Origin of the sequence: Eoetvoesiella caeni (assembly GCF_003315175.1) — a bacterium.
GTDB classification, from domain to species: Bacteria; Pseudomonadota; Gammaproteobacteria; order Burkholderiales; family Burkholderiaceae_B; genus Eoetvoesia; species Eoetvoesia caeni.
Map to the genome: position 1 here is coordinate 54,944 of NZ_QNRQ01000015.1, position 46,764 is coordinate 101,707.

Annotated in this window: 40 protein-coding genes and 1 pseudogene (1 of these 41 running past the window's edge); 24 read left to right on the forward strand and 17 right to left on the reverse strand. The window is 60.5% G+C overall.

Annotation, left to right across the window (positions count from 1 at the left end; translation table 11 throughout):
• The 3 genes from DFR37_RS19690 to DFR37_RS19700 form a co-directional block, all read right to left on the reverse strand.
• Window positions 1-379 carry the 5' end (the start) of a dihydroorotate dehydrogenase electron transfer subunit gene (locus tag DFR37_RS19690; RefSeq protein ID WP_113934899.1) on the reverse strand. The gene continues 470 nt to the left of window position 1, outside the view, so the window shows 379 of its 849 coding nt (coding positions 1-379); the start codon lies at window positions 377-379; its stop codon lies beyond the left edge, outside the window.
• Window positions 380-446: 67 nt separating this feature from the next.
• Window positions 447-1,688 (reverse strand): MFS transporter, encoded by a 1,242-nt coding sequence (locus DFR37_RS19695; RefSeq protein WP_276330286.1) that lies wholly within the window; start codon window positions 1,686-1,688, stop codon window positions 447-449.
• A 174-nt stretch (window positions 1,689-1,862) separates the two neighbouring features.
• Window positions 1,863-2,765: a LysR family transcriptional regulator gene (locus DFR37_RS19700; RefSeq protein WP_180148089.1), complete on the reverse strand. Its 903-nt coding sequence runs from the start codon at window positions 2,763-2,765 to the stop codon at window positions 1,863-1,865.
• Between the two features lie 255 nt (window positions 2,766-3,020).
• Here DFR37_RS19700 and mdlC point away from each other — a divergent pair, with 255 nt between their 5' ends.
• Both mdlC and DFR37_RS19710 read left to right on the forward strand, forming a co-directional pair.
• On the forward strand, window positions 3,021-4,649 hold the full coding sequence (mdlC, locus tag DFR37_RS19705) for a benzoylformate decarboxylase (RefSeq protein WP_113934901.1): 1,629 nt from the start codon (window positions 3,021-3,023) through the stop codon (window positions 4,647-4,649).
• Window positions 4,650-4,688: 39 nt separating this feature from the next.
• Window positions 4,689-5,693, forward strand: coding sequence for a Bug family tripartite tricarboxylate transporter substrate binding protein (locus DFR37_RS19710; RefSeq protein ID WP_113934902.1), 1,005 nt, complete (start codon window positions 4,689-4,691; stop codon window positions 5,691-5,693).
• A gap of 28 nt (window positions 5,694-5,721) precedes the next feature.
• Here the strand turns inward: DFR37_RS19710 and DFR37_RS19715 are convergent, their stop codons facing one another.
• Both DFR37_RS19715 and DFR37_RS19720 read right to left on the reverse strand, forming a co-directional pair.
• Entirely contained in the window at window positions 5,722-6,933 is a 1,212-nt protein-coding gene (locus tag DFR37_RS19715) for an MFS transporter (RefSeq protein ID WP_113934903.1), read from the reverse strand.
• A 54-nt stretch (window positions 6,934-6,987) separates the two neighbouring features.
• Window positions 6,988-7,878, reverse strand: coding sequence for an aldo/keto reductase (locus DFR37_RS19720; RefSeq protein WP_113934904.1), 891 nt, complete (start codon window positions 7,876-7,878; stop codon window positions 6,988-6,990).
• 199 nt (window positions 7,879-8,077) lie between these two features.
• Between DFR37_RS19720 and DFR37_RS19725 the strand changes: the two genes are divergently transcribed.
• Both DFR37_RS19725 and DFR37_RS19730 read left to right on the forward strand, forming a co-directional pair.
• Window positions 8,078-9,529, forward strand: coding sequence for an aldehyde dehydrogenase (locus DFR37_RS19725; RefSeq protein ID WP_113934905.1), 1,452 nt, complete (start codon window positions 8,078-8,080; stop codon window positions 9,527-9,529).
• A 245-nt stretch (window positions 9,530-9,774) separates the two neighbouring features.
• Window positions 9,775-11,046: an MFS transporter gene (locus tag DFR37_RS19730; RefSeq protein WP_113934906.1), complete on the forward strand. Its 1,272-nt coding sequence runs from the start codon at window positions 9,775-9,777 to the stop codon at window positions 11,044-11,046.
• Between the two features lie 216 nt (window positions 11,047-11,262).
• Here the strand turns inward: DFR37_RS19730 and ilvD (DFR37_RS19735) are convergent, their stop codons facing one another.
• From ilvD (DFR37_RS19735) to DFR37_RS19750, 5 genes are all read right to left on the reverse strand, one after another.
• Window positions 11,263-12,948 (reverse strand): dihydroxy-acid dehydratase, encoded by a 1,686-nt coding sequence (gene ilvD, locus DFR37_RS19735; protein ID WP_113934907.1) that lies wholly within the window; start codon window positions 12,946-12,948, stop codon window positions 11,263-11,265.
• 203 nt (window positions 12,949-13,151) lie between these two features.
• The gene (gene ilvD / locus DFR37_RS19740) at window positions 13,152-15,020 is read right to left on the reverse strand and encodes a dihydroxy-acid dehydratase (protein WP_113934908.1); all 1,869 of its coding nucleotides are present in this window, start codon (window positions 15,018-15,020) and stop codon (window positions 13,152-13,154) included.
• A 240-nt stretch (window positions 15,021-15,260) separates the two neighbouring features.
• Window positions 15,261-15,578 (reverse strand): PsiF family protein, encoded by a 318-nt coding sequence (locus DFR37_RS19745; RefSeq protein WP_211317302.1) that lies wholly within the window; start codon window positions 15,576-15,578, stop codon window positions 15,261-15,263.
• A gap of 312 nt (window positions 15,579-15,890) precedes the next feature.
• On the reverse strand, window positions 15,891-16,022 hold the full coding sequence (locus DFR37_RS23170; RefSeq protein WP_211317294.1) for a putative transporter small subunit: 132 nt from the start codon (window positions 16,020-16,022) through the stop codon (window positions 15,891-15,893).
• 17 nt (window positions 16,023-16,039) lie between these two features.
• Window positions 16,040-17,695 (reverse strand): sodium:solute symporter family transporter, encoded by a 1,656-nt coding sequence (locus DFR37_RS19750; RefSeq protein ID WP_113934910.1) that lies wholly within the window; start codon window positions 17,693-17,695, stop codon window positions 16,040-16,042.
• Between the two features lie 855 nt (window positions 17,696-18,550).
• Between DFR37_RS19750 and DFR37_RS19755 the strand changes: the two genes are divergently transcribed.
• The 17 genes from DFR37_RS19755 to DFR37_RS19830 all read left to right on the forward strand — a co-directional run bounded on the left by DFR37_RS19755 (window position 18,551) and on the right by DFR37_RS19830 (window position 37,875).
• On the forward strand, window positions 18,551-19,357 hold the full coding sequence (locus DFR37_RS19755) for a creatininase family protein (RefSeq protein WP_242341912.1): 807 nt from the start codon (window positions 18,551-18,553) through the stop codon (window positions 19,355-19,357).
• 223 nt (window positions 19,358-19,580) lie between these two features.
• The gene (locus DFR37_RS19760) at window positions 19,581-20,738 is read left to right on the forward strand and encodes a YncE family protein (protein WP_242341919.1); all 1,158 of its coding nucleotides are present in this window, start codon (window positions 19,581-19,583) and stop codon (window positions 20,736-20,738) included.
• 216 nt (window positions 20,739-20,954) lie between these two features.
• Window positions 20,955-22,130 carry an ABC transporter substrate-binding protein gene (locus DFR37_RS19765; RefSeq protein WP_113934912.1) on the forward strand — a complete coding sequence of 392 codons (1,176 nt, stop codon included), beginning with the start codon at window positions 20,955-20,957 and terminating at the stop codon, window positions 22,128-22,130.
• Between the two features lie 255 nt (window positions 22,131-22,385).
• Window positions 22,386-22,541 carry a hypothetical protein gene (locus tag DFR37_RS23085; RefSeq protein WP_170139961.1) on the forward strand — a complete coding sequence of 52 codons (156 nt, stop codon included), beginning with the start codon at window positions 22,386-22,388 and terminating at the stop codon, window positions 22,539-22,541.
• Window positions 22,542-22,551: 10 nt separating this feature from the next.
• Window positions 22,552-23,202 carry a cytochrome c3 family protein gene (locus DFR37_RS19770; protein WP_113934913.1) on the forward strand — a complete coding sequence of 217 codons (651 nt, stop codon included), beginning with the start codon at window positions 22,552-22,554 and terminating at the stop codon, window positions 23,200-23,202.
• An 11-nt stretch (window positions 23,203-23,213) separates the two neighbouring features.
• A complete protein-coding gene (locus tag DFR37_RS19775) occupies window positions 23,214-26,321 on the forward strand; it encodes a 4Fe-4S dicluster domain-containing protein (protein WP_211317296.1) in 3,108 nt (1,035 codons plus the stop codon).
• On the forward strand, window positions 26,314-27,717 hold the full coding sequence (gene nrfD, locus DFR37_RS19780) for an NrfD/PsrC family molybdoenzyme membrane anchor subunit (RefSeq protein WP_113934915.1): 1,404 nt from the start codon (window positions 26,314-26,316) through the stop codon (window positions 27,715-27,717). Before DFR37_RS19775 ends, nrfD begins: the two co-directional genes overlap by 8 nt.
• Window positions 27,714-28,259, forward strand: a complete 546-nt coding sequence (locus tag DFR37_RS19785; protein ID WP_113934916.1) for a DUF3341 domain-containing protein — start codon at window positions 27,714-27,716, stop codon at window positions 28,257-28,259. The genes nrfD and DFR37_RS19785 overlap by 4 nt, the downstream gene beginning before the upstream one ends.
• Entirely contained in the window at window positions 28,256-28,999 is a 744-nt protein-coding gene (locus DFR37_RS19790) for a c-type cytochrome (RefSeq protein WP_242341911.1), read from the forward strand. The genes DFR37_RS19785 and DFR37_RS19790 overlap by 4 nt, the downstream gene beginning before the upstream one ends.
• Window positions 28,996-30,243: a hypothetical protein gene (locus tag DFR37_RS19795; RefSeq protein ID WP_113934917.1), complete on the forward strand. Its 1,248-nt coding sequence runs from the start codon at window positions 28,996-28,998 to the stop codon at window positions 30,241-30,243. The genes DFR37_RS19790 and DFR37_RS19795 overlap by 4 nt, the downstream gene beginning before the upstream one ends.
• Window positions 30,240-30,776: a hypothetical protein gene (locus DFR37_RS19800; RefSeq protein ID WP_113934918.1), complete on the forward strand. Its 537-nt coding sequence runs from the start codon at window positions 30,240-30,242 to the stop codon at window positions 30,774-30,776. Before DFR37_RS19795 ends, DFR37_RS19800 begins: the two co-directional genes overlap by 4 nt.
• Before the next feature lie 19 nt (window positions 30,777-30,795).
• Complete coding sequence (locus DFR37_RS19805) at window positions 30,796-31,602, forward strand: SCO family protein (protein WP_113934919.1); 807 nt, start codon at window positions 30,796-30,798, stop codon at window positions 31,600-31,602.
• A complete protein-coding gene (gene coxB, locus DFR37_RS19810; protein ID WP_113934920.1) occupies window positions 31,599-32,552 on the forward strand; it encodes a cytochrome c oxidase subunit II in 954 nt (317 codons plus the stop codon). The genes DFR37_RS19805 and coxB overlap by 4 nt, the downstream gene beginning before the upstream one ends.
• Entirely contained in the window at window positions 32,549-34,201 is a 1,653-nt protein-coding gene (ctaD, locus tag DFR37_RS19815; protein ID WP_113934921.1) for a cytochrome c oxidase subunit I, read from the forward strand. Before coxB ends, ctaD begins: the two co-directional genes overlap by 4 nt.
• Window positions 34,198-34,830, forward strand: a complete 633-nt coding sequence (locus DFR37_RS19820; protein ID WP_113934922.1) for a cytochrome c oxidase subunit 3 — start codon at window positions 34,198-34,200, stop codon at window positions 34,828-34,830. The genes ctaD and DFR37_RS19820 overlap by 4 nt, the downstream gene beginning before the upstream one ends.
• Window positions 34,831-34,894: 64 nt before the next feature.
• Entirely contained in the window at window positions 34,895-35,209 is a 315-nt protein-coding gene (locus tag DFR37_RS19825; protein ID WP_113934923.1) for a cytochrome C oxidase subunit IV family protein, read from the forward strand.
• 164 nt (window positions 35,210-35,373) lie between these two features.
• The gene (locus DFR37_RS19830; RefSeq protein WP_113934924.1) at window positions 35,374-37,875 is read left to right on the forward strand and encodes a heavy metal translocating P-type ATPase; all 2,502 of its coding nucleotides are present in this window, start codon (window positions 35,374-35,376) and stop codon (window positions 37,873-37,875) included.
• Between the two features lie 23 nt (window positions 37,876-37,898).
• Here the strand turns inward: DFR37_RS19830 and DFR37_RS19835 are convergent, their stop codons facing one another.
• The 7 genes and pseudogenes from DFR37_RS19835 to DFR37_RS19865 all read right to left on the reverse strand — a co-directional run.
• The gene (locus DFR37_RS19835; RefSeq protein WP_113934925.1) at window positions 37,899-39,131 is read right to left on the reverse strand and encodes an MFS transporter; all 1,233 of its coding nucleotides are present in this window, start codon (window positions 39,129-39,131) and stop codon (window positions 37,899-37,901) included.
• Window positions 39,132-39,153: 22 nt separating this feature from the next.
• A complete protein-coding gene (locus DFR37_RS23575; protein ID WP_180148088.1) occupies window positions 39,154-39,549 on the reverse strand; it encodes a type 1 periplasmic-binding domain-containing protein in 396 nt (131 codons plus the stop codon).
• Entirely contained in the window at window positions 39,546-40,967 is a 1,422-nt protein-coding gene (locus DFR37_RS19845) for an efflux transporter outer membrane subunit (protein ID WP_113934926.1), read from the reverse strand. The genes DFR37_RS23575 and DFR37_RS19845 overlap by 4 nt, the downstream gene beginning before the upstream one ends.
• Window positions 40,964-41,845 (reverse strand): efflux RND transporter periplasmic adaptor subunit, encoded by an 882-nt coding sequence (locus tag DFR37_RS19850; protein ID WP_113934927.1) that lies wholly within the window; start codon window positions 41,843-41,845, stop codon window positions 40,964-40,966. Before DFR37_RS19850 ends, DFR37_RS19845 begins: the two co-directional genes overlap by 4 nt.
• 4 nt (window positions 41,846-41,849) lie before the next feature.
• Complete coding sequence (locus tag DFR37_RS19855) at window positions 41,850-42,062, reverse strand: DUF1656 domain-containing protein (RefSeq protein ID WP_113934928.1); 213 nt, start codon at window positions 42,060-42,062, stop codon at window positions 41,850-41,852.
• Window positions 42,059-44,107 (reverse strand): FUSC family protein, encoded by a 2,049-nt coding sequence (locus tag DFR37_RS19860; protein WP_113934929.1) that lies wholly within the window; start codon window positions 44,105-44,107, stop codon window positions 42,059-42,061. Before DFR37_RS19860 ends, DFR37_RS19855 begins: the two co-directional genes overlap by 4 nt.
• Before the next feature lie 92 nt (window positions 44,108-44,199).
• Window positions 44,200-44,592 (reverse strand): annotated as a pseudogene (locus tag DFR37_RS19865) (MarR family winged helix-turn-helix transcriptional regulator); the annotation flags it as partial.
• A 230-nt stretch (window positions 44,593-44,822) separates the two neighbouring features.
• Between DFR37_RS19865 and DFR37_RS19870 the strand changes: the two are divergent.
• The 3 genes from DFR37_RS19870 (at window position 44,823) to DFR37_RS19880 (ending at window position 46,565) form a co-directional block, all read left to right on the forward strand.
• Window positions 44,823-45,872 (forward strand): NADP(H)-dependent aldo-keto reductase, encoded by a 1,050-nt coding sequence (locus tag DFR37_RS19870; RefSeq protein ID WP_113934931.1) that lies wholly within the window; start codon window positions 44,823-44,825, stop codon window positions 45,870-45,872.
• Window positions 45,873-45,959: 87 nt separating this feature from the next.
• A complete protein-coding gene (locus DFR37_RS19875) occupies window positions 45,960-46,229 on the forward strand; it encodes a type II toxin-antitoxin system Phd/YefM family antitoxin (protein WP_113934932.1) in 270 nt (89 codons plus the stop codon).
• A gap of 12 nt (window positions 46,230-46,241) precedes the next feature.
• Window positions 46,242-46,565, forward strand: a complete 324-nt coding sequence (locus DFR37_RS19880; RefSeq protein WP_113934933.1) for a type II toxin-antitoxin system RelE/ParE family toxin — start codon at window positions 46,242-46,244, stop codon at window positions 46,563-46,565.
• Window positions 46,566-46,764: the final 199 nt, after the last annotated feature.

A 46,764-nucleotide genomic window follows, 5' to 3' on the forward strand; every position in this document is an offset into this window, starting at 1 on the left:
ATACCAGAATGCGCTTGTACTGCGGCTCCAGGACAAAGGTGTTGCCCAGGGGCCCGACGATGTCCATGTGGTCGCCGACGTTCAGGCTGGCCATGGCGGCCGTGCCCACGCCCGTCACGTTGTACAGGAATTCGATGGTGCCCGGCTCCGGACCGACCCCGTATACGCTCATGGGGCGCAGCAAAAAAGGCTGCTGCTCGTCGGTGACAGGGCATTTGAGTTGATAAAACTGGCCCGGCTTGGTGACGCCGGCCAAGTCGGACTGGGCCGAAAGACGTATGTATTTGTAGCGATCATTCACCCAGCGGTGTTCGACTACTTCGCACCGGTGAGATGCCACGTTCTCCGCATTCCGATGAAAACAGGCGTTATCGGTCATGGAGGTTCCTCATTCAATAAAACAACAGCCGGAAGGCAAAGCCCTCCGGCGCCAAACCAATACTGCGTTATTCCAGTTCCACGCCCTTGAGTTCGGGGATAAGGAATATTGTTGCGATCATGTCAATGACATAAATGGCTGCCAACAAGGCAATGGCCGTCTGGAAGGAATACATGACAGCCAGGCCGCCCACGACCACCGGACCAAAGCCCCCGACTGCGCGGCCGATATTGAACAGTGTGTTCTGTGCAGTGGCGCGCGCTTCAGTGGGATAGGCTTCCGACATCAAGGCGCCGTAGCCGCCCAGCATGCCGTTGACGAATACACCCATCAAGGCGCCGGCCCACAGCATGGTGATGGGGTCGGTCAGTTGCGAGTACACCAGCACCATAACGACTGCACCGGCCTGGAACAGCAGGAAGCTGGGCTTGCGGCCGATGCGGTCGGCCAAGTGGCCGAACACCCAGATGCCGATGGCCATGCCGATAATGGTTACCGAGGTCCACATGGCCGACTTGGTCAGGTTGAAACCCATTTGCTTGGCCAGATAGCTGGGCATCCAGATCATGATGCCGTAGTAGCCGAAGTTCTGGACCGAACACAAAATAGCGATGCCGACGCTGACCTTGGTGGTCTTGACGTCCTTGACCAGCAGCTTGAACGCCCTGCTTTTGCCTTTGTTCTCGATGCTGCGCACAAAGACTTCGGGCTCATGCAGGTGGCTACGGACGAACCAGGCAACCAACGCGGGGATCACACCGACCAGGAACATGCCGCGCCAGCCGATATGCGGCAGCAAGAAAGGCGTAACCAGCGCGGCGGCCAAAACGCCGGCCTGCCAGCCCAAAGCCACATACGAGGACACGCGTGCGCGATGCCGGGCCGGCCAGGCTTCGGCAGCCAGGGCCATGCCGATGCCGAACTCGCCGCCCAAGCCTATGCCGGCAATGGTTCGGTAGATAAGCAGATCCCAGTAGCCCTGCGCAAAAGCGCACAGGCCGGTAAAGACCGCAAACAGGACGATAGTCCAGGTAAGAACGCGGATGCGTCCGTAATAATCGCTTAACGCACCGAAAATAATACCGCCGGCAACGGCGCCTATAAGCGTCCAGGTAACCAGCGAACCAGCTTCGCCCGGCCCCAAATGGAGGTCGGCCGAAATGGCGGCCAGCATGAAACCAAGAATCAGTAAGTCGAACCCGTCCATAGCGTAGCCCAGGGCGGAGCCGGTAAGCGCTTTCCAGCTATAGCTGGTTACCTCGGCAGGGTTGGCGGAGGCACTTGCCGCCGGTATTGTTCTAGCTTCCACTTTTCATCGCTCCTTTGAAGATGCTCGAGAGTTGCCTTGTCTCCGGCGGACATATTTTTGAAGCCGGATTCGTATAATTTTAGATATTAATCTTAATTTTGAGATTTTTACAGAAAATAATTATGAGTAGAAACCCTTAGTTACAGGCTTTCCTACCAGGTCGGAATACGGATATCAGGGCTTTTCGGCAAAGAGTTCAACGGCCAATTGGCGAAACCAACGATTGCCCGGGTCGCTCTCGAATCGGCGGCTCCAGTGCAAAGACACCACAAAATCGCGTAGCGGGAATTCGGGCTCGATAATGGCGTAGCCGCCGCCCTGGGCAAAATTACGCGCAATATTGCGCGGCATGACCACGCACAGGTCGGTGGCGCGCACTATGGCGGGCAGCACCACGAAATGCTCGGTTGTCAGGCGCAGCCTGTCTTCCAGGTTGAGCAATTGCAAAATGCGCAGAATATTCGTATGGGTGCGCACCGCAACGAAATCCAGCTTGTGCAAGTCGCCCAAAGTGACCCGGCTGCCGCGGCGCTGCAAGTAAGGATGGCCTTCGCGCATCAGGACCACGTAACGGTCGTTCAGCAGCCTTTCGGATTGTGTTTCTTTGATGTTGGGCAAGAAGCCGAAGGCGAAATCGATGCGCCCGCTGTCAAGCGCATCGGCAATATCGGCCGCCGCCACGGGGCGCGTTTCGATGCGCACGCCGGGCGCTCTTTCGCGCAGCGCCACCAGGATCTCAGGAAGAAAGCGGCCTTCGCCGATGTCGCTCATGTGAATGCGAAATGTGCGACGGGATTCCTGCGGGTCGAAAATGCTGGACTCGTTAAGCGCCTGGTCAAGCGTGCCCAGGGCGCTTTGCACGGCAAGCGCCAGCCTGTCGGCGCGCGGCGTGGGCCGCACCCCGCCCCCGGCGCGTACAAACAGGGGGTCGCGCAGCAAGACACGCAGCCGCGCCAGACCCTGGCTGGCCGCGGGCTGGCTCATGTGCAGTACCTCGGCCGCACGGCTGACGCCACGCATGCGATAGACCGCGTCGAAAAGGCGAAGCAGGTTGAGATCGACGTCTTTAATATTCATAATAATAATATTAGATATTAGGTTTATTGTATTGGATTATATTTAAAGACACCAGATAATTGACGCTGACCCATGTTGGCATTCTCGCTGCTCCGGTTCCTTCCGCAACATGCGGTTTCAGGCATAAGCAGCCTGGAACGCATGCCAGTTTTACGCAATACCAGCAGGATACTCGCCAAGTCGGGTATTTCACCACGTTGCAGCCGCCGATAACAGCGCCGGCCCGCAGCGAACACAGGAATCACAGGAACACCTATGTCCAAGTCGCCAGTTAAACCGGCCCGCCCCGCTACTGCCACCTCTTCCGAGACCAGCCGCCCCACCGTTCGCCACGCCGTCATCCAGCTGTTGCGCGACTTCAACATGACCACCATATTCGGCAACCCCGGCTCTACCGAGTTGCCGCTGTTCCTGGACTTCCCGCCCGACTTCCGCTATCAGCTTGGGCTGCAGGAAGCGGTTGTCGTCGGCATGGCCGACGGCTATGCCCAGGCCACGCGCAACGCCGCCTTCATCAACCTGCACTCCGCCGCCGGCGTAGGCAACGCCATGGGCGCCATTTTTACCGCCTACAAAAATGGCACGCCGCTGGTCATTACGGCCGGCCAGCAGGCTCGCGCCATCCTGCCCTACGACCCTTTCCTGTCTTCGGCCAATGCCGCCGAACTGCCCAAGCCCTACGTAAAATACAGCATCGAACCAGCGCGCGCCGAAGACGTTCCGCAGGCTCTTGCACGCGCCTACTATATGGCCATGCAGCAGCCTTGCGGGCCGGTGCTGGTTTCCATTCCCGCCGACGACTGGGCGCGGCCCTGCAGCTATGTCGAGCCGCGCATGGTCAGTACCGCCATCGCCCCCGAACCCAAAGTATTGGAACACATGGGGGCAGCGCTTGACGCCTGCCAGCGTCCGGCCTTCGTCGTGGGCTCGGGCGTCGACCGCGACAGCGCCTGGGACAGCGTGCTGCAATTGGCCGAGCGCCACAACGCCCGGGTCTGGACCGCGCCCATGTGTTCGCGCGCCGGCTTTCCAGGCGACCATCGCCTCTTTGCGGGCTACCTGCCCGCCGAGCGCGAAAAAATCGTTGCGCTGCTGGGCGGCCACGATCTTATTCTGGTGCTGGGCGCACCAGCCTTCACCTACCACGTTGAAGGCACGGGCCCGCATATTCCCGAAGGCGCATCTTTGTTCCAAATGGTCGACGACGCAAACATCGCAGCCTGGACGCCGAACGGCACCTCGCTGATATGCAGCACCGACCTTGGAGTCCAGGCCTTGCTGAACCGCCCCGCTCCGCCCGCCCGCCCCTTGCCCGAGGCCAGGCGCCAGCCTGCCCGCGCCGAACCCTCCAGCCCCATGTCGGTTGCCTATCTGCTGCAAACCCTGGACGAAGTCCGTGCGCGCGATTCCATCATTGTCGAAGAAGCCCCCAGCGCGCGCCCCGTCATGCATCGCTACATGCCGATTTATCTAAGCGAAACCTTCTACACCATGGCCAGCGGCGGCCTGGGCTACGGCATGGCGGCCACCATCGGAGTAGCGCTGGGCAAGCCCGGCCGGCGCATCATCAGCCTTATTGGCGACGGCTCCAGCCTGTATACATTCCAGGCGCTCTGGAACGCAGTCCAGCTCAAGCTGCCCATCACGTTCATCATCGTAAAAAACGGCCGCTATGCGGCGCTTGAAGAATTCGCGCCAACCTTTGGCTTTGAACCGGGCAGCCAGCTTGAAGGATGCAGCCTGCCGGGCATCGACTTTGTGGCGCTGGCCAAGGGCATGGGCTGCAAAGCCGTCCACGTGGACGACGCCGCCGCGCTGCACGATGCCTTGCGCACCGGGCTGCAGTCGGACGGCCCGGTCTTGCTGGAAATCGACGTGGCCTAACTGAAATTACAACAACAGCTTTCACGCATGGAGACAAACATGAACATAATCCAGTCACTTCCCCGGAGTCTATTTCAACGCCGCGCCCTTGCCCTAGGGCTGGTTCTGGCCGGCTGCCTGGGCGGCATCGGCATCGCCCAGGCGCAAAACTATCCCACCAAGCCGGTCAAGGTCATCATCAACTTCCCGCCGGGCGGCGTTGCTGATCAAGTGGCACGCAGCATCACCATGAGCCTGTCTGAAACCATGGGCCAACCTTTTGTCGTTGAGAACAAGGCGGGTGCCGGCGGCAATATCGGCGGCGAAGCCGCCGTGCGTTCGCCCGCGGACGGCTATACGCTTTTGATGACATCGGGCGGCATGGTGTCCATCAATCCCGCCATCTACCCGAAAATGACCTTCGATCCGGTCAAGGACCTGACCCCTGTCGCCGCCGCGGCCCGGGTATTGGTCTATCTTGAAGTCAAGCCCGACCTGCCCGTCAAGGACGCCAAAGAATTCATCGCCTATCTCAAGGCCAATCCTGGCAAGCTTTCCTACGGCTCGCCGGGCAACGGCTCTTCCCCGCACCTGGCCGGTGAGCTGTTCAAGGAAAAGGCCCAGGTCGACGCCGTGCACGTGCCCTACCGCGGCGCCGCCCCTGCCATGCAGGACCTGATGGGCGGCCAGATCGATTTCATGTTCGATCCGGGCATCGGCCTGCAAAACGTCAAGGCGGGCAAGCTGCGGCTGCTGGCTATCGGCAGCATGAAACGTTCGCCGTTGTTTCCCGATGTACCCACGCTGGACGAAGTGGGGCTGAAGGACTTCACGGCCGACACTTATTTCGGATTCTATGCGCCCACCGGCACTCCGGCGGCCATCATCGAAAAGCTAAATACCGAAATCAACAAGGTCGTGCGCTCGGATGCCTTCCGCGACCGCCTGCTTAATATGGGCGGCGAACCCGCGCCCATGACCCCGAAAGAGTTCGGCGATAAAGCACACGAAGACACTGAGCGCTTCGGCAAGCTTATCCACGACCGCCACATCATGGGCGGCTAAGCGTTCTTCGTGCAGCCGCTGCATGGGTTCACCCGCGCAGCGGATCTGCCTGGCGCGGCCAGGCCAATATGGCCAGGGCCAGCATCAGGCAGCCGATAAGCGCCGAATAAACATAAATGGCCGGCTCCAGGCCAATGCTGTCCGCCAACAAGCCCACCGCGATGATAGGCGCGGTAGCCCCCATATAGGCAGCCAGAAAATACGTGGACATATTGGCCGTGCGCCTGCCTTCATCGGCGCTGATTCCCGCAATGACAGCCGAGCTCATGAAAGCATAGCCTTGCCCCACGCCAACCGACAGCATACCCACCGCAAGCACAACCACGTTATGAACCGCCAAGCCCGCCACCAGCAATGTCACCGCAATGATGAAGCCCAGCATGCCCAGCACCATTCCCCTGAAAGGGTGGACGTTGCGCTGGGTCAATTGGATGGTCACGCAGGCCGAAGCCATCAGCAAGAATGCCAGGCCTACCACCAATGGCCCCTTCCAGGGCAAGGCCGTCCGCAGCAAGGACGGCACCATCGAGGCAAACAGGCTGCCCACCGCGAACGTGGCAAAGCCCGAGCCGCAAGCCAGGAAAAAGGTGCCGCGCCGCGCCGCGCCCGGCAGGGCCAGTTGCGGGCTGATGGACAGCGGCGCACGTATATACGGGCCCATCAGCAAGGTCCGGTACTTCAATACCAGCAGCATATTAAGAAGGGCGGCCGCAAACACCACGATATACGGCAGGATCAAGGGCGCAATGCCGATCTGGGCCAAAGAGCCGCCGATTACCGGCCCCAAACCGAAGGCAACGCTGATGGCCATGGAAGTCGTAACCGCAGCCACATGCCGGTCGCGCTTTGGATGAGCCTCGGCCAGCGCCACGACGCTGGTGGTCGTAAGCAGCCCATTGCCGAAACCGATAATGAAGCGCGCAATAATCAGCAGCGTAATGCCGCTGGCAATTGCCGACAAGAACAAGCCCAGCATCAGCATCGACAAAGAAATCATGACGATACGAAAACGCCCCAGCGTATCGGACAGGCGCCCAAAGCAAATAAGCGAGGGCAGCACGCCTATCATGTAGGCCGTAAAAATATAGCTCAGGGCGCTGGGCTGGATGCCCCATGCGGTCTGGTACAAGGGATACAGCGGCGTGGGCAGCGAACTGGCCGAAAAACAAAGGCCAAGGGCCGAGGCAACAGCCATGAAGCCGCCCCAGCGGCCAAGCTGGCTGCGTGTCGCAAATATCATGTACACATTCCAATTAGCATAAGGCGCAATTATAAAGCCCTATGCGGCATGCCGTCAGCGAATGCCATTGCGCTCGAATTCTTCCCGCCCCTCGCGGTCCAGCGCGGCGAATTCTTCTTTGGACAAACGCACTGCCGCGCCGGCGACATTTTCCTGCAAGTGGGCAAGGCGCGAGGTGCCGGGAATGGGCAGCATGACGGGGCTGCGCGCCAGCACCCAGGCCAGGGCAAGCTGCCCCTGCGAAACGCCGTGGGTCTTGGCGATGCCGTCCAGCAGCGAGCCCGGCTTGGCCAGCACGCCGGCCGCCAGCGGATGCCAGGGAATGAAGCCGACACCGTGCTTTTCGCAATACTCAAGCACGGCTTCGCTGGTGCGATCGATAAGGTTATAGCGGTTTTGCACCGTGGCAACCTTGAAGTACGGCGCCGCGGCCTCGATGTCTTCAACGTTTATTTCGCTAAGCCCGACATGGCGGATCAAGCCTTCTTTTTGCATTTGCCCAATGCAATCGAACTGCTCTTCGCGCGGCACTTGCGCATCGATACGATGCAACTGCCACAAGTCGATTTGCTCGCGCCCCAGTCGGCGCAAGCTCATAAGCACGCATTGGCGCAGATACTCCGGCCGCCCTACCGGCTTCCACAGATCGGGGCCGTGGCGGGTAAGACCGCCCTTGGTGGCCACGACCATGCCCGAAAACGGATGCAGCGCCTCGCGCAGCAAGTCTTCGCTGACAAAAGGCCCATAGCTGTCGGCGGTGTCGATAAAGTTCACGCCCAGCTCGGGCAATGCCCGCAACACGCGCAAAGCCTCTTTGCGGTCGGCCGGCTCGCCCCATATTCCCTTGCCGGTAATGCGCATTGCGCCAAAGCCAAGGCGGTGGATGGCAATATCTCCGCCCAGCTTAAAGGACCCGGCCGAAGATGCTAAAATCTGATTACTCATGGGGTATGCTCCTTATTGAACCCGAACGCAATGCACCTATTATTGCAGCATGTGTCTGGGGCAACGCACGCAAGCGCAAACCGCCTTGCAGGCCGCCTGCAAACCTCTTGAAGCCGGAAGCCACGGGCAAAGAAATACTGCCTGAACACGGCCCTGTCAACCGTAACACTTATTCCATAACAACTTAACGGAGTTTTCCATGACTGCCATTTCATTGTTGATCAACGGCCAAAAAAAACAAGCCAGCAACGGCGCTACATTCGAGCGGAAAAACCCTCTTGACGGCAGCGTGGCCACAACCGCCCCAGCCGCCACCGTTGACGACGCCATTGCAGCAGTCGAAGCCGCATCCAAGGCCTTTCCCATCTGGTCGGCCATGGGACCCAACGAGCGCCGGGCATTGCTTATCAAAGCCTCGCAGGCCCTGCAGGCCAAGGCCGACGCCTTCATTGCCGCCATGGCCGGAGAAACCGGCTCTTCGGCCATGTGGGCGGGCTTCAATGTACAGTTGGGCGCCAGCACCCTGCTCGAAGCCGCCGCGCTGACCACACAAGTCAGCGGCGAAGTCATTCCTTCGGACGTGCCCGGCAACCTGGCCATGGGCATGCGCCAGCCAGCCGGTGTGGTGCTGGGCATGGCACCATGGAACGCCCCCATCATCCTGGGTGTGCGCGCCATTGCCACGCCGCTGGCCTGCGGCAATACGGTGGTGCTGAAAGGCTCAGAGATCTGCCCAGCCACGCACGGCCTTATCATCGAAGCCTTCCAGGACGCCGGCCTGCCCGAAGGCGTGGTCAATTTCATCACCAACGCCCCGGCCGATGCCGGCTCGCTGGTCGAGGCCATGATCGCCCACCCGGCCGTGCGCCGCGTGAACTTCACCGGCTCTACCCGCGTTGGCCGCATCATTGCCAGCGCTTGCGCCAAATATCTCAAACCCGTTGTGCTGGAACTGGGCGGCAAAGCGCCGCTGGTCATTCTTGACGACGCCGACCTTGACCAGGCAGTCGACGCCGCCGCCTTCGGCGCCTTCGCCAATTCGGGGCAAATTTGCATGTCGACCGAACGCATTATTGTCGACGAAAAAATCGCCGACGAATTCGTTGCCCGCCTGACCGCAAAAGCCAAAAGCCTGCCCTTGGGCGATCCGCGCAAAGGCCCCGCCGTCCTGGGCTCCGTCGTAGACATGAGCACCGTCCACCGCTGCAACGATCTTATCGACGACGCACTGGCGCAAGGCGCCAAGCTGCTGTGCGGCAACAAGGCCGAGAACACGCTGATTCCTGCCACGCTGCTTGACCACGTCACGCCGTCCATGAAGATATACAGCGAAGAATCCTTCGGCCCGGTCAAAGGCATTGTGCGCGTCAAAGGTGTGGAAGAAGCCATTGCCGTGGCCAACGACAATGCCTACGGCCTGGCGTCCGCGGTATTCGGCAAGGACATTGCCCGCGCAATGCAGGTGGCCAAGCGCATTGAGTCCGGCATCTGCCATATCAACGGCCCCACCGTGCACGACGAGGCTCAAATGCCGTTCGGCGGCGTCAAGGACAGCGGCTTCGGGCGTTTCGGCGGCAAGGCCGGCATCGAAGCCTTTACCGAGCTGCGCTGGATGTCCATCCAAACCACACCGCGCCACTACCCGTTCTGAACACGCACGGGGCGCGCGGCCCCGCCGCCTGCTTTTCCGGTAAACGCCCTGGTTCTACAACCAGGGCGTTTCCGCTTCAAGGCCTTCTTTCAGCCAATGCCTTGCATCCACGCATTTGCGGCCAGAGCGCCGATCTTTGCGCCCGACGGTTGCGTCCGGCTCGGCTTCGGCGTCATACTCATGCCCACGCCCGTCTCTTCGAAAATACAACGATGGGATAAAAATATGCACGAGACCAAGCTTTCATGACTACAAAACTCCAGTCGCTTCCCGATTCGCCCTACGCGGTATTTCGCCTGATCGTCACCTTGGCCTTGATTACCCTGGGAAGCAGCGGCATGTATGTAATTGCCGTAGTGCTGCCGTCGGTCCAGGCCGACTTCGGCGTGGACCGCGCCGATGCCTCGTTGCCTTACACGGTCATGATGATAGGTTTCGGCTTGGGCGGCATGTTCATGGGCTGGCTGTCCGACCGCTACGGCATCATGCTGCCACTGCTTATTGGGGCGGTGGGCATGGGGTTAGGCTACGCCGCGGCGGCGGCCTCGGGCAATATCTGGATGTTTACGCTGGTTCATGGCGCGCTTATCGGCCTGATCGGCAGCTCGGCCACATTCGCGCCGCTCATTGCCGATACATCCATGTGGTTCATTCGCCGGCGCGGCATCGCCGTGGCCGTATGCGCCAGCGGCAATTATGTCAGCGGCGCCATCTGGCCGCCCATAGTGCAGCACTTCGTTTATGAAATCGGCTGGCGGCAAACTTATCTGTACATGGGGCTTTTCAGCTTTTTGGCCATGGCTGGGCTGGCCTTGCTGATGCGCCGCCGGCCCCCTTCCCAGCCCATGCACCAGCCGTTGGCCGCAAACGGCCCGGCCAGCGCCGCAACGCAATCGTCGCGCCCTTTCGGGTTCTCACCCGGCACGGCGCAATTGCTGCTTAGCATTGCAGGGATAGGGTGCTGCGTTGCCATGGCAATGCCCCAGGTACATATCGTAGCCTATTGCTCCGACCTGGGCTACGGTGTGGCGCGCGGGGCCGAAATGCTGTCCCTCATGCTGGTCTGCGGCATCGTCAGCCGGCTGGTGTCGGGTGTCATCTGCGACCGCATCGGCGGGCTGCGCACCTTGCTGCTGGGCTCCGGCCTGCAAATGCTGGCCCTGTTTCTGTTCCTGCCTTTCGACGGGCTGGTTTCCCTTTATATTATTGCGGCGCTTTTCGGCCTGTTCCAGGGCGGCATCGTGCCTTCGTACGCGATCATCGTGCGCGAACACTTTTCGCCCAAAGAGGCGGGTGCCCGAACCGGCACCGTCATCATGGCCACCATGTTGGGCATGGCCCTGGGCGGCTGGATGTCGGGCAAAGTCTACGACCTGACGGGCTCGTATCAGGCGGCGTTTCTTAATGGCATAGGCTGGAACCTGCTGAACTTGCTGATCGTCATCATGCTGCTGCGGCGAACGCTGCGGCCGGGCGCCGCTGAAATGGGGGCGCTAAAAGCCGGACACCGCGCTTGATGCCGTTTACGCTGAAGCAACTGCAAGGCCGCCCCAACAACAAACCGGGGCGGATCCTTTTGCAAGAACCCGCCCCGCCATTGCCAAATGCACCCCACAGAATGCATTTTGCAAACCATGCGCCAGGCAGGCCCTCTGACCAAACCCTACCGGCTGCCCCCTGCCAGGATAGCCGGCAAGTGGGGATTTGACTCAGAGCACCTGGGTCGGAAAGTCCTAGAAATTATCCAGGACAGCGCCCGTGCTGGCGGTTGAACAATTGAAAGCGAACTTGGCCTGCACGCCGCGGGTATAGCGCGGCGCGGGCGCCTTCCAGGCCTTGCGCCGGACGGCAATTTCGTCTTCGGGCACATTCAACTGAAGCAAGTGTTGATGCGCGTCGATGGTAATGGAATCGCCCTCGTGAACCAGCGCAATATAACCGCCCACCGCCGCCTCGGGCGCCACGTGACCGACCACCATGCCCCAGGTGCCGCCGGAAAAACGCCCGTCGGTAATAAGGCCCACCGAATCGCCCAACCCCGCGCCGATAAGCGCGCTGGTGGGGGCCAGCATTTCGGGCATGCCCGGCCCGCCTTTGGGGCCCAGATAGCGCAAGACCATGACGTCTCCCGCCTTGATCTGCCCCTTCAGAATGGCGGCCAGTGCACTTTCCTCGTCGTCGAATACGCGTGCCGGCCCGGTCATGACGGGATTCTTCAGCCCTGTGATCTTGGCTACACAGCCTTCGGGAGACAGATTGCCTTTAAGTATGGCCAGATGGCCTTCTTTGTACAGCGCTTTGTCCAGAGGACGGATAATGGTTTGATCCGCTGGTGGGACATCGGGAATATCGGCCAGGGTTTGCGCCATGGTCTTGCCGGTGATTGTCATGCAGTCGCCGTTGAGCAGGCCGGCATTGAGCAGCAGCTTCATGACCTGGGGCACGCCGCCGGCGCGATGGAAGTCGACAGCCAGGTAATGCCCGCTGGGTTTCAGGTCGCAAATGACCGGCACCTTGCGGCGTACACGCTCGAAATCGTCGATGCTCCATTCGACTTCGGCGGCATGGGCAATGGCCAGGATATGCAGCACGGCATTGGTGGAACCGCCGGTAGCCATGACAACGCTGACGGCGTTTTCAAGAGACTGGCGCGTGACGATGTCGCGCGGCTTCAAGTCCAGTTCGATGGCCTTCAGAAGAACCCGCGCCGACTCGGCCGCCGAGGCGACCTTTTCGTCGTGCACATTGGCCATGGTGGAGGAATACGGCAGGCTCATGCCCATGGCTTCGAAAGCGGAGCTCATGGTGTTGGCGGTATACATGCCGCCGCAGGAACCCGGCCCCGGAATGGCATGCAGCTCGATCTGCTTGAGTTCGGAAGCGCTCATGCGCCCCGCGGCGTTTTCGCCCACGGCCTCGAACACGCTGACGATATTCAGGTCTTTGCCATGCAAACGGCCTGGAAGTATGGTGCCGCCATACACATAGATGGAAGGCACATTGGCGCGCAGCATGCCCATCATGCCGCCCGGCATGTTTTTATCGCAGCCGCCGATAACCAGCACGCCGTCCATCCACTGGCCCTGCACACAGGTTTCAACGCAGTCGGCGATGACTTCGCGCGAGACCAGCGAATACTTCATGCCCTCGGTACCCATGGCCATGCCGTCGGAAATCGTAGGGGTGCCGAATACCTGGGCGTTGCCGCCGTTTTGCTCGATGGCCTCGATGGCTGCATCGGCCAGGCGCTGCAAGCCGCTGTTGCAAGGCGTAATAGTGCTGTGCCCGTTGGCCACGCCCACCATGGGCTTGGCGAAGTCTTCTTCTTTGTAGCCCAGCGCGTAGTACATGGAGCGATTGGGCGCCCGTGCCGCGCCTTGAGTAATATGGGCAGAGCGTAAGCGCTTTGTCGTGGTCATGCATTTCTCCCGGGATAAGGGCACAGTGTCGCACCGACCCCCGGTATTTTCAACCGGATTGAGAACAGGGTGATTGCCGCGGACAAGCAACGGGCGTCCCGTCGGCGATGGCTGCAATGCCGGCCATATCGGATGCAGCGCCGCCGCGAGGCGAAAAAAGGGGCCGAAACCAGCCCTTTTTCGCTGAAAGAACTGTCGCGCGCCTAGCGGCGTTTGCTCAGTTGGCTGACATCGCGCACGGCGCCGCGGTCCGCGGAAGTGGCCAGGGCTGCATAGGCTTTCAACGCTTGCGAAACGACGCGCTCGCGATTCAAAGGCTGCCAGGCCTGTTCGCCGCGCGCCTCCATGGCGGCACGGCGGTCGGCCAGTTCCTGGTCGCTGATCGCGAGGTTGATCGTACGATTGGGAATGTCGATTTCAATCGTGTCGCCATCGTTGACCAGGCCGATATTGCCGCCTTCGGCCGCCTCGGGCGAGGCGTGGCCTATGACAAGCCCCGAAGACCCGCCCGAAAAGCGGCCGTCGGTCAGCAAGGCTGAACTGGCGCCCAGGCCTTTGGACTTCAGGTAGGAAGTGGGATAGAGCATCTCCTGCATGCCGGGACCGCCCTTGGGGCCTTCGTAGCGGATGATGACGACGTCGCCTGCCTTGACCTGGCCGTTGAGTATGCCTGCTACAGAATCTTCCTGGCTTTCGTAAACCCGGGCGATGCCGGTAAAGGTCAGGATGCTGTCGTCCACGCCCGCCGTCTTGACGATGCAGCCATTGGGAGCCAGGTTGCCGTAAAGTACGGCAAGGCCGCCATCTTGCGAATAAGCGTGTTCTTTGGAGCGGATGCAGCCGTTTTGGCGATCCAGGTCCAGGGTGCTGTATTGCCGGTCCTGGCTGAAGGCCACCTGGGTGGGTATGCCGCCGGGCGAGGCTTTATAGAAGGTGTTGATCTCGTCGCTGACCGGCGAGCCGCCCACGTCCCAGGTCGCAATGGCCTGGCCCAGGGTGCCGCTATGCACGTTGCCGACATCCAGATTGAGCAGATTGGCGCGCGCCAACTCGCCCAGAATGGCCATGATGCCGCCCGCGCGGTGCACATCTTCCATATGGTATTTGTCGGTGGCGGGCGCGACCTTGCACAGGCACGGAACGCGCCGCGAAATGCGGTCGATGTCCGACATGGTGAATTCGACCTCGGCTTCCTGTGCCGCCGCAAGCAGGTGCAGAACCGTATTGGTGGACCCGCCCATGGCAACATCCAATGTCATGGCATTTTCGAACGCTGCGACGCTGGCAATGCTGCGCGGCAAGACGGATTCATCGTCCTCTTCGTAGTAGCGCTTGCACAAGTCCACAATCAGGCGGCCGGCCTCTTCGAACAAGCCTTTGCGGCGCGCATGGGTGGCAAGCACCGTGCCGTTGCCAGGCAAGGCCAGGCCCAATGCTTCGGTCAGGCAGTTCATGGAGTTGGCGGTGAACATTCCGGAACATGAGCCGCAGGTAGGACAGGCGCTGCGCTCGATCTGGTCAACCTCGGCGTCGCTGACGCTGGAGTCCGCCGCCTTGACCATGGCGTCGACCAGGTCCAGCTTCATCAGGATTTTCTTGGTGCCGGGGTCAATGACTTTGCCCGCTTCCATCGGGCCGCCGGAAACGAACACCACGGGAATGTTAAGCCGCATGGCCGCCATCAGCATGCCCGGGGTGATTTTGTCGCAGTTCGAAATGCACACCATGGCATCGGCGCAGTGGGCATTGACCATGTACTCGACCGAATCGGCGATGAGTTCTCGCGACGGCAACGAATACAGCATCCCGCCGTGGCCCATGGCAATCCCGTCGTCGACGGCGATCGTGTTGAATTCCTTGGCCACACCGCCCGCCGCCTCGATGTGGCGCGCCACCAACTGTCCCATGTCCTTCAAGTGGACATGGCCCGGTACGAACTGGGTAAAAGAGTTGACGACGGCAATGATGGGCTTATTGAAATCGCCGTCTTTCATGCCGGTAGCGCGCCAAAGAGCGCGCGCGCCAGCCATGTTGCGGCCGTGGGTCGAGGTACGGGAACGGTATTGCGGCATAGGGCTTCTCTGATGTGACAGTCGGTAAACCCAAGATATTAACAAGGATCACCGCGCCCCGCCGCTTGCCGAGAGGCTAAGGGGGCTTTGCGCCGAAAACGGCACTGCCCCGGAGGGCTTTGCGCCGAAAACGGCACTGCCCCGGAGGGCTTTGCGCCGAAGGCAGCGCGACCCCGGCGGGCTTTGCGCCGCCTTCGGCGCGACCCGGCAGGCTTTGCGCCGAAAACGGCGCGAAACCAATTACTTGGCTTTTAAGCAGGTGCTCATGAAGGTTTTGCGTTTGTCGCCGGACAGGTTTTGCGTGGCGGCCTGGGCGTTGCAGTCTTTCATGCGTTGCTGGGATGAGGTAAGGGCCTTGCCGTTGGCGGCTGTTTCGCCCTTCAGGCAGGAACTCATGAAGGTCTTGCGTTCGTCGCCTTTTTTACCCTTGGCGTCGGCATTGCACTTGACCATGCGCTGCTGCTGTTCTGTTTGAGCTTTTGAAGGCGTTGATTTTGCCGGTGCAGTTGCGGTAGAGCCGCTTTGGGCCGACGTCTGTGCCAGGGCAGGCACTGCCATGGCTCCGCTGAGTATGGCGGCAAGAACTAAACCACGAGTCGAAATGCGCATATAACACCTCATAAAGGTAACACCGAAGAATCGGTGTGCCTATATTGACTCGCAGTTACAATCCGCGCAAGCGCCAAAAGGTGTCAAAAAGCTATTTTGTGGTGGAAGATGGATCCCGGCCCTCTGGCCGGAACCTCTTCAAACAATTTTTATCAGCCGTTGAAACATAGCGCCTACTGTTAATCGTAATCTCAAGGACCGGTCGCCTTGAAGCCTGCCTGCCCCGGGCCTCAAGGCTTTCCTGTTCCTTGAAGGCCCTCGTTACAGCATGTCCCCGCCGTTTTTGCGCGCATCCAGGACGTCCTTGGCAAAGGCGGCCAGCAACAATAACAAGACAACGGCCGAAAGAACGGGCCAAACCAGAATATAAGCAGTCAAACCAAAAACAGTCATTTTTACTCCTTGAAAATTTACGTGCGGGCCAGCGCCGCGGTGCTGCGCTGGAACGACACGACGCGCTCGTCAAGCAAGTCGAAATCGAAGCGCTGGTTGCTGCGCAGGCTTACCGTCACGCACACTATTGCGCTGACGCCATACGAAGTCAGGGCACTAAGCAGTACCGCGTAGTCGCGCAAGAACCCGATGCTGTAGGGCAACATGGCCGCCGCCGCCAGCAAGCCGCAAATCGCGCCAACTTTCTTGCCGAAAAAGCCGAAAGCCATCAGGCCGGCCACAACGCCCACGCCCACCGTGGCGAATAATTCGAACACCACGGCAATGGCGCCCGTCATGGGCAGCAGTTCGAAGCGTGCAACGACAAACATTGCCACCGCGCTGCCTACAGCCAGCGTGAATGCCTTATTGGTGATCCTGTCCCAGTAAAAGCTCATGATGACCGGGAACACAATGGCGCCCCATAAAGCGCCGACAAACACCAGCATCATCAGGATATCCAGGCGCAGACTTGCAAAGACCACGCCCAGCATCGTCGCCGCAACCATGGTAAAACGGCCCCAGAACAGCATGCGCTTGGGATTGGGGGTTCCGCGCGCCAGGCTCTTGCCGTAGATATCGGTCATGACAATGGCGGACAAGGCACAAAGGTCGGCGTCCGCCGTCGATGACAGCGAGCCGATAACCAGCACAAAAAACAGGCCGATGGCGAACGGCGGCAAGTAGGTGGAGGCCATCTGCGGAATGATGTTGTTCATATTGCCGTCCAGCGGCTTGAGGCCGATGAACAGCGCCAGCAAGCCCAGCATGCCTAGGCCGATCACAATAGCGCCGTAGCCCACCGTGGCGGTAATGAACGTCGGCCGAATCAAGTCTTCGCGCACCGCAAAAAGCCGCTGGGCGATCGTCTGGTTGCCGATGGCATACGCCAGCACGGCAACCAGATATGGCGCGCCTTGCTGCAAGAATGCTTCGGTGGAAAAGAAATCGCTTTGCGCCAGGCTAAGATTGGGCATATTCGCCGCCAGCATGTCCGGGCCGCCCAGGTTGAAGAAAATCAACGGAATGATTACGACGGCGGCAATGATCATGGCTATGAGCTGGGCAAAATCGGTCAGCACCGACGCCCGGAATCCCGACCAGATCGTATACGACAACACGCCCACGCCGGCTATCAGAACGCCTTGTATGAAACTTAACGGGCTAAGTACCGAAACCAGGGCTCCGGCCGCCGTGAAGTTGACCATCAGGCTGATACAGCTGCCGATAATATTGGATATGGCCAGTATCATCTGGCTGGACTTGCCGTGGCGTGCATACATGATCTCGGCCAGCGTATGCGCCTTGGGCGCCAGCTTGCGAAAGCGCATGCCGAAGGGATAAATGAAAAGTATCATCAGCGCGCCCCACAGGCCGTAATGGATAGGGCCCGATATCCCGAACTTGTATCCCGCGCTGGCGCTGGCGTAGAAAGAGGCGGCCCAGATCCAGGTTGCGATCATGCTGGCCGCTGAAAGCCCAAAGCCGATGGCATTGTTCGAAACCATATAGCCATCGACATTCTCGTGCCTTTTGCCGATTATCAAGGACATCAGGAAAGTGGCCAGATAAAAGCCGGCCAGCAGCAGTATGGTGGTAGACGTAGATAGCTGAAATAGTGCCGTCTCGTGCATGCGTCAATAATCCTTCAAGAGCGTGTTATCTGTCTGGTTCGTAGTGAAATAAGCGATAAACAACATTGATGCCGTTCACGCCCGAAGGCGGCGGGAGGCATAGCCCCGCAAAGCACCGGCTTGCAATTGGCCACGGCTGCGCCCGGCCTGGACAACCCCGTCGGGGCCGGACAAGCCGAAGAAAATAAAGAACACGAACGGGTGCCCTTCGCAGCGCGCAGCAAAAGACCTTGACGGTCTGAATTTATTGCAGCGGGTGCAGTGTGCCGCCGATCGATGCCGGCTGGCGGTGTATCGCAGCCCGAAGGCTGGTGTTGATTCGGCCGAACGGCCGGGCCACTGCAAAGCGGCCTTATGAATTTGCCTGCCAAAAAACAAGCCATGTCGAGCATGGCCGAGGAGCAAGGCAACACATGTTGCGGTATAAAAACAACAAACGTAGAGGGCATTCTACTGCGCAATGTGTCGCGCGTCTACAACAGTTACATCTTACGGCGTAAATTGCGGAACCCTGTCCAACGCGCAGCGCGGCCATCGGCGCCGATACGGCGGGTTTGGCACGTGCTTGGGCGGCCTTTCTTTGTACCGACCCGGTCAGCGATCCAGCGCGAAAAAATAACGCGCTGTTTCAAAAAGTATTCATAATATCGAAACTGAGGACGTCTAAAACGACGGTCGATTTCCGGTGTAAAAAACGAGTACGTTCAAGGCAAGATTATGTTGGACCGCAGCGTCTCCCTGCTTTTTATCAAGGCTCTGCGGGCTTTTTAGATAAATGTGAACACCTTGCCGACGCCCGACCCTTACTCGTTCTGCAAAAACGCCGTGACCTTTGTGCTTCACCGGAGCCCATTTTTGCGTGCGGCCATCATGGCCCTGGCTTTATGGGCGGCGGCGCCAAGCCAGCCCGCCTGGTCGAAAGCAGGCGGCGTGTTTCTTGAAAACCTGACCTGGACCGAAGTGCGCGACGATTTGCGCGCGGGCAAGACCACCATCATTATCCCCGTGGGCGGCACCGAGCAAAGCGGCCCGCACATCGCCCTTGGAAAACACAATGCGCGCGCCAGGGTATTGGCGGGAAAAATCGCGACGGCTCTGGGAAATGCACTGGTGGCGCCGGTAATCGCCTATGTTCCTGAAGGCTCGATTACGCCGCCCGCCGCGCACATGCGGTTTGCGGGCACCATTTCCATATCGGACGACACCTTCAAAAGCCTGTTGAGTTCGGCCGCCCGAAGTTTCAGGCAGCACGGCTTTACCGATATTGTCCTGATAGGCGACCACGGCGGTTATCAGTCCCAGTTGAAGGCGGTCGCCACGCGCCTGAACCGCGAATGGGCTGGAACACGCACCCGTGCGCACTATATAGCCGAATACTACAAGGCCGCAGACATCGATTTTCCAAAAATCCTGCGGGACAAAGGCTATACCGACAAGCAGATTGGCGTGCACGCCGGCCTTGCCGACACGTCGCTGACGATGGCCCTCGATGCCGGCTTGGTCGAACAAGAAAACACAGCGCGCGCGGCGCGGGAAGGAAAGGCTGCGGGCGTTGACGGCGATCCCAGGGCTTCCAGCGCGGCGCTGGGGCAACTGGGCGTTGATTTGATCGTTGCAAAAACCGTGGCTGCGATTCGCAGCGCCCAGAATGAGCAGCGCTGAATTCCTTATCTTTTATACAACGACATCTTCGGTGCGGACCAAAGGTTGAAGACTTCTTATGCTTAAGTATCGTCATGCGGCGGCTGCCGCCTTGTTTGCCGTCTCGGGCTCGGGCGCATTATGGGCCGTGGCCCAGACCCACCCCGCCACCGAGCCCGAGCCTCCGGTCCCGGCCGCGCAGGTCCCGGCCACGCAGGCCCCAGCCTGGACCGAGGTAGCCGGCATGCCGCCGGTCGTCGATCGCAACAATCTATATAGCGAGACAGCCTCCGGCCACATGAGCCCTGCTACCGCCGGCGCGCTGGAACGGGTATACGTGCCCAACCATACAGACAATACGGTGTCCGTCATCGACCCCGCCACGCTTAAGGTCGTCGACACCTTCAAGGTTGGGCTCAATCCCCAGCACGTCGTGCCGAGCTGGGACTTGAGCACCCTGTGGGTGGCCAACAACGCCGAAGGCCAGCGCACCGGCAGTTTGACGCCGATCGACCCAAAAACCGGGAAGCCCGGAAAATCCATCCCGGTTGACGACCCCTACAATCTTTATTGGTCGCCGGACGGCAAGTCCGCCATTGTGGTGGCGGAAGATTACAAGCGCCTGGATTTTCGCGATCCGTCCACCATGGCGCTGCAGTACTCCATTGCAACTCCTGACTGCAAAGGGGTCAATCACGCCGACTTCTCCATCGACGGCAAGTTCGCGCTGTTCACCTGCGAGTTCAACGGCTCGATCATCAAGATCGACCTGGTCAACCGCAAAGTCATCGGCAACCTCAAGCTTAGCAAGTACTACAAACGCCCCGAAGTGCTGGCGCTGATCGCCTCTCCCGGCAAGAAGCCGCGTTTGGTGCCCGACCCGGTCGACCCCGCGGCCGAGATATGCACCACGCCGGGAATGCCCCAGGACGTGCGGGCCTCGCCCGACGGGAAGGTGTTTTTCGTGGCCGACATGATGGCTGACGGCGTGCATATCGTCGACGGCGAGACCTTCAAGCAAATAGGCTTTATTGAAACAGGCATCGGCGCACACGGCCTGTACCCAAGCCGCGACGGCAAAAGCCTGTATGCCGCCAACCGCGGAACCAACAAGATACGCGGCAAGCCGGGCGGCAAAGGAAGCGTCTCGGTCATTGACTTTGCCACACGAACCGTTACCAAGAACTGGCCGATCGCCGGCGGCGGCAGCCCCGACATGGGCAATGTCAGCGCCGACGGGAAATACCTGTGGCTATCGGGAAGGTACGACAACGTTGTCTATCGTTTCGATACCGACACCGGTGCGGTGGAGCAGGTCAAAGTGGGACGCCAGCCCCATGGACTGACGGTCTGGCCGCAGCCGGGGCGCTATTCACTTGGGCATACGGGGAATTTGCGGTAAGTTGATCGCCTGCTTGTTGGGCGACAACGGATTGGACGCCCTTGCCTGGACAGGCTTGGGCCTACCCGTTCTTGCCTGCGCCTGGGCCGTCTGCCGGCACCCTACATACCGCAAACGATAGCCAAATCTCATATCACTCCGGGCAAACACTGGTTATCACGTATAACAAGACCATGTACATTGCCGTAAAGTGCTTTAACCATAAAAGGAGACGTTATGAAGAAAAAATTGCAGTTGTCGGGTGGTGTTGTGGCTTTGGCTCTGGCTTTTGGCGGAATTTCCGCTGCGCAGGCCGATGTAAAGATTGGTTTTATGGCCACTTTGTCGGGACCGGCCGCCGCCCTGGGGCAAGACCAGTACGACGGCTTCATGCTGGCGGTAGACCAATTGGGCGGCAAGCTCGGAGACACGAAAACCGAAATCGTCAAGGAAGACGACCAGCTCAAGCCGGACCTGGGTGTTCAGAACGCACGCAAGCTGGTCGAAAAAGAACATGTCGACATCATTACAGGCATAACCTTTTCCAACGTGCTGATGGCTATCGCCAAGCCGGTGGCCGAAGCCGGCACATTCTTGATCAGTTCTAACGCCGGCCCGGCTCCACTCGCCGGCAAGCAGTGCAATGACAATTTCTTTTTCACCTCTTGGCAAAACGACAACCAGGCCGAAGTCGTCGGCGCATACGCCAACCAGAAGGGCTACAAGAACGTCTACCTGATGGCCCCGAACTACCAGTCGGGCAAAGACCAGCTGGCCGGCTTCAAGCGTCTTTTCAAGGGCAAGGTGGTCGGCGAGGTCTACACGCAAATCAACCAGCCCGACTACTCCGCCGAAATCGCCCAGTTGCAGGCGGCGGCCCCCGATGCCGTCTATGTGTTCTACCCGGGCGGCATGGGCGTGAACTTCATCAAGCAGTTCCACCAGGCGGGCATGTTGGGCAAACAGCCTTTGCTTAGCGCTTCCACCGTGGACGGCACCACCCTGCCCGCCCTCAAGGACACGGCCCTGGGCGTCATTTCCGGTACCTTCTGGGGCCCGGACTTCGACAATCCCGTCAGCAAGAAATTCGTTGCGGACTTTGAAAAGAAATACGGCCGCATCCCGTCGCAGTACGCTGCACAGGCTTATGACTCTGCCCTGCTCATCGATAGCGCGCTGCGCAAAACCGGCGGCAAGGCCGACGATAAAGACGCATTCCGCAAAGCCCTGAAGGCCGCCGACTTCAAGTCGGTGCGGGGCAATTTCAAATTCGGCAACAACCATTTCCCGATTCAGGACATGTACGCTTTCGAGGTCGCCAAAGACGACAAGGGCCGCGTTTCACTGAAGACCATTGCCAAACCTTTGCCCAACCATCAGGACGCCTATCACGCCGAGTGCGCCCTGAAGTAATCGCCGTAATGGTTGTCGACTACTTGTCGACGCACGAAGAGCCTCGTATTGCACGAGGCTCTTTTTTTGGTGCCAAGAGCATGCGGACCGCGCGCTGCCCATGACGCGTTCGGCGACAGACTGACAAGCCGCTTAAAACGTAAATTTTGCATGTCTTTGTAAGCCGCATCGGCGCATGCCACGCCCATTGTGCGCCGTGTTCGGGTATGTGCCTTGCTGTAAGGCATGAAGTTTCCCCAAGCTCGGAAGACGCCAATGGCTACAGAGAAGAAAATTCGGCTTGTATTCGTGCGGCTGCAAGATCGCTGCCGCGAGCATGCGCCGCCGGTGAAAGCCAAGATCGGGTTGCGCGAGACGGCACGAAAGTACGGCCCGCATTGCAAGCATCTGCTTACGCATTTCCTGCACTGAAGGCTGCGGCATGCCTCAGCTTCTGGAACGATCCCAAATCCTGCTCGTCAAACTGATACTGCTGGTGCCGGTTGGGCTATTGCTGCTGACGATAGTGGGCATGGTCTGGCAAACGACCTCGCCGGTCGAGCCCGGCGTTGCGGTGGAACAGCCCATTCCGTTCAGCCATAAACACCATGTGGGCGACGACGGCATAGACTGCCGCTATTGCCATACCTCGGTTCAGACATCGGCTTCGGCCGGCATGCCTTCCACCGGCATTTGCCTGACCTGCCATTCCCAGTTGTTCCGCGACTCTCCAACGCTTGCCCCCCTGCATGAAAGCATGCGCAGCGGCAAGCCCATACAGTGGAACCGTGTGTACGACCTGCCGGACTTCGTATTCTTCAATCACAGCATCCACGTCAATAAAGGCGTGGCATGCGTAAGCTGCCATGGCCGTGTGGACCAGATGCCGGTGCTGGTGCGGCAGGAGTCGCTGGACATGCAATGGTGCCTGGACTGCCATAGGGACCCTTCCAAGCAAGTGGTTCCGCTGGATCATGTCACCGCCATGCGCACTCTGCCCAAGCTGAGCGATGCCGAGCGGGCGCAGTTATTGCGCCTGCTGCAGCTGGAGGACACGCCTCGCATGACGTCCTGTTCAACTTGCCATCGATGACCGGGAGAAACATGAGACGCCCTTCCGTTATTCCCCTCGATATCGACCTGCATGCAGAAGCAACGAAGAATGCGTCCGAAGTCCCGGACCCGGGGCGGCGGCGTGCGCTGAAAATAATGGCGGCCGCGGCGGCGCTTGCCGGCACCGGATGCAGCCAGCGGCCGCCAGAAAAAATCATGCCGTACGTGAATATGCCGGAAGGCATGGTGCCGGGCGACCCGGTCTTCTATGCCAGCACGCTGCTGCGCGGAGGCTACGGCGTGGGAGTGCTGGTGGAAACCGAGTCCGGCCGGCCGATCAAGATAGAAGGCAATAGCGCCCATCCGGCCAGCATGGGCGCGGCCGACGCACAAACCCAGGCTGCCGTACTGACACTGTGGGATCCGGAGCGGTCGCGCGGGATCACGAACTCGCAACAGCTGTCTACGTGGCCCGAGCTGCTGGAAGCGCTTGCGCAAGTCAGGCAGGAGCAAGCCAATAGCGGCGGAGCCGGATTGCGCTTGCTGACCGGACCGGTGTCCTCGCCCACTTTGCTGGGCCAGATCGGCAGCATACTGGCCGCTTTCCCCGCCGCGCGCTGGCATGTGCATGATCCATCGGACAGCGGCCCGCGCGCAGCCGCCATGCAGCGCGTGTTCGGCCAACCGGCGCGTACGGTCTATCGCCTGGACCAGGCCCGCGTGGTGCTAAGCGTGGACGCCGAGTTATTCGGGCCGGGCAGCGACGGCGTGCGCAATGCGCATGACTTCATGCAGGCGCGCAAGCAAACCGCGCGGGCCCGCATGTATGCGCTGGAAAGCACCCCCGGCCTGTGCGGAGCGCTAGCTGACAGCCGCCTGGCGGTTTCGCCGGCGGACATGGAGAGCATGCTGGAAACGATTGTATTGCGGCTTGAGGCCGCAAATGCCAACGAAGAGAGGCAAGATCCGCATGGTGATGCTCCGTCCGCAGCCGGCACGGCGGATGCAGCTGCGCCAAAGGCAGATGCGAATGGCGCACATGAACGTAGCGAGGCGAAGCCCGGCACCATGCAGGCTTCTTCGCGCGCCTCGTCCTGGACTGATGGTGTGTTGAAGCAATTGCTGGAGGCCCGCGGCCGCAGCGTCATTGCGCCCGGCGCCAGCCTGTCGGAAAGGGCCCATCTATTGGCTTGGCGCATCAACATGCTGCTTGGCAATATCGGCAAGACTGTATTCGCGCTGCCCCAGGCAACCCCGCCGCAAGCGGAAGCACGCACAGGCTTTGCCGGCGGGGATCAAGGCCGCGGCCATCCTGCCGGCCTTGCAGAACTTGTCTCGGCCATGAACGACGGCGCGGTCGACGCTCTGGTCATGCTGGACGTGAATCCTGTATACGACACGCCCGGCGTGCTGGCGTTCTCGCAGGCGCTTGGCAAAGTACGACGTTCGTTTCACATGGGCCTGTATCGCGACGAAACCGCGCGCCGCGCCACCTGGCATATGCCCATGACGCACGAACTGGAAGCGTGGAGCGATGCGCGCAGCCATGACGGCACGGCCAGCATCGTGCAGCCTGTAATTGCGCCGCTTTACGGCGGGCGTTCGCCACATGTGTTCATGAATGTACTGGGAACAGGACAGACGCGCAGCGCGCATGACTGCGTGCGGGCCACATGGAAATCCATCTGGAAGAACGAAAGCAACGAAGCATTCGAAAGCCAATGGCAGGCAGCGCTGCGCCGCGGCATTGTCGAACCTGCCCCTGTCTTGCAATCCCTGGTTCCTGTCGATGCCGCGTTCGCAACCGGCCAGCTCGAAGTAGCCACGGCTGCCGCACAGCGCACGCCGCTGGTTGCCGTTCTTGCGAACGACAGCAACCTGGTCGCCGGGCAGTTTGCCAACAATGCCTGGCTGCAGGAACTGCCGCGGCCCTATTCCAAGATTACATGGGACAACGCCGCCCTGATCAGCCCTGCGACCGCGCACGGCCATGACTTGCGGCAAGGCGACGTCGTGTCTTTGTCGTCGGAAGATGGGCAAGTGCGGCTGCTGGCGCCTGTCTGGATCATGCCCGGACAGGCGGACGGCGTCATCACCCTGGCGTTGGGCTATGGCAGGCCCCATGCCGGCAGCGTTGCTCTGGGCCATGGCTACGATGCCTATGTACTGCAAGACATGCGCGACGGCGTGCCGCAGCGCACCCGTGCCGTCAGCATTCTGGCAACCGGCGAACATCATGATTTCTCCCGCACCCAGCATGAGATGAGCCTGCATGGGCGCCACCCCGTGCGCGTCGCCGACATCGGCGGTAACGCGGATGGTGCGGCCGCTGCTAAAGCGCCCAAACCGGAAGGCGCGGAGCCAATGCCGACGGCGGATGGGCAAATGCGCGAACACCAGGCCCGCCGGCCCGCCGCTTCTCTGTATGACAAGCATGAGTACGAAAGCTATGCCTGGGGCATGACGGTGGACCTGGATGCCTGCATCGGCTGCAATGCCTGCACCATTGCCTGCCAGGCCGAGAACAACATTCCCGTGGTGGGACCGGAACAAGTCTCGCTGGGCCGCGAGATGCACTGGATACGCGTAGACCTTTACCGCGAAGAAACAGGCAACCGCACCCAATTCCAGCCGATGGCGTGCCAGCATTGCGAAAACGCCCCTTGCGAAGTCGTGTGCCCCGTGGGCGCCACCATGCACGACAGCGAGGGTCTTAATGTGCAGGTCTACAACCGCTGCGTAGGCACGCGCTTCTGCTCCAACAACTGCCCATACAAGGTTCGGCACTTCAACTTCTTCCAATACTCGCAAACAGACCCAAGCTCCGCCGCCCACGCCAATCCCGACGTCACCGTGCGCCAGCGCGGCGTCATGGAAAAGTGCACCTATTGCGTACAGCGCATATCGCATGCGCGCATCCAGGCGCAAAAGGCGGGCCGGCCCATACAAGACGGCGAAGTAGTAACAGCCTGCGAGGCCACATGCCCCACCGGCGCCATTGTGTTCGGCAATCTCAACGATCCTGCCAGCCGGGTCAGCCGCAGCCGGGACACGCCGCGCAACTATGCAGTGCTGGAAGAGTTGAACACACGCCCACGAACCTCTTATCTGGCCCGGCTGGACGACGCTGCCGCGCATCTGGAGGGCGACGATGGCTGAGCACGACATGGACGCCGCCGTGTCGCCCGGCTCGCCGGAACTGGGCGCGGGCTGGACCGCCGGCAGCGTCACGGACAAGATCACCGGCATCGTCCTGGCGCGGCGCGGGCCCTGGACGCATGGCTGGCAGGCGCACTGGCGCTGGCGCAGCGCCTTGCTTATCAGCTTTACCGGCGTGCTTGTGCTGCTGGCGGCCAGCACCTGGCTGTTCATGCGCGGCGTAGGCCTGTTCGGCGTCAACATTCCGGTGGCATGGGGTTTTGCCCTGGGCAACTTCGTGTGGTGGATAGGCATAGGCCATGCGGGCACTTTCATTTCAGCCATCCTCCTGCTGCTGCGCCAGCGCTGGCGCACGTCCATCAATCGCTATGCCGAAGCCATGACGCTGTTCGCGGCCGGCATTGCCGGGCTGTTTCCCATACTGCATCTTGGGCGCCCGTGGTTTGCCTACTGGCTTTTGCCTTACCCCAACCGCATGGAGCTATGGCCGCAATGGCGCAGCCCCCTGGTTTGGGACATCTTCGCCATCTCCACCTATTTGCTGGTGTCCCTGCTTTTTTGGTACGTGGGCCTGATTCCGGACCTGGCGTCGCTGCGCGACAAGGCCAAGAGCCATGGCAAGCGGCTGGCCTATGGTTTGTTGGCCCTGGGCTGGCGCGGCGATGCGCGCCACTGGCAGCACTATGAGTCCGCATACCTTTTGCTGGCGGGCCTGGCCACGCCTTTGGTGGTTTCGGTGCACACGGTGGTGTCGCTGGATTTTTCGATCGGCAATACGCCGGGATACCACTCCACCATTTTTCCTCCTTACTTCGTGGCCGGCGCACTGTTCTCGGGATTCGCCATGGTCATCACGCTGGCCATTCCGCTGCGCCATTATTTCAAGCTGCAAGACTTCATTACCCTGCGCCATCTGGACCTTGCCGCCAAGGTCATGCTGGCCTGCAGTCTTTTCGTGGCCTACGGCTATGCCTCGGAAATATTCACGGCCTACTACAGCGGCGACATCTACGAAATCCATATGACTCAGGACCGGTTCACGGGCGCCTATGCGCCGGTTTACTGGGCCTACATCTTCTGCAATGTCCTGCTGCCGCAAGCGCTATGGTGGCGGCGCGCTAGACGCAGCGTGCCGGCGCTGCTGGTCATCAGCCTGCTCATCAACGCCGGCATGTGGATGGAGCGCTTTCTGATCGTGGTGCAAAGCCTGCATCAGGACTTCCTTCCGTCTTCGTGGGGCATCTTCATACCTTCTTTTTGGGACTGGACCTTCCTGTTCTCCTCCATCGCCATGTTTGTCTGGCTGTTCCTGATGTTCATCCGCTACCTGCCGATGATTTCCATGGCCGAAATGCGCGGACTGGTCCAGGAAACCGCCGAGGAGGAACCGCGATGAAGCCGCTGCTTTATGGCGTCATGGGCCGCTTCGAAACGCCCGAGGCCCTGCTCGACGCAATTCGCACGCTGCGCCGGGAGAACCCGGACTTGCGCCTGGAAGCCTTTGCGCCTTATGCCGTGGAAGGGCTGACCGAGGCGCTGGCACTGCCGCCCAGCCGCATACCGCTGATTACCCTGGCGGGCGGCCTGGTCGGCGGACTGGGCGGATTTTTCATGCAGTGGTATGCGGCCGTCGTTTCATTTCCGGAGAACATTGGCGGCCGCCCGCTCAACAGCTGGCCCATGTTCATACCTGTCACTTTCGAAATGGCGGTGCTGTGCGCCGCGCTGGCCGCTGTTTTCGGCATGCTGCTAAGCAACGGCCTGCCGCGCATTTACCATCCCGTGTTCAACACCCCCCATTTCGGGCTGGCCACGCGGGACCGGTACTTTCTTTGCGTACGCTCGGGGCCGGCCGGAACAGACAAGATCAACACCGAGCATTGGACGCGTGTGCTCACGCAATTGGGCGCCCAGACACCCGTCGAGGTGTGGTCGTGAAGCGGCGGCATGCGGCCCTTGCGCTGGCACTGCCGCTATTGCTGCAGCTGCCGGGTTGCGAGCGGATGCTGCACAATATGTACGACCAACCCAGGGGCAAGGCCTATCGCTCCAGCGAAATGTTCCCGGACGGTTCGGGGTCCCGCACGCCTCCACCCGGGACAGTCGTGTATGCGCGCGGCGCTCGCCCGGGCTCGTCCAGCGGACGCCTTGGGGCGCAAGAGGCCGAACGCGAGGCGCGCGATAGCGCGGCGCTGACGCAGCCCTATCCGCTGAACGAGCAACTGCTGGCACACGGACGCGAGCGCTTCAATATTTATTGCATGCCTTGCCACAGCGCGGTGGGCGATGGCGACGGGCGCATCGTGCAGCGCGGTTTTCCCGCACCGCCTTCATATCATGGCGACCGCCTGCGCGGTGTGCCCGACCGCTACATCTACACAGTCATCTCCAACGGCTATGGCGTCATGGCTTCATATGCCGACCGCCTCAGCCCTTCCGAGCGCTGGGCCATCGTGGCCTATGTGCGGGCGCTGCAGCTTAGCCAGCATGCAAAGCTGGACCACCTGCCGGCCGCCGTGGCGGCACAGGCCAGGAAGGCCCTGGCCGTTCAGGCCGGCACGCCGGCAGGCAACGAGCCCGCATCAACAAGCACCGGTTCAGGCGACGGCGCCCAAGGCAGCGCATCGGGCAGCGACACCGCGGCGGCGCCTGCCGGCCCGAAAGGAGGCCACCCATGACGCGCTTCAACAATTGGCACAGCGCAAACTGGCTGCTTGCCGGCGCGATTGCCATTGCGTTGTTCTGCCTTGGCGCCTTTGTGGACAGGCAGGCCTACTATGCCTGCTGGCTGGCCGCATGGTGGACCTGCGCCGGGGCGGTACTGGGCTCGCAAGCCAATCTATGGCTGCACGATTTGACCGGCGGCGCCTGGGGGCTGCCGCTGCGGCCGATATGGCGCCGGGTCGCAGCCGCCATGCCCATGCTTCTTGCCTTGATGCTTCCGCTTGTTGTCGCCGCCTGGACGTTCTACCCCTGGGCCCAGCCGGGGTGGACGCCGCAAGCCGAGGCCCCCGCATTCAAGGCAGCATGGCTATCGCCCCCCTTCGTCACCGTTCGCCTGCTGGTCTATGCCGCACTGTGGCAGGCGACGGCGCTGATGTCGGCCCGCCGCGAAGCCTACTGGACCGCCCGGGAAATAGACTCGGTCAGAGGACGCGCGGCCGCATCGGCTGATGAACAGTACGAAAGGCCGCAGCCCGGCAAGCGGCGCAAAGGCGGAAGCGCATTCTGCCTTTTTGTCTATGGCCTTACCGTCAGCCTGGCCAGCGTCGATCTGGTCCAGTCCTTGATGCCGCAATGGTATTCCAGCGGCTTCGGCCTGATCGCCGTCGCCATGCAGATGAAGCTGGGATTTGCGCTGGGAGTCCTGGGTGCAAGCGCTCCCGGCCAATGGCAAACGACGCCAGGCCAGCGCAACGCGGGACACGCCGGCCCCGTGGCCCCATACAAGGACAAGACCATCTTCCTCGCCGAAATGGGACGCGACTGGGGCAACCTGCTGCTGATGTATGTGCTGATGTGGGCCTATGTGGGCTTCGTACAGTTCCTGATCATATGGGCCGAAAACCTGCCCAACGAAATTGCATGGTATGTGCCGCGCCTTCAAACAGGCTGGGTCTGGCTTGGGGGAACGCTGGTTATGGCCGGCTTCTTTGCGCCGCTGTTTCTTTTATTGTTCCGTAGCGTCAAGCAGAATCGCCAGCGCTTGCGTGGCCTGGCCATGGCCCTGTGCATGCTGGGATGGGCGGAGTCTGTGTGGGTCACGCTGCCGTCCGTGCCCGGACTGACCTGGCACGCCTTATGGATGGCGCCCCTGGCACTGGCCGGCATGGCCGCCCTGCTGCGGACCATGCCGCTGCCGGGCGAACATCGCATGCGCCAAAGGCCGATAGCCGCAACACAAGTTCAGGAGGGCGAATGACGCAGAAACAGGCTTATTCAAACGAGGCGCCCATGCGGCGCGTCCTGCCCTTGCTGGCATTGCTTGTGGTCGTGATCGCGCTGGTGTTGGCGGCGGTGTCGGTGCTTACATCAATATGGAATGTTCGCGATATTCCCAATTGGCCGCCTCCCAGCCAATTACAAGGCGCGGCGCCGGCCCTGGAAACAACGCCCCAGCCCGCACTGCAGGCTTATCTGGCGCAAAAGGCAAAGATCGCCGACGGCTATTCGTGGGTGGACGAAAAACAAGGCGTGGCACACATTCCCATTGAGTTGGCCATGCAGGCGCTGGCGCAGCCGGACGGGCGGGCGGCAAGCGAACGCGAAGCCTGGCTCATGGGGCTGCAAGCCGAAGAAAGCAGGCAAACCGGCAAGGATGCCGCGGCACGCGCATTGCAGGCAGCCGACGGCGCGGCCTCCCGCCCAAAGGGCGAAGCGGAAAGTGCCGCAGCACGGGGTCCCCAGCCGGGGCCGCTGCCCCGCCGCGCCGGGCAAGCAAAGGAAAAGCCATGAACGCGCGCACGAGGACTTCATGATGAAGCGGCTATTGGCCCTTGCCATGTTCTGCGCCTGCAACGCGGCTGTGGGCGCTACTGCCCTTGAGTTCAGCCAGAACCTGGGCGCCATGCTGCCCCTGCGGGCGACATTCACGGATGCACAAGGACATGCCACGCGGCTGGGTGAGTATTTCGGCAATACGCCGGTTGTCATGGTATTTGGCTACTACCATTGCCCGCGACTGTGCAGCACCGTCATGGATGGCGTGCTGCAGGCAATACAGGATGCCGGCCTGCCCTATGCCGTGGTCGGCATAGGCATAGACCCGCGCGAAACCCCGGCCGACGCCGCAAGCAAGCTCAAGGCATATCGAAGCGCCGACGACAATGCCGCCAAGCTGCATTTGCTGACAGGCCGGCAAGACCAGATTGAACGCGTCGCCCGCACGGCGGGATTCCAGTATGAATACGACCAGCCCAGCGACCAGTTCACTCACCCCGCCGGCTTTCTCGTGGCCACGCCCGCCGGCAGGATATCGCGCTACTTTTCCGGCTTGCGTTTCGATCGCCGCGACGTTCGCCTGGCGCTGATCGAAGCTTCGGACGAGCGTGTCGGCAGCCTGGCGGAACAGGTGCTGCTGTTGTGCAGCCATTACGATCCGCTGGCCGGACGCTATACCTTCGCGGCCATGACGCTGGCGAGGATCGTCGGCCTCCTTACCATACTGCTGCTGGCGGCCGGCATCTGGCGTGCGCGCCGGCGCTCCGCTACCCGGCCGGGCCCCCGGCGCCCGGATGGCCAAGAATTGCAGGCACAGGGCCGCGCGCGGAGGCCCTCATGAACCAAGGCCTTACATTGCTGCCCCAATCGGCCACCGCCGCCGCGCGCGCCACGGATACGCTTTATCTGGTTCTGGTCGGATTCTCGGGGCTGATCGCCGCTATTTTCATTACGCTGATCATCGTGTTCTGCTATCGCTACCGGCGCAACGCACAGGCTGATCGCAGCAAGCCGCCCTCGCATGCCTGGGGCCTGGAAGCCGCATGGACTATTGCGCCGCTGCTGGTCTTTCTTTGGCTGTTTGCGTGGGCCGCGCGTGACTATGCGGTGCAAGCCCGCGCACCCGACAATGCCATGCAGATATTCATCGTTGCCAAGCAATGGGTGTGGACGGTTGAGCATCCCAACGGGCGACGTGAAATCAACGAGCTTCATATTCCCGTCGACACCCCGGTCAAGCTGATCATGACTTCGCAAGACGTCATTCACAGTTTTTTTGTGCCCGCCTTTCGCAACAAGCGCGATGTGGTGCCGGGGCGCTACAGCACTATCTGGTTCCAGGCCGACAGGCCGGGGAAATATTTATTGCTTTGCGCCGAGTATTGCGGCACGGAGCATTCCGAAATGAAAGGACGGATCATTGCCATGGAACCGGAAGACTACACGCGCTGGGAACAAGATGGCGCGGGCGAGGCCGGCCTTGCCCAGCAAGGCTTTGCCTTGTTCCGCCAACATGGGTGCATGGGTTGCCATGCGGCGGCTTCTACCGTACATGCGCCCGAACTCTCGGGCCTGCTGGGCCGGCGCGTGCATCTTTCCGACGGCAGCAGCCTGGTGGCCGACGAAACCTATGTGCGGGATTCCATCATGGAGCCCCAGAAGGCGATCGTTGCGGGCTACGACGCGATCATGCCTTCGTTCAAGAACCAGCTCAATGAAGAGGAGATCATGGCAATCATCGAATATATCCGCTCGCTGGGCCCTGATCAGTTGATGGGAGAGCGACCATGAGCGCAAATGCTGCGGATGCCGCCGCAAGCGCGGGCGGCGGCGGTCCGGCCGTTGCCGCGTCGAGCTATCTACATGATGGATATTCGCTGTGGTCGTGGATAAGCAGCCGCGACCACAAGCGCATCGCCATTCTGTATGCCTTGTCGATCACGGCATTTTTCTTCATTGGCGCCGTTGCCGCCGGGCTGATCCGGCTGGAGCTGTTTACGCCCGTTGCCGACGTCGTGGACGCCGACACCTACGACAGGCTGTTCACCGCCCACGGCGTCATCATGGTATGGATGTTCCTGATTCCGTCGATACCGTCGGTGTTCGGCAATTTCGTGCTGCCGCTGATGATAGGCGCGCGCGACCTGGCTTTTCCGAACTTGAACCTGCTTAGCTGGTACCTGTATGCGGGCGGCGGCCTGTTCACTATTGCAGCCATGCTGCTGGGCGGCGTGGATACGGGCTGGACTTTCTATACACCCTATTCTTCAATCTTCTCCAATACCCATGTCATCCTGACCTTGGCAGGCGTTCTTGTCGTGGGCTTCTCGTCCATTCTTACCGGGCTCAACTTCATCGTCACCGTGCATACGCTGCGCGCCCCGGGCATGGGTTGGTTCAAGCTGCCGCTTTTCGTGTGGGCCATTTACGCGACAAGCGTGATACTGGTGCTGGCCACACCCGTGCTGGCCATTACCCTGCTGCTGCTGGCCGCCGAACGCATTTTCCATATCGGCTTTTTCAACCCCGCCCTGGGCGGCGACCCGCTGCTGTTCCAGCATCTGTTCTGGTTCTATTCGCATCCGGCCGTATACATCATGATCCTGCCGGCCATGGGAGTAGCCAGCGAGATCATTCCCTGCTTCGCCCGCAAGCGCGTATTCGGCTATAAGTTCATGGCCTTTGCCATCGTGGGCATCGCTGTCGTGAGCTTCCTGGTATGGGGCCACCATATGTTCGTCAGCGGCCAGTCGGTATACGCCAACATGGTGTTCTCGGTTCTTAGCTTTGTGGTGGCCGTGCCCTCGGCCATCAAGGTTTTCAACTGGACGGCCACCCTGTACAAAGGTTCCATTACTTTCTCCGCGCCCATGCTTTATGCGCTGGGCTTCGTCATACTTTTCATGGCGGGCGGCCTGACCGGGCTATTCCTGGCTTCTTTGTCGATAGATGTGCATGTAACCGACACCTATTTTGTGGTGGCGCATTTCCACTACATCATGGTGGGCGGGTCCGTCATGGCCTACCTGGGCGCCATGCACTACTGGTGGCCCAAGATCACCGGCCGGATGTACGCCGAGTCGTGGGCGCGCGTGGCGGCGCTTATTATCTTTGCCGGCTTCAACCTGACGTTCTTTCCGCAATACCTGCTGGGCTATGACGGCATGCCTCGGCGCTACCATACCTATCCTGAACAATTCCAGCTGCTCAACATACTGTCGTCAAGCGGCGCGGTCGTGCTGGCCATAGGTTATCTGCTGCCGCTTGGCTACCTGCTGTGGTCGCTGCGGCACGGAGAGCGCGCTCCCGACAATCCCTGGCGGGCTACCGGCCTGGAATGGCAAACATCGTCGCCCCCGCCGCAGCATAATTTCGACCGGCAGCCGGACGGCTCGGCCGAACCCTACGACTACACGCCGCATCGAGGTATTCATCAATGAATGCGCAGGCTGCCGAGCGCCCGGAGGCGTACGTCGATGCCCGTGCCCGGCTGGGCATGTGGGTATTCCTGGGTTCGGAGATCATGTTCTTCGGCCCTGTATTCTTTGCTTATCTGTACGGCCGCTATACATGGTCGCAGGCGTTCGCCACGGCCAGCAGAAGCACCAGCCTGCTGTGCGGCACCGTCAACACAGCCGTGCTGCTGACCAGCAGCCTGGGCGTGGCCATCGCGCTATTGCTTGCCGAGCGCGGCGCGCGCGAACAGGCACGCCGCGCACTGAACGCCGTCGTGCTGCTGGGCCTGGCCTTCTTGCTGATCAAAGGCTACGAGTACCGGCAGGATTGGCATGAGCACCTGGTTCCCGGGCCGAGCTTCCACCTGGAAGGCGCCGCCAACCAGGCGGCTGCGCAATTGTTCTACTTCGTTTATTTTTTCTCGACCCTGCTGCATGCGCTGCATCTGATCATAGGCATAGGGTTGGTGCTGTACTGCCGCAGCTACCTGCAACGCGAGCCCGGCCACAAGGCCGTGCGAAGGCTGGAGATAACCGGGCTGTACTGGCATTTTGTCGACATTATCTGGATATTTCTGTATCCGGCGCTTTATCTGGCGGGCAGAGCATCATGAACAGACATCTCCATACCGCAAACGAACGGCGCGCGGCCTGCGCGCGCTTGATGCGGAGGCGGCCATGAAGCCGCTGGTACTCGTCTGGGCCGCCTTGATGGCCCTGCTGGCCGCCACCACGGCAAGCTCGCTTGTGCCGCTGGGCGCGGCCAATGCAATACTGAACATTGTCATCGCCATGGCCAAGACTGCGCTGGTGGCCTTGTTTTTCATGCACCTGCGCCACAGTATCCCGTTGCTGCGCCTGGTTGCCATCGTGGGATTGGTTGCGCTTTGCCTGCTGTTCGTCCTTAGCGGCGCCGACTTCATTACACGCAACATAGAACGCAGCGCCTGGCAGCCGGCGCAGCCCAGCCTCAGCGCGGGGCAGGCTTCGTAGGCGCCGGCATCGCAGTATTCCCTTGCTGCCTATGCGCCCCGCATGGCTGACAAGCCCCATGCAGTCCCGAATTAATCAACGCCAAATATTAAGCTTGACCTTCCAATCATGGGAAGCTCTATCCTCTTCTTTATCGGTTTGAATTGACTACAAGGAGATGGGATATGAATGCCCTGACTCAACAAATGCGCGCCTCGGCCGCCGCCACAATCAGCCTGCCAGTCGAGGGCATGACGTGCGCATCGTGCGTGGGGCGCGTCGAAAAAGCCCTGGGCAAGATCGAAGGCGTCGACTCGGTCAACGTCAACCTGGCCACTGAACGGGCCGACATCAAGCTGCACGGCCCCGTCGACCGCCAGGCGCTTGTGGGCGCTATTGAGGCCGCGGGCTATGGGGTGCCGGCCGCCACCGTCGATCTTGCGGTCCAGGGCATGACTTGCGCCTCGTGCGTGGGCCGGGTCGAGAAAGCGCTGAAGGCTGTCCCCGGCGTTGCCGAGGCCACGGTAAACCTGGCAACCGAACGCGCCCATGTGCGCGGCAATGCCGACCCAAGCGCGCTGGCGGCCGCCATCGCCGCCGCGGGTTATGAAGCGCAAGCGGTTGACGCCGGCGCTTCCGCCGGCGACGAGGCTGCGAACGAACGCAAAGATGCTGAACGCGCGGCGCTCAAGCGCGACCTGGCACTTGCGGCCGTCCTTACGCTGCCGGTGTTTGTGCTGGAAATGGGTTCGCACCTTGTTCCGGGCGTGCACGAACTGGTCCTGCGCACCATCGGCATGCAATGGAACTGGTACATCCAGTTTGCACTGACGACGCTGGTATTGGCTATACCGGGCTTCCGTTTTTACCGCCAGGGCGTTCCCGCGCTTTTTCGTCTTGCACCCGACATGAATTCGCTGGTTGCGGTCGGCACCTTCGCCGCCTATGCCTATTCGCTGGTCGCGACCTTCGCGCCTGCATTGCTGCCGGCGGGCACCGTCAATGTGTATTACGAAGCGGCGGCCGTCATTGTCACGCTGATCCTGCTTGGCCGCTTTCTGGAAGCGCGCGCCAAGGGCCGCACGTCGCAGGCCATCAAGCGGCTGGTGGGCTTGCAGCCGAAAACCGCGCGTATCCAGCGCAACGGTACCGTGCTGGAAATACCGATCGCCGATGTCGCAGCCGGCGACATTGTTGAAGTGCGCCCCGGGGAACGCATTCCGGTCGACGGCGAAGTCACGCAAGGCCAAAGTTATATCGACGAGTCCATGATCACCGGCGAGCCCGTTCCAGTTGCAAAGACGGTAGACAGCAAAGTGGTCGGAGGCACCGTCAACCAGAATGGCGCATTGTCTTTTCGCGCAACGGCGGTGGGCGGCGCAACCGTGCTTTCGCAAATCATCCGCATGGTCGAACAGGCGCAAGGATCCAAGCTGCCCATCCAGGCGCTGGTGGACAAAGTCACCATGTGGTTCGTGCCCGCAGTCATGATTGCCGCCGCATTGACCTTCCTGGTCTGGCTGGTCTTCGGCCCCCAGCCCGCGCTGACCTTTGCATTGGTCAATGCCGTGGCCGTTCTCATTATCGCCTGCCCTTGCGCCATGGGGCTGGCGACGCCAACCTCCATCATGGTAGGCACGGGGCGCGGCGCAGAGCTTGGCGTTCTTTTCCGCAAAGGCGAAGCGCTGCAACTGCTGAGGGACGCCAAGGTCGTCGCCGTGGACAAGACCGGCACACTGACCGAAGGCCGCCCGACGCTGACCGACCTGGAAATCGCCGACGGCTTCGAGCGCCGGGATGTGCTTGGCCGCATCGCGGCCGTCGAGGCAAAATCCGAACACCCTATCGCGCGCGCCATCACCCAGGCCGCCGGCAACGAAGGAATCCCCATTCCGGACATCACGAACTTTGAATCAGTCACCGGCTTTGGCGTAAAAGCCCACGTGGATGGGCAGCCGGTTGAAGTCGGAGCGGACCGCTATATGCAAAAACTGGGCCTTGATGTCGGCATTTTCGCGGCAACCGCCGAACGGCTGGGCAATGAAGGCAAGTCGCCGCTATATGCCGCCATCGGCGGCCGGCTGGCGGCAATTGTTGCAGTTGCCGACCCCATCAAGGAAACGACGCCGGCGGCCATCGCCGCGCTGCACAGCCTTGGCTTGAAGGTGGCGATGATCACAGGCGACAACCGCCGCACGGCAGAGGCCATTGCGCGTCAGCTCGGCATCGACGAAGTGATCGCCGAGGTCTTGCCGGAAGGCAAGGTCGAGGCGGTACGCAGGCTCAAAGCCGAGCACGGACGGCTGGCATTCGTGGGCGACGGCATCAACGACGCGCCCGCGCTGGCTGAAGCCGACGTCGGACTGGCGGTGGGCACCGGCACGGACATTGCCATCGAAGCGGCCGACGTGGTGCTGATGTCGGGCAGCCTTGCTGGTGTAGCCGCCGCCATCGCGCTGTCGCGGGCAACGATCGGCAACATCCGCCAGAACCTGTTCTGGGCCTTTGCCTACAACACCGCCCTGATCCCGGTGGCAGCGGGCGTGCTTTATCCGGCCTGGGGCATTCTGCTGTCGCCGATCTTCGCAGCCGGCGCCATGGCGCTTTCAAGCGTCTTTGTCCTGGGCAACGCATTGCGCTTGCGCGGGTTTCAACCGCCCGCGCAAACGGCCGGCCAGCATGGGTAGCAGGCAGGCCTGGCGGCCGCGTGTCAACGCGCCGCCACGGCCCGCTTCTGGCTCATCGCGGCCGCCGCCAGCACGACCACAGCCAGCACAAGCGGAACAAAAGACACCCAAAGCACCATGTCCCAGTCATACGCCGCCAACAGCCCGCCCGAAGCAAAAGAGCCTATTGCCATCGTGCCGAAAACAATAAAGTCATTGAACGACTGAACCCGCGTTTTCTCTTCGGGGCGATGGCATTCCAGCACCAGCGCAGAAGCGCCAACGAAGCCGAAATTCCAACCTACGCCAAGCAGGACAAGCGTAAGCCAGAAATGGGCCACGTCAATACCCATCAACCCAACCGCGGCAGACAAGCCGGTAAGCAAGAGTCCTGCCATCACCACTTTCCCGGCACCGAAGCGGGTGATGAGCCGGCCGGTGAAGAAGCTGGGACCGTACATGGCTATAACATGCCACTGAAGGCCCAGATTGGAGCTTTCCTGGGAATGGCCGCACAGCTGCATCGCCAGCGGGGCCGCCGTCATCAGGAAGTTCATCAGCATATACGAAACCGCACCGCAAATAACCGCGGTGACAAAAAGCGGCTGGCGCGCGATGACGCCCAGCGGCCTTCCGCCGGCGATTTCCGCCGCCGTAGGCATCGGCAGCTTCACTCCCATAAGCACAAGTGCGGAAAGCGCGGCCACGACAGCCTGGGCAACAAAGGTAGCCGCAAACATGTGGGCCGGCCACAGATACATCGTGTGAGTAACGAGCTGCGGCCCCACGACGCCGGCAACCACTCCGCCGCCCATCACGAACGACAGTGCGCGCGGCCTCATGCCGGCGCTGACGCCGTCGGCCGCGGCAAAGCGGAACGAGAGCACGACGGCGGCATAGGCCCCGCCAAAGAACGTAGCCAGGCAGAACAGCCAGAACGAGCCCAGCATGACGGCAAGTGCCCCGAGCAAGCCCACCAGGACGCCGCAACCGGTACCTGCAAGAAATGCCATGCGCCGCCCGTAACGCCGCGCAATGGCGCCGGCCGGCAGGATGCAAGCAGCCATGCCGACCACGAAAATGGAAATCGGCAGGGTTGCCAGGGTTTTGTCCGGCGCCAGCATGTGGCCGATGATGGCGCCCGTGGCGTACACCACCACTGAATTCGCGCCCGCCAGCGCCTGCGCTACCGTCAATCGCGCAATATTGCCGCGCTGCTGATGTGCGGACAAGGCCGCGGATTCTGTTTGCTTGGATGAGGCTTCGATTTCTGGCACGATGTACCTTAAGTAGTCTGGTTCATTTCCGGGGCTCCGCGGGTCTTGCCGGGGGCCGGATCACAATGGGATCATAAAATCTTTCCGGCGCAAGCGACGCATTTGCGTATCGAGCCGACGCTGATCGTAACCCAGATAATCCTTGCCTAGAGGTCCGGACCGCCTTGCTGTCGGGCAATTGCTGAACGACCAGAACAGGGGAAACTGGTATAAACGTTCCCTCTACCGCCTTGCCGCCGACGCGCAGATAGTCGTTATCGGCAACAGCCTGTGTCTGGTAGATGGTTCCGGTGTATCCGCGCTTGTACAACTCAAGCTGCGGCAGCGTGGACGGGGCGCCGGAAGCCACGGTTAGCACGGCGTCGGGCTTGTAAAAAAATGGGGTCAGGTCTTCCAGGACCTGCCCCCAAAGCTTCATTCCCAACCTCCACCTAGAGCGAGAAAAATATTGATTTGATCGGTGGCTAATTGCGCCTGTGAAGCAGCTAGCGCGCTGGTATTGTTGGACAGAGTACGTTCGGAGTCGAGCACCGTCAGGTAATCTGTTTTCCCATACTGGTATAACTTGCGCGCCTGAGCCGCTGCTTCGACGCTCAGATCCCGAGCGGCTTTCAAAGAAGCATCACGGTCGAGCTGGCGTGCATACACCACCAACGCGCTTTCGGTTTCGCGTAGTGCGTTTAACACTGTCGCGTCAAACTTGGCCAGCGCGCCCTTGGTGGTGGCCTCGGCCTGGGCAATGCGTGACTGAGCAGCGCCACTATTGGGAATAGTCCATGAGATCAAGGGGCCGATACTCCAACTGAAGGTGCTGCGGTCGCCAATGAGGTCGGCAGGGCCCGCCGATCCACCGGACAGGCCTAATGTGATTTTGGGATACAGGTCAGCCGTGGCGATGCCGATGCGTGCCGTGGCGGCGGCAAGATTGCGTTCGGCCTCGCGAATGTCGGGGCGACGACGCAGCAAAGCAGCTCCATCGCCAACCGGAATTGTCCGAGTCAAGCGCGGCGGTGCTCTGCACTGAAGCATGGATGCCGGCAGAGCCGATGGCACCTCGCCCGTTAAGGCGGCCAGCCGGTATAGCGCGGTACGCTGCTGCGCCTGGAACGGCGGCAAACTGGCCTGCAACTGCTGCAACTGGCTGCGGGCACGCGTCACATCCAGCGTCGTACCACGACCCGCCTGCTGCAATCGCTGTACGACGCTCAGTGATTCGCGCTGCAAGTCCACCGACTGTTGGGCCGAAGCCAACTGCATGCCGGCCGAGCACATGTCCGCGTAGGCTCGGGCAGTTTCAGCCGCTACGGTCACTCGCGCCGCGTCATACGCCGCCTGCGCGGCCTGCGCATCGCCCTGCGCCGCCTGCACCGCCCGACGAATCTGACCGAAAAGGTCCAATTGATATGCAACACTTATCCCGCCCGAATAGGACCACTGATCAGGGGGTGACACGTTGGGCTGCAATTCCTGCAGGCCCGACACATGGCCATATGTGGGCGAGGCATTGACCCCGACGGTGGGTTTCTGCTGCGCTTGGACACCTTGGATGACGGCCTGGGCGCGTTCGAGATTGGCCGCCGCTACCCGCAGATCCGTATTGGCCGCCAGCGACTTCGCAATCAGGGAGTCGAGAACCGGGTCTTCATATAGCCGCCACCATTTGTCCGGCAGAGATTGCGGACGATAGACCGCGCCTTCCTGCGCACCTGCAAAGGGCGCTTGTGTGGCTTTCCGATTTACCACAGCCGAATCCGGGACGTGGTAATCTGGGCCAACAGCGGCGCATCCGGCTAGCGCAAGAGCTAACAGAGGTGCGAGTATGTTTGCAGTTTTCATAAAGGCATGTCGATCGATACGGTCGCAGTCTGGCCCGCTACGAGGCGTACGCCCTCAGGAATTTCGCCAAGCTTTATGCGCACAGGAACACGCTGCGCGAGCCGTACCCAACTGAAGGTCGGGTTCACGTTCGGAAGCATGTCGGAGCCAACGCTGCGCTCCCGTTCGGCAATACCCAGCGCAATACTTTCCACATGGCCGTGGATCCGGTGCGAATCGCCCATCAGCATCACGGTGACGCCGTCACCCTCGTGGATATTGGGAAGCTTGGTTTCTTCGAAATAACCCTCAACGTAGAACGACTGCGCATCAATCAGGGCCATGACAGGCCTGCCCGTCATGGCATAAGCACCCACGCGCAGGTCCAGATTGGTTACCCGTCCGTCGGTGGCCGCAACGACGCGGCTCCGTTCCAGACTAAGCTTGGCAATGTTCAACTGCACCTCGGCCTGTGCCAACCCGGCGTCGGCCTGCTGCACTTTGCTTTGGCTTTGTTCCTGCGCCTCGGCCGCCACCAGTTGTCCCAGCGAACGGTTGCGGCGAGCCTCGCGTTGCGCTTGATCGTGTGCCACTTGTTGCAAGCGCACCTGCGCTCGGGCCAGGTCGTAGGCAAGCTGGAAGCGAGCACGGTCGATTTCGAAAAGCACATCGCCGGCTTTCACGTCCTGGTTGTCGTGAACCGGCACGGCGGTGATCAGACCCGAAACGTCGGGTGCTACCTGCACCACGTAAGCCTTGACTCGGCCATCACGCGTCCATGGATCGATCTCGTAGTGAACCCATAGCCGCCAGCCAGCATAGACCGCCGCCGCCAGGGCAATTGCCGTGACAGCGAATCTGCCGATAGCCGCCGGGCGCCAGGCATTGGGAAATTTCATGTTGTTAAACCATTAAAATCAAAGGAGAAAAGGTCCAGACCACATAGAGCAGGACGACATACAAGGCTAGGTCAAAGAACGCCGGGTGCCATACCAGTCGGTAAAAACCCACACGCCCCAAAACACCGCGCGCCAGTTTGGAAAAAAGTAACGTCAATATGGCGAAAACCAGCAGCCACGGTACGTAAACACCATAAATACTCAATTCGCCGATCATATTGCCTGTACCTCCGCTGTAGCCAGGCGTGGCTGGTAGTCAGAAGCATTGGGGAATAAGCCCCGGCGAATACCCACCAGCGCCACAATGGCCCGGTTACTTGCCGCGACGGCAGGTCCGTTCGCCACATTCGATAAGGCACCGTCCAGTTGCGACAACAAAGGCGAAGCATGATCCTCCGCTTTGTTCGGCAAACGACCGCCAAAACGCTGCGCCAGGCTATGCAGCATATGCTGGATGGCTCCGTCGGCGATGGGAAGATGCCGGCGAGCACGTTGCAAACCTGCAATATCGTTTCCAATGCGCAGGTCTAACAAAGCATCCGTAGCTACCAGGTCGTCGCGACGCGTGGCAAGCGCCAGCCGCGGCTGCAACAGGCCAATGCGGTCGAGCATGCGACTTGTATAAGCCCGTGCGTCTGGCTTGTGGGCGGCGACGGCAAGCGTTGCCAAATCCCTCCAGTTGGCCGCCTGGATGCGGCGCGCAGCCCTGTCTGCACTGATCGTACGAAAAATAGCGGTCACGATCGCCGCGACAGCGGTGCCTGCAAGCTGCCCGAGCATGCTGTCAATGAACGACACCAGGTTTAGACTGTTGGTGTCTTGCAAAGCCAGGGAGCCTAGAACGCCAAACAGCAGGGCCGCGGCCTTGAGCGCCATCGCGGGCCGCAACGTCAGCGCCGAAAGAAAAAACACCGCAGGAAAGATCGCCAGCGCAAGCATTTCGAAGGAATGCAAGGCGGGCATAATGCCTAGCAGGTAGAGCGCTGATAGTGGCATCGAAAGGGCTGTATAGATCAGGAATTGCCGAATCATCGGAACCGGATTGTCCATGGTCGCAAAGAAACAGCAGAAAACCGCGGCCATCATCACTGCCGCTGATCCACCGGTCCAGGCGGTCAAGATCCAAAAGGCGCAGCACACGAAAATCGCGATCGCCGCTGCGAATGCCGACAAGAGCGCCAAGCCGGGATCGCGATGCAATCCAGCGGCAGCCTCATCGCGACGCCGAGGCCGTTTAGATATGCCTTGCAAACCATCTTCAATATCCTTACGCAATATCAGACACTCGGCGTAGGTATCCACAAGCTCCCGGAGGCGAGCCGTCAAGCTCATCATGAGCATGTCTGTCCATTCTGAATCCGGATGCATGACGGGCGATAAGCGCTCAATAGAGCCACGCAGTTGAGCCGCCTGCGAAGGAGCTGCATCAGCACCCGCGCCGATCCATTCAGATACATCACGCAAAATGTCTTTTACGGCGGTTGGCAGTTCATGGCCGCAGTCATGCAAAGCACGCAGGCGATCCTCCACTGCAGACACACAAGGAGTCAGGGCTACGATTCGCTCTTGCACGACCCGCAACGCAGGCGCGGTCCAGCGGATATTGCCTGGATCAAATGGCACGTGAGTGGACAGCAAGCGCAATTGCGTGATGTCGTTGGCTAGCGTGCGTTGATCTTTATCACGCGTGCCGACGTCGGTTCCCTTCAATACGTCCTGAATCCAGGCCCTTGCCTCAGCCCCCGTTTTATCCAGCCGGGCCAGCACAACTGATCCAATCCCCCGAGGAAAGATCACACTATGAACAACGGTCGCACAAATAATGCCCAAGCCGATCTCTTCCACCCGCGCGACAGCAGTATTAAGAATATTGCCGGGGTCGGCAACACCGGGAAATCCGACCAGCGCCGCCGTGTAGCCCGCCAGCATGAACACGTATGAACGAGGGGTGCGATCGAGCAGCGATAGATAAAGGCAGCCCCCGACCCACAACGCCATGGCGGCGCTCAGCAATATCGGTGCATTGATCAACTGAGGGACCATGAAAACCGCGGCAGCCGATCCAAGAAATGTCCCGCCCAAGCGATAGAGCGCTTTGGATCGCACACTACCCACCCATGGCTGAGTAACAACAACGTATGCCGTCATCATCGACCAGAATGGCCGAGGAAGACCGATCGCGTAGGCCAAGTAAAGCGCCAACATGGCGCTTAGGTAACATTTGATCGAGAAGAGCGCCTCGTCGGCACTCACCCATTTCATACGCCGCCTTCTTTGTTTGGCCGATCAATGGCGACGCATGCCAGTTGGCTCTTTAATGCTGCGAAGACCCGCAAGAACGCATCGGCGTCCTAGCTGTCGATATCGGCGAACAGGCGCCGCCGGAATCCAACTAATAAATTTTCGACTTTCTCGCCGACGTGGCTTCCTGCCGGTGTCAGATGAAGCGTTTTGACCCGGCGATCCTCGACATCGTCCTTGCGCTGCACCAGCCCACTGGCTTCCAGCTGATCGAGCAGTCGCACCAGCGAAGGCGCCTCGATACCCAGTTCTTCAGCCAATATGCGTTGACGCACGCCCTCGCCCAGCCGGCCAATAATGACGATCGGCCAAGCCGTCGCCTGCGAAAGGCCCAGTTCCGCCAACGACTGATCCGCTGCCGCGCGATAAATTCGCGCCATCCGCGTCAGTGTCGTCGTTATTTCCATAAGAGTCGCGTCAGACGGGACGCCGGCAGGCTGTGTCATATTGATCGTGGCATATATAGTTAGTTAGCTAACTATTATAATAAGCAATACTGGTATTCGCAAGAAAAAGTTAGGGCTGCCACAAAGCGGATGACCGTACTACGCGCCGGATCAACGGCAGGCGCACCGTCAGGCAACCGGCGACATCCCAATCACGGTGTTAACATCGAATCCATCGTCGGCATGCCAGCCGGCCCTGGCAGAAACCATTCAGTCGGAGCGCTACAACCTTGAAATACCGCAAACTTGGCCACACAGACCTCAAGGTCAGTCTCATCGGCCTGGGCACTATGACCTGGGGCGAACAAAACACCGAATCCGAGGCCCACGAGCAGATCGATTACGCCTTGTCGCGCGGGGTAAACCTGGTGGATGCCGCCGAAATGTATCCGGTGCCCCCCAAGCCCGAGACACAAGGCCGCACAGAAACGTATGTCGGCACTTGGCTGGCCAAAACGGGGCGACGCAAGGACATTGTGCTGACCAGCAAGGTCTCTGGCCCCGCCACCGACCCGAAACGCCCTGGCCATATTCGTAGCGGCCAGACGCATCTGGATCGCAAGAACATGACCGAAGCGCTGGACGCCAGCCTGAAGCGCATGCAAACCGATTATCTTGACCTGTACCAGTTGCACTGGCCGGATCGCACCACAACCACATTCGGCCGTCCCGCCTATCCCTGGAAGGACGATGCCTACACGGTGCCCATCGAGGAAACCCTGGAAGTGCTGCAAGACTTCGTCAAAGCCGGCAAGGTACGCCATATCGGGGTGTCCAACGAAACACCTTGGGGCGTGGCGCAATACCTGAAGCTCGCCGAAACGCGAAACCTGCCCCGCATCGCATCCATTCAAAACCCTTACAGCCTGCTCAACCGCAGCTACGAGAACGGCCTGTCGGAGTTCAGCCACCTGGAAGGCTTGGGGCTGCTGGCCTACTCGCCGTTGGGCATGGGTGTACTGGCGGGCAAGTATCTGAACGGAGCCCGCCCAGAGGGCGCCCGCATGACGCTGTTCACGCGTTTTGACCGCTACATGAAGCCCCAGGCCGAACGCGCTGCGGCCGAGTATGTGCAACTGGCCCGCGATTCGGGCTTGTCGCCCGCAACCATGGCCCTGGCGTTCGTAAACCAGCAGCCTTTCGTCATCAGCAGCCTGATGGGCGCAACCCGTCTTGACCAGTTGAAAGAAAACATTGACAGCGTCGAGGTTGCGCTACCGGAAGAGGTCATGGAGGCCATCCAGGCCATTCATCAGCGATACCCGAACCCCGCGCCCTAATTCTCATCGTAGCCGCTTGGCCGAAGGCCATGTTGACAACGGACAAATTCAGGCATAAATTTGGATGGTGAACTACGGGAGGCCATCATGCAATTAAGCGACAAGATCCGATCCATCTCTTATCTAAAAAATAATGCGGCCAAAATGGCGGAGGAGTTGGAGTGCGACGGCAGCCCTTTCATCATTACGCAAAACGGCGAAGCCAGCATGGTATTGGAAAACATAGAACGCTACGAAGCAAAAGAAGAGCTGATCGCCCTGCTGAAGATTCTGGCGTTGGGTGAAAAAGACCGATTGAGCGGGAAAGGCACAAGCGCCCAGGCATTTCGCCAGACGCTCAAAGCCGAGAGAACGTAGCTGGCCTGCCCCGTGGCTATTATTATTCTGCCCGACGCTCAGGAAGACTTGCTTGCACTGCAGCGCTATATGCTCAAGCAATGGGGTCTTGAACTGTCTGCGAAAGCCGAGAACGAAATCTTCAATCTGCTCGATCAAATCGAAGCAGGCAAGCGCTCGGGCCAGCCGGTGCCGGAACTCGCCGAAGTAGGAATTACCGATTACCTGGGCGTACTCACTTCGCATCACCGCATCGTCTATCGCAAAATCAACGGCGTCGTATTTGTGTATATAGTCGCGGGCCAACAGCAAGATTTCATGAGCCTGCTGACGCGCCGGGTCATGCAGCGGCTCTGAAAAAACAAAAGCCCCCTGTTGGCCACCCAAACTCCTCCACCTTTGGCCACCTCAAATTCCCCCACCTGATCGGGGCCTAATCGCGGCATAATTCCCGCGTTTTGCGGTCTCGGCGGTTTCCTGGCAGGACGTTATCTTTACCCCTCGACTGAGGGGAATTGGATTGAACGTCTTGAAACCACACCTGCAAACCACCATT

Excerpts from the sequence above, each read along its gene's own strand:
- DFR37_RS19700 (WP_180148089.1), bottom strand. The coding sequence starts at position 2,765 with ATGAATATTAAAGACGTCGATCTCAACCTGCTTCGCCTTTTCGACGCG.
- mdlC (WP_113934901.1), top strand. The coding sequence starts at position 3,021 with ATGTCCAAGTCGCCAGTTAAACCGGCCCGCCCCGCTACTGCCACCTCT.
- DFR37_RS19710 (WP_113934902.1), top strand. The coding sequence starts at position 4,689 with ATGAACATAATCCAGTCACTTCCCCGGAGTCTATTTCAACGCCGCGCC.
- DFR37_RS19715 (WP_113934903.1), bottom strand. The coding sequence starts at position 6,933 with ATGATATTTGCGACACGCAGCCAGCTTGGCCGCTGGGGCGGCTTCATG.
- DFR37_RS19720 (WP_113934904.1), bottom strand. The coding sequence starts at position 7,878 with ATGAGTAATCAGATTTTAGCATCTTCGGCCGGGTCCTTTAAGCTGGGC.
- DFR37_RS19725 (WP_113934905.1), top strand. The coding sequence starts at position 8,078 with ATGACTGCCATTTCATTGTTGATCAACGGCCAAAAAAAACAAGCCAGC.
- DFR37_RS19730 (WP_113934906.1), top strand. The coding sequence starts at position 9,775 with ATGACTACAAAACTCCAGTCGCTTCCCGATTCGCCCTACGCGGTATTT.
- ilvD (WP_113934907.1), bottom strand. The coding sequence starts at position 12,948 with ATGACCACGACAAAGCGCTTACGCTCTGCCCATATTACTCAAGGCGCG.
- ilvD (WP_113934908.1), bottom strand. The coding sequence starts at position 15,020 with ATGCCGCAATACCGTTCCCGTACCTCGACCCACGGCCGCAACATGGCT.
- DFR37_RS19745 (WP_211317302.1), bottom strand. The coding sequence starts at position 15,578 with ATGGCAGTGCCTGCCCTGGCACAGACGTCGGCCCAAAGCGGCTCTACC.
- DFR37_RS23170 (WP_211317294.1), bottom strand. The coding sequence starts at position 16,022 with ATGACTGTTTTTGGTTTGACTGCTTATATTCTGGTTTGGCCCGTTCTT.
- DFR37_RS19750 (WP_113934910.1), bottom strand. The coding sequence starts at position 17,695 with ATGCACGAGACGGCACTATTTCAGCTATCTACGTCTACCACCATACTG.
- DFR37_RS19760 (WP_242341919.1), top strand. The coding sequence starts at position 19,581 with ATGCCGCCGGTCGTCGATCGCAACAATCTATATAGCGAGACAGCCTCC.
- DFR37_RS19765 (WP_113934912.1), top strand. The coding sequence starts at position 20,955 with ATGAAGAAAAAATTGCAGTTGTCGGGTGGTGTTGTGGCTTTGGCTCTG.
- DFR37_RS23085 (WP_170139961.1), top strand. The coding sequence starts at position 22,386 with ATGGCTACAGAGAAGAAAATTCGGCTTGTATTCGTGCGGCTGCAAGAT.
- DFR37_RS19770 (WP_113934913.1), top strand. The coding sequence starts at position 22,552 with ATGCCTCAGCTTCTGGAACGATCCCAAATCCTGCTCGTCAAACTGATA.
- DFR37_RS19775 (WP_211317296.1), top strand. The coding sequence starts at position 23,214 with ATGAGACGCCCTTCCGTTATTCCCCTCGATATCGACCTGCATGCAGAA.
- nrfD (WP_113934915.1), top strand. The coding sequence starts at position 26,314 with ATGGCTGAGCACGACATGGACGCCGCCGTGTCGCCCGGCTCGCCGGAA.
- DFR37_RS19785 (WP_113934916.1), top strand. The coding sequence starts at position 27,714 with ATGAAGCCGCTGCTTTATGGCGTCATGGGCCGCTTCGAAACGCCCGAG.
- DFR37_RS19795 (WP_113934917.1), top strand. The coding sequence starts at position 28,996 with ATGACGCGCTTCAACAATTGGCACAGCGCAAACTGGCTGCTTGCCGGC.
- DFR37_RS19800 (WP_113934918.1), top strand. The coding sequence starts at position 30,240 with ATGACGCAGAAACAGGCTTATTCAAACGAGGCGCCCATGCGGCGCGTC.
- DFR37_RS19805 (WP_113934919.1), top strand. The coding sequence starts at position 30,796 with ATGATGAAGCGGCTATTGGCCCTTGCCATGTTCTGCGCCTGCAACGCG.
- coxB (WP_113934920.1), top strand. The coding sequence starts at position 31,599 with ATGAACCAAGGCCTTACATTGCTGCCCCAATCGGCCACCGCCGCCGCG.
- ctaD (WP_113934921.1), top strand. The coding sequence starts at position 32,549 with ATGAGCGCAAATGCTGCGGATGCCGCCGCAAGCGCGGGCGGCGGCGGT.
- DFR37_RS19820 (WP_113934922.1), top strand. The coding sequence starts at position 34,198 with ATGAATGCGCAGGCTGCCGAGCGCCCGGAGGCGTACGTCGATGCCCGT.
- DFR37_RS19825 (WP_113934923.1), top strand. The coding sequence starts at position 34,895 with ATGAAGCCGCTGGTACTCGTCTGGGCCGCCTTGATGGCCCTGCTGGCC.
- DFR37_RS19830 (WP_113934924.1), top strand. The coding sequence starts at position 35,374 with ATGAATGCCCTGACTCAACAAATGCGCGCCTCGGCCGCCGCCACAATC.
- DFR37_RS23575 (WP_180148088.1), bottom strand. The coding sequence starts at position 39,549 with ATGAAGCTTTGGGGGCAGGTCCTGGAAGACCTGACCCCATTTTTTTAC.
- DFR37_RS19845 (WP_113934926.1), bottom strand. The coding sequence starts at position 40,967 with ATGAAAACTGCAAACATACTCGCACCTCTGTTAGCTCTTGCGCTAGCC.
- DFR37_RS19850 (WP_113934927.1), bottom strand. The coding sequence starts at position 41,845 with ATGAAATTTCCCAATGCCTGGCGCCCGGCGGCTATCGGCAGATTCGCT.
- DFR37_RS19855 (WP_113934928.1), bottom strand. The coding sequence starts at position 42,062 with ATGATCGGCGAATTGAGTATTTATGGTGTTTACGTACCGTGGCTGCTG.
- DFR37_RS19860 (WP_113934929.1), bottom strand. The coding sequence starts at position 44,107 with ATGAAATGGGTGAGTGCCGACGAGGCGCTCTTCTCGATCAAATGTTAC.
- DFR37_RS19875 (WP_113934932.1), top strand. The coding sequence starts at position 45,960 with ATGCAATTAAGCGACAAGATCCGATCCATCTCTTATCTAAAAAATAAT.